Source organism: Oceanicola sp. 22II-s10i (assembly GCF_002210105.1).
In the GTDB taxonomy this organism is placed as follows: domain Bacteria; phylum Pseudomonadota; class Alphaproteobacteria; order Rhodobacterales; family Rhodobacteraceae; genus Pseudooceanicola.
Genome location: NZ_AQQU01000001.1, coordinates 222501 through 274804, shown reverse-complemented (window position 1 = coordinate 274804; position 52304 = coordinate 222501). Strand labels below are relative to the sequence as shown.

The window sequence follows — 52304 nt, the reverse complement described above, 5'->3', positions numbered from 1 at the left end:
AATACGGGCTGATCGGCGAGGGCATCCCGGATCACCCCTACATGAAGACCCGCGTGATCGACCCTGCGCTCGGGCCGGTGTCGACGGCGCTCGGCGTGCTAGGGATGAACGGGCTGACCGCCTATGCGGGGCTGTTCGTCCAGTGCCGCCCGCAGCCGGGCGAAACGGTCGTGGTCTCGGCGGCGACCGGCGGGGTCGGCCAGATCGTCGGCCAGATCGCGCGGGTGCATGGGTGCCGTGCGGTCGGCATCGTATCGACGGAGGAGAAGATGCGCGTCGCCCGCGAGGAGTTCGGCTATGACGCTGTGGTCTCTCATCTCAGCGACACGCTGGATGCGGATCTGGAGGCTGTCTGCCCCGAAGGCGTGGACGTCTATTACGAGAATGTCGGCGGCAAGTCCTTCGACGCCACGGCGCGGTTGTTCAATCAGAAGGCGCGGATGGTGATCTGCGGCCTGATCGGCGAACGCCCCGGCGGGTCCTCGGCCAAGGGCAAGGAGGCGCTGCTGGCGCGGTCGGCGGATCTCAGGGCCGCGCGCGAGGTCGAGGTGGCGGAGCTGTCGGTCGGCAACTTCGTAGACAGCCATTTCGACGAGTTCCTCGAACGGATGTCCGAATGGTATCGCGCGGGCAAGGTCGTCTACCGCGAGGACATCCGCCCCGGCATCGAACGCGCGCCGGAGTATTACGCCGACATGATGGCGGGCGGGAACCTCGGCAAGACGCTGGTGAAGGTCTCGGACGAGTAGGCCTCAGTAGCCACCCGCGCGTTTGCGGCGCAGGTGATCGGCCAGCAGCGCCAGCATCGCGGCGAAGGGCACCAGCGTGATCAGCGCCGAGGCGGGGATCACGTTGTCGGTCCCGAACCGTTCGATCAGCGCGCCGCCCAGCAGGGGCGCGATGGCCGAGGCGGTGAAGGTCGGCAGGGCCAGCATGCCGACCGTGCGCGCGTAGCGCTCGGGCCCGAAGGCGGCCAGCGGGAAGGCCCCGCGCGCGATCGACCACAGCCCGTTGCCCGCGCCGTAGAACAGAAAGGCGATGGTCGCGGGCACGCCGAGGGCCAGCCCCCCGAACCCCAGCACGGCGCAGACCGCGTAGGCGAAGGTCGTCCAGACCGGGTGGTGCTTGCCGCGGCCCAGCATCTCCAGCACCCGCGCGCCGACCTGTGCCGGGCCGATGATCGTGCCGAGGGCGACAGCGGCGGCCAGCGTCATCCCCTGCGAGGTCAGGATGGTGATGAGGTGCGTCGACCAGAACGCCGCCAGCCCTCCGGTGACGGTCATGCAGACCGAGAACAGCCAGAACCGCTTGTCGCGCAGGACCGACCCGGCGGGGGTGGCGTCCTTGTTCTTTGCGGCGACGGGCTGCGGGTTCTTCGCGCGCGGCAGGCCGTAGATGCAGATCGGCGCGGTGATGAAGACGTGGATCGCCGCGTAGCTCAGGCAGGCGCCGCGCCAGCCGATCCATGCGACGAGGAAGGCGGTCAGCGGCCAGCACACGGTCGAGGCGAAGCCGCCCCAGAGCGTCAGCGCCGAGATCGGGCCGCGCGCGTCCTTGCCGTAAATCCGGCCCAGCGTCCCGAACGCGGCGTCGTAGAGGCCCGACGCCATGCCCATCCCCATGATGATCCAGGCCCCGATATAGACGGCGGGGTGGTGACTGGTCGCGATGATCGTCAGGCCGAGCGCCAGCAGGCCCATGCCCCCGGCCATGACCCGGCGCCCGCCGAAGCGTTCGATCAGGCGCCCGACGACCACGGCGGCGACGCCCGACACCAGCAGCCCCAGCGAGATGCCGGCGGTGACGAGGCCGAAGGGCCAGCCGGTTTCCTCGCGCAGCGGCGCGGCGATCACCGCAAGCAGGTAGAAGGACGAGCCCCACGAGAAGATCTGCACGATCCCGAGGGCCGACACAGTGCGCAGACGTTCGCGATCCATCCGTCAGCCCGCGCAGGAGACGCAGCGCATGACGGAGGGGTCGAGGTCCAGCCGCGCGAGCCCGATGAAATCGCCGCAATCCTCGCAATAGCCGAACTCGCCCTCGTCGATCCGGGACAGTGCGGCCGTCAGCGCGCGGCTCCGCGCCGCGCGGCGCGCCTCGGTTCCGGCCGCCATGGCCTGGTTCTGCAGCGCGTCCATACGCGACAGGCGACCGACGCTCTGCTGGTCCAGCTCGACCGGTCTGCGGTCTGCGGCCGTCGCCTCGGAGGCCGCGCGCAGGTCCTCCAGCTCCGCAAGGATCTGCGGGCGGTATCGGGTGGCGAGCGCCTGATCGCTCGGCTCGGTCATCGCGGGTCACTCCGGGCTGCGTTCCGGCACGCTAGGCCCGTGCGGCAGCAATGCCAAGATCCCCCGCAATTTCGCGAGATATGTGAATCTGTGCACATATCAGGTGCCAGATCAGGTATTTGGTGCGGGGCTTCTCCGGTCTATCTTGGGCAAAGGCGGACAGAGGAGAGGCCAGATGCGTAAACTTCAGGTTCAGGGCGTGCACCACATCACGCTGACGGGGGCGGATCGCCAGACATCCATCGACTTCTGGGAAGGTGTGCTGGGGATGCCCTTCGTCTTCGACCAGCCCAACCTCGACAATCCGGACGAGGGTCACCTGTATTTCGATCCGGGCGACGGTCGGCTGATCACGATCTTCACGAACGAGACCCGCAAGCCGGTGCATTCGCGCACGCCGATGGATCCGGGCTGTGTCCACCACCTTGCCTTCAACGTCAGCAAGGCGACGTTCAGCCAGGCGGTCGAGCGTCTGAAGGAGCGCGGGATCGGCAATTCCGGGGTCAAGGACCGGGGCTTCATGGACTCGATCTATTTCAAGGATCCGCTGGGTCTGCTGATCGAACTGGCCTGCTACCGGTTCGAGCCGCCGCGTGGCTCGTCCCATGCCGAGGTGATGATCGAGGCGCATCGTCTGCGGGTCGAGCGGGGCGACTACAACATCGCCGAGGTGCATCTTGCCGACGCGATCGAGATGATCGTCGAGCGCTCGCAGCAGTCGCTTTCGTCCTCGCGCGGACCGGCGGACCCCTACGCCTGAGTGGATCGCGGCCATCGACGTGGCCGCGACACGTAATTCCTTGCGCCATTCCGTTATCCCGCCGAACATCGTGCGGAACGGAGGACGCTTTCATGACGCACAACTTCTCGACCTCGCTGGTCGTTCGCAAGCCTGTCAGGGAAACCGAGGGCGGCGTGGTCGCCACCCAGCACCACAAGGGCGCGCGGGCCGGGGCCGAGGTGCTCAAGGCCGGTGGCAACGCCATCGACGCGGCGGTGGCCACGGCATTCGCCATGGGCGTGGTCGAACCGTGGATGAGCGGACCGGGCGGCGGTGGCGGGATGGTGTTCTGGAACGCCGCCGAGCAGAAGTGCTATGCCCTGAACTTCGGGATGAGGTCGCCTGCGGCGCTCGACCCGTTCGACTATCCGCTGTCGGGGCAGGGGGTCGCGTCCGACCTGTTCCCCTGGCCCTCGGTCGTCGGCGACCGGAACGTGCGGGGCGCGACCGCCGTGGCCGTGCCGGGCATGGTCGCGGGCGCGGCGGCGGCGCATCAGAAGTTCGGCACGATGAAGTGGGCCGACCTGCTGGCCCCGGCCGAGACACTGGCGCGCGAGGGGATGGAGGTCGACTGGTATGCCTCCCTCCTGATCGCGTCCTCGGCCCGCAACATCGGGGGGGACAAGGACCTGGCCCGGATGTTCCTGACCGACGGGGTCTATGCGCCGGTCGCGGGCTGGACCGCCTCGGGCCTGCCGCGCATCGCGATGGACGGCATGGCCGATACGCTGGCCACGCTCGCCAAGGACGGGCGCGACGCCTATTACAAGGGCGACATCGGCGCGGCCATCGCGGATGACGTGCAGGGCAAGGGCGGCAGCCTGTCGCGTGAAGACCTTGCCGAATACGAGGCGCAGTGGGTCACGCCCTACGGCTTCGACCGGGGCGGTGCGAAGTTCCGCCTGCTGCCGGGCCTGACCGCCGGTCCGACCTTCGGCGACATCTTCGACCGCCTGCCCGAACCGGCCGCCAAGGGTACCCCGGACGCCGCCGGATGGGTCGCCATCGCCGAGGCGCTCAAGGGGGCCTACGATCACCGCCTTGCCACCATGGGGCATGACGGCGAGATCCCGACGCGCGAGGCCTGCACCACGCATTTCTCGGTCGTCGACCGGCACGGCAACATCGTGGCATGGACGCAGACGCTGCTGTCGATCTTCGGCGCCTGCACGCTGTCGCAGTCGACGGGCATGATGATGAACAACGGCATCATGTGGTTCGACCCGGAGCAGGGGAAACCGAACTCCATCGCGCCCGGCGTGCCCTGCCTGATGAACATCTGCCCGGCCATCGCGATCACCGAGGATGGTGGGTACGGCTTCGGCGCATCCGGTGGCCGCAAGATCGTCGGCGCGGTATCGCAGCTGGCGCATTTCGTCACCGACCGGGGCATGTCGCTGGAAGAGGCGTTCCACCATCCGCGCATCGACTATGCCACCTCGACCATCGTCGCGGACGAAGCGATCCCGGACGAGGCGCGCGCCGCGCTTCGCGCCGGGCACAGCGTCAACGACCGTCCGCGCAACGTCTATCCGCTGAACTGGGCCTGCACGAGCGGGGTGATGCGGACGGGCGGGATGAACGCCGGCTGCACCGAGGTGACGACGCCCTGGGGCGACGCGGTGAGGGAAGAGGACGTCTGACCCACATACATGGATCCTGAACCTTCCATTTCGCACTCACCCGGTATGATGTTATAACAGGTGAGAGGGCCGCGGCCCGCGAATCTGGGAGGATACGATGAAGATTAAACCGACCGGCCAAGTCATGGGCGCCATCGGCACCGATGTGGATCTGTCCAAACCGCTGAGCGATCAGGACTTCGGTGACCTTGTCGCCGCGCTCGGCAAGCATGGCGTGATCTGCTTTCCCAAGCAGAACCTGACGGCCCCGCAGCTCAAGGCGTTCTCGGAAAAGTTCGGAACGCTGCAGGTCTCGGTCAGCGGTCAGTACACGCACCCGGATCAGCCCGAGGTCATGATCCTGTCCAACATCAAGGAAGACGGGAAACCCATCGGTCTGGCCGACGCCGGGCAGGACTGGCACACCGACATGTCCTACATGGACACAATCGGCTTCGTGAACGTGCTCTTCGCCGAGGCCGTGCCGCATCGTGACGGCAAGCCGCTCGGGGCGACGCTGTTCGCGAACATGCGGCAGGCCTATCTCGACCTGCCCGCCGAGATGCGCGAGCGGCTGAAGGACGCGATCTGCGTGCACGACTTCAACAAGTTCTGGGAGGAGATGCGCCGCCGTCCGGGATCCGAACGCCCGCCGCTGTCACCCGAGGCCCGCGCCAAGCGTCCGCCGGTGCGCCACCCGCTGTTCCTTGTCCACCCGATCACGGGCGAGGAGATCCTCTATGCCAACCCCGGCTATGCCGAATACATCGAAGGCATGGACCGCAAGGAAAGCGACGAGATCCTCGACTTCCTGTTCAAGCATCAGCTGCAGGAGAAGTACCAGTACAAGCACGACTGGACCCTCGGCGACGTGCTGATCTGGGACCACATCGGCACGCTGCACACCGCCATCGCGGACTACAAGCCCGAAGAACATCGCAAGATGATCCGGTGCCAGGTCTACGCCGACCGCATCTTCGAACCGGCCTTCGTCAAGGAGGCGCTGGCGCATTCCTCCGTGGCGGCCTGACCCGTCGCCACATGGAAGAAAGGGCGGGGTGCTGGTCCCCGCCCTTTTGCGTTTCGCGCCCCTCCGTGGTCAGAGAGGGAAGAACACGCTGATCGCCAGAACGGCGGTAAAGCCCACGATCAGGTTCATCGGCACCCCCATTTTCAGAAAGTCCGAGAACCGGTAGTTCCCCGCGCCGTAGACCAGCGTGTTGGTCTGATACCCGATGGGCGTGGCGAAGCTGGCGCTGGCCGAGAACATCACCGCCACGACGAAGGGCCGGGGATCGACGCCGAGCTGTCCGGCCAGCGCGATGGCGATCGGGGTGAAGATCACGGCCACGGCGTTGTTGGTCACCACCTCGGTCAGGATCGAACCGACGAGGTACACCGCCAGCAGCGCGAGCAGCGGCGACAGGCCCTGAAGCCACGGTGTCAGCGCTCCGACCAGCAGCTCGACCGCGCCCGTGTTTTCCAGCCCCGCGCCGATGATCAGCATGGCAAAGATCAGGACGAGGATCGACGCGTCGATGGACTGCCATGCCTCGTCGTTGTCGATGCAGCGCAGGACGAGGATCAGGGCGACACCCAGAAGCGCGAGGATGCCGATCGGCATGACCTCGAAGGCCGCCAGCCCGACGATGCCGACAAGAGTCAGCACGGCAATCGGCGCCTGACGGCGGCGATAGGCCCGCCCGCCCGGTTCCGTGACCGAGACGACGTCGCCCGCGCGGCGGAGTTCCTCGAACCCTTCCGCCGTGCCTTCCAGCAGCAGCTTGTCCGCCGGTCGCAGGCGCGCGCTGGACAGGTCCGGCCCGGCGATGTGCCCCGGACGGAACGCCCCCAGCACCCGCATCCCGGCGCGGCGGCCAAGGGCGAGGTCGGCGATACGGATGCCGGAACTGCGCCGCGACGGCGTCACGATGGCTTCGGCGACGCGGACCTGCGCGCCGGGTTCCAGTTCGACCGAGCGGCGCATCCCGACGCGCAGGCCGCTCTGTTCGGCGAATGTCAGCAGCTCCGACGTCGGGGCGATGACGATCAGCGTGTCGGCCTTCTGCAGCACCAGGTCGTCCAGCCCGCGCCGTTCGATCTGGCTGCCGCGCCGCACGCCGGTGACGCGGACCTCGGTGCGCTGGAAATCCGCGATCTTGCCGAGGGGCTGACCGATCTGGGTATAGCCGGTGAGGATCGTGATTTCCGACAGGAACGGCGTCTCCGTGCTTTCGTCCAGTCCCTCGCCATGGCGGTCCGGCAGCAGGAACCGCCCGAGGACCAGCATGGAGACGCCGCCAACCAGCGCGACCACGATGCCGACCGGCGCGATCTCGAAGATCGTGAAGGCTTCCATCCCGTTTTCCCGCGCCACGCCGTCGACCAGCAGGTTGGTCGATGTGCCGATCAGCGTACAGGTTCCGCCGAGGATCGCGGCATAGCTGAGCGGGATCAGCAGGCGCGTCGGCGCGAGGCCGAGGCTGGTCGCCAGCCGGATCACCACGGGGATCAGCACCAGCACCACCGGGGTGTTGTTCATGAAGGCCGAGACGATCACCGTGACCAGCACGAAGATCCCGACGGCAAGGACCGGTCGTGTCTTGGCCCGTCCGATCACGATATCGGCCAGCGTATCCAGCACCCCGGTGCGCACCAGTGCGCCCGACACGACGAACATCGCGGCGATGGTGATCGGGGCGGAGCTGGAAAAGACCTTCATCACCTGATCGGTCGGGGTCAGCCCCAGCACGATGAACAGGCCGGCCCCCCCGGCGGCGGTGACCTCGGGCGGGTATTTTTCGATGGTGAAGGCGACGAACAGAAGAAACAGCAGAACAAGAGCAACTACAGACGGGTCAACGCCCAGGTGCAGACTCATGATGGCAGGACACTCCAAAGTGGATCCGGCAGGTCAATGCGCCGGACCCTCTTCGGGTTCACGGGAAAAGGAAAGCCCTATCGGTGGCGGGCGGAGTGTCGCGCATCTCCGCGCCCCGTCCGTTTTCAGTCCAGCAGCCATTCGGCGCCGCTTTCCTCGGCGATCTCCTTCAGCTTTGCCTTAAGGCCGGGCGCCACGGGAATGCCGTTCGCGCCCCGTTCGGCCGCATGTTTCCGTTCCGGATCGCCCGCCACCATGACCGGCTGCGCGGAATCGACCGGCGGTGTCGCCCGGAGGGCGTCGCAGAAGGCGGCGACCTCGGCCCGGAAATCCTCGGCGGGGCGGAACATGCCGGGGTCGATGGCGAGGAAGAAGTGACCGATGTCCATGCCCTGCGGTTTTTTCGTGTGCTGCGGGTCGGTCGGGAAGGTCGCGCCGGACAGGCCGGCGGCAAGGATGTTCACCATCGCCGACAGGCCGTAGCCCTTGTAGCTCGACCCTTCGGGTGAGCCGCCGAGCGATGTCAGGTAGCCGCCGTTCTGCGTCTCCAGCGGGTTGACCGATGGCAGGCCGTCCTTGGTCAGGACCCAGCCCGGCGGGCAGTCCAGCCCCTCGTTCGCCTTGTTGCGGATGCGTCCCGCCGCGACGGTCGTGGTCGCCATGTCCAGAAGGAAGGGCCGCCCCGGTTCGCCCGGCGCGGCGAAGGCCAGCGGATCGGTCCCGAACCGCGCCTGCGCGCCGCCAGCAGGGGCGACCTGGATCAGCGAGGCCGAGGTCGTAACCATGCCGATCAGCCCGGCCTCGGCCGCCATGTTGGCGTAGAACCCGCAGGCGCCGAAATGGGCCGAGTTGCGGACCACGGCGATCCCGATGCCGATCGTCCTGGCCTTTTCGATGGCCGTCGACATGGCCAGCCGGGCCGGGGCGTGCCCCAGTCCGCCGTCCCCGTCGACCAGCGCGTTGACCGGCCCCTGCGTGGCGATGGTGGGCACCGCCTCCATCCGAAGCCGCTTGTTCCCGACGTGCCGGTGATAGACCGTCAGCATGGATATGCCGTGGCTGTCGATGCCATGTAGATCGGTCCATGCCATGACCTCGGCTGTCTGCTCGGCGTAGGTCTGCGGCATGCCCCAGGACGCGAGGATCCCGGCGATCTGCCGCTGGTGCGTTTCGTAGTCGGCGGCCATCTACTGCTCCATCACCAGCCGGTTGCGCAGTGTGCCGACGCCCGAGATCTCGATCTCCACCTCGTCCCCCGCCTTGAGGTCGGGCGAGGTGCCGTCGGTGCCCATCCAGATCACGTCGCCGGGGACCAGCGTCATGTACTGGCTCATGACCGAGATGAAGGTCGCCACGCCAAAGATCATCTCGTCGGTCTTGAAGGTGATCGTCTCTTCGCCGTTCACCCGGACGGTGGTCATCATGTCCTCCAGCCGTGCCTCGGTGTCGATCCATGGCCCCATCGGCTTGAAGGTGTCAGTGTTCTTGGCCCGCCACAGGGTGCGGTCGCTCTTTTGCCAGATGCGTTCGGACACGTCGTTCCCGATGGTCCAGCCCAGCACGTAATCCAGCGCCTCGGCCTCGGACACGTGGCGGCAGCGCTTGCCGATCACAGCGACGATCTCGCCCTCGTAGTGGACCTTGGTCGCGTCCTTGGGGATCACGATGTTCTCGCCATGCGCGATAAGTGCGTTGTTCGCGCGGTAGCCGACATCGGGCAGCGTCGGCAGGTTCGGGACCACGCCGTTGCGATCCGCCGCTTCCTTGATGTGCTTGGCGTAGTTCAGACCCACGCAGTAGAAGGTCGGGGGCACGACCGGGACCAGCAGCCGGACGTCATCGAATCCGCGCAGGCGGTTCGTTTCCTCCCACTGGCCAAAGGGCGTCCCGGTGACCTCGCGGATCTCCTCGCCCTCGACCAGCCCGTATTGCGGGCCGTCGCCCGCGTCGTATCTGCACCAGCGCATGGTGTCCTCCTTCAGGCCGCGAAACTGGCGGCGTCGCTTTTCAGCCAGCGGATCTGCCAGCCGTCCGCGCCCCGGCCCGCGCGGGCGCGGACGGTGCGGATATTGGTGAAGCCGGTCAGCGGCGCGGGGCCGTCCAGCGGGGTGCCGGCATCGTGCTGGACGACCAGCATGTAGGCCGTCAGCGTGACGGTGCCATCCGCCTCGACCACGCCCGCGACATTGGTCAGCAGGTGGTGGATGCGCCGGGTGGCCGACCGGCCCGCCATCGCGGCCATGAGCGCGTCGCGGTCGCCGATCACCTTGCCCTGCCGGTGCCATTCGCCGTCCAGCAGGTCGGCCATGCCGTCGTAGTCGCTGTCGTCCAGATGGCGGTAGAAACGGATCATCGCATTCGCCGCGCGGGCGATCGGATCCTCGTGGATCGTGTCGGTCATGGCTCCTCCTCAGGACCGTATCGGGATGGCCCGGCGCGGGGTGGCGCCTCGGGGCCTTTGTCCGTCCGGCCTCCCCGACCGGGCGGGTAACTCAGCCCTCGCCGCGTTCGGCGGGGACAAAGCCGATCCCGGTGCCGCCGTCGCGCAGCACCAGATCGACGTTAAAGCTGTAGCGGGACGGGTGGTAATGGACCTCGAGATAGTAGATCGGCCGGTCCTTCACCGTGAAGTAGATGCGCCGCGCGCGGATGATCGGGGTGCCGTCTGCGACGTCCAGCAACCGCGCGATTTCGCCTGTGGCCGCCATCGGGTCCAGCGTCTGCTCGGCCCGGTGGACCCGGCGCTGCAGGCGGATGCCCATGGCGAAGGCGGAGCTGACGTTGGTGCGGTAGTCGTCTTCGGACAGGCGGCTGTCGGGGGTGTCGGCGGAATAGCCGTCGGCCACGGTCTGCGGCTCGCCGTTCTTGTGAACCGAGGTGCGGATGTGGCGGACGGCGGCGCCGGGGGGCAGTTCCAGCACCTCGGCCAGATCTGCGTCGGCCGCGATCACCTCGTTGAACACCGGCTCGCTGGTGAACAGCCGCGCCTCTTCCAGAAAGCCCACGAGGTTGAATTCGCGCGCCGTGTTCCGCCGCCCGGTGACGAAGGTGCCGACGCCCGGCCGCCGGACGAGGAGACCGCGTTCGACCAGCTGGCCGATGGCGGCGCGGATGGTGATCCGGCTGACGCCATATTCCTCGCAGAGCTCGGCCTCGGAGGGCAGCATGGCGCCCTGTTCCAGCCCTTCGCCCGCGATCCGTTCGATCAGATCGCGCGAGACCTGCTGGTAAAGGGCGTTGGCCATGTGGGGATCCGTCTCATCCTCGGGCCTGAGCGCCCTGAGGTGATGATGTCATGACATTTCCCGCAGGGTCAATGTCGTGGGGGCCGGATCCGCCCCGACCGCCCGCACCTTGCACGAATGCGAAATTCCCGCTCAGACCCGGCGCGCGCGGGCCGCGAAACAACCGGGTTTCGCGTTGTGGATGTCGATGAAGGACACGTCGGTCGCGCCGAACATCGCGTCCAGCCGTGCGGCGACCTCGGCCCCCTCCACCACGTCGGCGGCAATCATCATCCCGCCGGCATCGAACGCGCGCAGAGACAGCAGCCGGTGGTGCAGCACCTCGGGCACCTCGCCCGCAACCGGCGCGGCTTGCGGCGCGTCCTGCCGGACGAACACCGCATGGCGCGCGTCATAAGGCGAGCCGAGGTCGAGATGCGTGTGGTTCACGAGGATCACCGTCTCGCCCACCTCGGCATCCTGCAAACTGACGCGGCAGGGAAAGCCGGGCTTGTGATCCACCGTCATGCGCCGCGCCCCGGCGTCGGCAAGCGCCATGTCGTCCAGCGCGAACAGCGGGGCGAAGGCGTCGTAGGGCAGCGCTTCGATCTGAAAGGTCATTCCGGGCACTCCTGTATGGAACTGCCCGGTCGTAGCCCGCCGCGCCGCCTTTGCGCGACCCGGATGCTGCGCATTGCGCAGCGGGCGCCGATCAGAAGGTAACCTTGACCCCCGGCAGGTTCAGCGCGGCCACCAGATCGCGCATTTCCTGCCGCGCGGCGACGTTCGAGATGTTCATCTGCGTGATGCCGATGTCGGGCAGGTCCAGCAGAGTCAGCCCGCGCGGGAACAGCTCGCGGAAGATCACGCGCTCGCTGAAGCCGGGCACGACGCGGAAGCCGATCCGGCGGGACAGGCGGGTGATGGCCTGTTCCATCTTCATCTTGTTGATCATCGCCTGCGCGCCCAGACGGTTGCGCAGCACGACCCAGTCGATCGGCTTCAGCCCGGCCTGCGCGCGCAGCTGGCGCGCGGACCAGACCATTTCGGCATAGACCGACGGCCCGAGGATGCGTTCGCCGTCATTGTCCACATGGGCCAGCAGGTCGAAATCGACGAAGCTGTCGTTCAGCGGCGAGATCAATGTGTCGGCCAGCGAATGCGCCACCTGGCTCAGCCGCGTGTGCGAGCCGGGGCAGTCGATCAGGATGAATTCGTTGTCCGGCTCCAGAATCGAGATCGCGGTCGAGATCCGCTGGTCGAACGGGTTCTCGCCCGGCCGCAGCCGGTCCTTGTCCACGTCCGGCAGGTCGTGGAAATCGGGCGACTGCAACGTCAGCCCTTCCTTCACGCAAAAGCGTTTCCGGTTGTCCATGAAACGGCCGAGCGTCTTTTGCCGGAGATCGAGATCGAGCATCGCGACACGGTGCCCGATCCGCGACAGTGCGATCCCGACATGGGCCGAAACTGTCGATTTCCCGGCGCCGCCCTTTTCGTTCCCCACAACGATGATATGTGCCATGCCGAACCCTTTGTCCCCTCCTGATGAGGGTCTAATTTGTTCGTCAACTATATGTTGTGTGGTCGGCCAGATAAAGCCGATTTCGGCTCTGAATAAGGGAAATGTGGCGTTCTTGCCCCGGTCAGCCTTCTGCCGGCTCGCCGAAAATGGCGATCATCGCGCCCAATACAGCAAGCCCGGTGAAGAATGCGCCGCGCAGGCTGCGCTGTTCGCGGAAATCGCCAAGCGCGGCGATCAGCGCCTGCAGGCTGTAATAGGCGGCAAAGGCGCGCGAGGCGTAGGAGACGATTTCGAACACGTTCAGCACCCATGTCAGGCCGATGCCGATCGCGGTCAGCAGGGCATAGGCGAGGGCGGGGCGCAGGCGGTGACCGGTCAGTTCGTCGATCAGCCCGCCGGACCCGCTGGTGTCCGCGACGGCGGCGCTGAACTGCGCGGCCAGCGCGGCCACGACCAGCAGGATCGGCAGGATCGGCGCGACGATCGCCATCATGTCGACGATCGCCGTTTCCGAGAATGCCAGCTGATCGCGCCGGAACACGAAGGACATGGCAAGGATGTAGGCCATGTAGATGCCCGCCGAGAGCAACTGCGACCACCGCATCGACCGGATGCGGACCTTCGGGGAATAGGTCGCGCCGAGGTAGCGCGAGGTTTCGAACCCCTGCACCGTCACCAGCAGCCCCATGGCCAGCGTCGCGGCGGCCCAGCCCGACACCTGCGGCGTGTTGACGATCAGCCCGCCGTCCGCCGCCTTGCCGAACGCGAAGGTCGCGAGCCCCGCCAGCAGGGCGGCGATGATGGCCAGCTTGATCGCGACCGAGGCATATTCCATCCGCTCCAGCGCCTCGAACCCCCTGGTCCAGCCGGTGATAAGGATCAGGGCGAAGACAGCCGTCGTCACGCTGTTGGCGATCACGTCCGAGTTCCACGGCGTCAGCCGGACGGCAAAGGACCCCAGCAGGTTCAGGTAATAGGCGACCGAGATCATGTAGGCGAAGGCGAGCACCGCCGAGGCCAGTGTATCCAGCCGCCGTTCGCCGCGCGGGCGCGCGTCGTCGCCCTCGCCCAGCCGGGCGATGTTCACCCGCACCGCCCCGCCGAAGGCCCATGCGGTCAGGCAGAGCCCCGCCATCCCGAGCGGCGCGAGGTAGCCGAACGCGTCCTCGAGGATCGGGCCGACGATCAGGAATCCGCTGCCGATGATCGAGGCCAGCGGCGTCACCATCGCCCGCCATGTCGGCATGGAGCGCAGGCCGGGGTGGAACATCGCCGCCCCGACGGCCAGTCCGATCACGATCAGGATGATGTCAAAGGCCATGACGCCCCGATTGCTGCCGCTGGAAAAGCAAACGCCGCCCCGTGGGGCGGCGTTCCGAACGTCGCGATACGCGGCAGGCTCAGAAGCCCAGGCCGGCGTACTTGTTCTTGAACTTCGACACGCGGCCGCCGGCGTCCATCAGGCGGGTGCTGCCACCGGTCCAGGCGGGGTGCACGGTCGGGTCGACGTCCAGCGACAGGGTGTCGCCTTCCTTGCCCCAGGTCGAACGCATCTGGAAGATGGTGCCGTCGGTCATCTTGACGTCGATGACGTGGTAGTCGGGATGGATGTCCTTTTTCATGACGTCTTTCCTTATGCCTCGGCGCCGGCTTTGGGCTTGTAGTTGGTGACTTCCGCGATACGGGCCGATTTGCCGCGGCGCGAACGGAGGTAGTACAGCTTGGCGCGACGGACGCGGCCACGGCGGACAACCTCGATCTTGTCGATGTTGGTGGAGTAGAGCGGGAACACACGTTCCACGCCTTCACCGAAGGAAATCTTGCGGACGGTGAACGAGCCGGCAATGCCTTCGCCGTGCTTGCGGCTGATGACCACGCCTTCGTAGTTCTGAACGCGGGTGCGGGTGCCTTCGGTCACCTTGTAACCGACGCGAACGGTGTCGCCGGCCTTGAAGTCGGGGATCTCTTTCCCCAGCGAGGCGATCTGTTCCGCCTCGAGCTGTGCGATCAGGTCCATCTGATCATCTCCTATCATGCTCGCGGTTGCTCCGCGAAGGTGGTCGGATCGAGAGAGCTCCTGGTCTTCTGCCGGGTCCGCCTGAGCGCCCGCCGGAGGTCACGCCGTTTTTCCTTGGCTTTGTCCCTCGCCGCCGCCGGTCCGCCGAAGAAAGCGGGATGGGCCACGAAAAACAGCTCCGGCGACTCGCGCGGAGTGCCGGACAGGGGGGCGTATACTGTGGGTCGGGTCTGCAATCAAGGGTGCAATCCCGGAGCCGGGGCTCCGGCACCCATGGGCCACGGCCTCAGCCGGGACAGCCGGCCTGCCTCAGGGCCGGGCGCAGTCCGGTCAGCGGATAAAGTATGTCGTGGGCCGGGTTTTCCAGCGCCGTGACACGCAGCGTTCGGGCGTCGGGAATCGCCGCTGCAAAGGCATCCAGCGCCGGGCTTCCGCTCGGGTTCAGGGCGGCGCGGTAGCTGCCATAGCCGACCTCGATGGCCCCCGCGGCATCGCCGTCCCGCTCCAGCCGCAGTGTCTGGTCGCCGATCAGGCCGAAGGCGCCGCCGTCGAAAGATGGCATGCCCCGGCAGTCCACGACGATCTGCGGCGCGCCCTGCGGCCTGAGGAAGGCGCCACGCTCCGCTCCGCCTGCGCCGGGGCCGTCGAAGCCTTGCCATTCCAGTCCGCTCCGAGTCAGATCGGTGACCGGCGTGTCTCCGCCCGCTGCGGGTTCAGGGCAAACGAGGCCCGTGGCGCCCCCGGCGAACCCTGCGAGGGAATAGCGCATGTCGTAGATCTCGCCCGGTTCGTTGTCCTCAGGGCCATGGATACCGACGATCACGCCGCGGATCATTGCGTCGGAGAGCCCTTCGGGCATCGGCCCGGTCAACTGCCCGGCCTCCGGCGTCAGCCACAGATCGAACGCTCCACCCTCGCCATTGGCGTCCGGGTCGATGGTGGCGGTGTATCGGCCACCCATCCGTTGCGCGGGTAAGCCTTTCAGCACGAAACGGCCGTCACAGGTCACGGCGGGTTCGGCGAACATCATGTTGTCGCTGCCCGCGCGGACCGCGGGGATCGCCACCGGCGCGTCCAGCCTGATTTCGCCCCGGCTCCAGACACTGCTGACAAGGAAGGACCAGGCCGCCGTCGGCTGCCACGCCGGGCTGCCGCCGTTCCGCCATGTCGCGCAGTCCCCGCGACCACGCAGGTCGCGGATCGCGCGGGATGAGCCCGACAGCGCGAACCGCGCCTCGATCCCGGCCTGTCCGGTTGCGCCCGGAATCCGAAGCACCGCCTCGCTGCCCGACTGCAGGCGGTCGATCGCCAGCCCGAAGAGTGGGGCGGCAATGTAGTCGCGTTCTATGACACTGAAGAAATAGTCCTGCGCAAAGCCGCCTCCGCCGGAGATCTCGAGCGATCCGGCGACCCGGCCCTGCGGAAGGTCGAAGGGACCGGCGATCAGCGACATGTCGCGCCCGGCACCGCAGCTGACGAGAAGCCCGGCGCCGGCGTCGTTGACCACACCGGCCTGCATCACGCCGAAGCCTTCGCCGCCAAAGACCAGCCCGCCCCATCGGCCGGGGACCGTGTCCGGCCCCGGCCGGATACCGGCGGCGCGCGGGTGGCTGGCCGTGTGCCGGGCTGATCCGCCATCCGGTTCCGCCGGGTTCGTGCCCATGTCCTGACTGCGCGGCGCCGGGTCCGATCCATGCGGCACGGCGGCGGGCTGAGCCTGGTCTGGCGTCGCCGGGGGAGTCCCCTGTGGGATAGTGCCCGCACGCTGACCGCCCGATGCTGCGCCGCCGCCCGAGGGGACGGTGGCCATCACGGCGGACTGGATGCACTGGACGTAGATCATCCCGTAGGTCTGGAACAGCGCCAGATCGACACCCGTGGTGTCATTGGCCAGCAGCTTGTCCAGCACCGGTCCGGTCAGGCCCGCCTGCTGCGACCGTTCGATGATACAGCCGCAGCTTTGCGGGAAATCACGGTTGCTGGCCTGGCAGATCGCCAGAGGATCGGCAGCGGCGGGTGCTGCCATAAGCAGGAAAGCGAATGCGGGTCTGAAATACATCGGTCCGGGCGGCGCTTGAAACCACTGAATGCTACGGTCTCAGGTGGAGTCCGCAAAGCCCGGTGGCGCCGGAACGGGACGTGAAGGCGGAGATGCGGAAATTTCCGGCCCTTGCGTCCGAATTTGCCCCGACTTCAGTCGTCGCGCTGCTTCGCCTCATGTGCCGCCCAAAGGTCGGGGCGGCGCTGGCGGGTGATCTCTTCGGACTTGGCGCGGCGCCATTTCGCGACCTCGCCGTGGTGGCCGGACATCAGCACATCGGGAATCGTCCGCCCCTGCCATTCGGCGGGGCGGGTGTATTGCGGGTGTTCAAGCAGCCCGTCGGAAAAGCTCTCTTCCTCGGTCGAGGCGGCGTTGCCCAGAACGCCGGGCAGCAGCCGGACGGTGGCGTCGATCATCGCCTGCGCCGCGATCTCGCCGCCGGTCAGGACGAAATCGCCAAGGCTGAGCTCCTGCACGCCGTAGTGATCCAGCACCCGCTGATCGACGCCTTCGAACCGGCCGCAGATCATCGTGATGCCGTCCGCCGCCGCCATCCGCCGCGCCATCGCCTGATCGAACCGCGCGCCGCGTGGTGACAGGTAGACCAGCGGCCAGCGGCCGCGCGCTTCGGCCTGGGCCGCTTCGATCGCTGCACCCAGCACATCGGGGCGCAATACCATGCCCGCGCCGCCGCCCGCCGGGGTGTCGTCCACGTTGCGGTGCTTGCCGATGCCGTGGTCGCGCAGGTTGATCGTCTCCAGCTGCCACAGCCCGTCCTTCAGCGCCTTGCCGGTCAGGCTTTCACCCAGCACGCCGGGGAAGGCCTGCGGGAACAGCGTGATGATCCGCGCCGTCCAGACCCCCGCCAGCCGTGTCGGTTCGGTCATGAGGTCCTGCGGCTTGAGCGACAGGCGGACCGACTTGCGGCCGTGTGATTTCGCGGGGGTATCGGTCATGCGGAGTTCCCGGCCTGACGCAGGCGGGCCTTCTTGGCGTCCCGCCGCGCATCGCGGTCCGGGATCGTGCGGTTGATGTGCAGCAGTTCGGCCAGCAACTCGGGCCGTCCGGCATTGCGGCGCGGGACGGGCGGCAGGGTGGCTATGGTGTCGGCGGGCAGACCGGCGAGGGACAGGATCGCGGCGGCAGGGGCGGGGGTGTCCTCGAGCGGCAGGCAGTGGACGGGGGCCGGCGCGATCCGTGCGGCGACCGCGCGGGCTGCGGCATCGAGATCGGCGGCAGGGCCGATCCGGGCGGCGAAGCTGTCGAAATCCTCGGTCATCGAGGAGCTTTTCACATGCTCCCAATGGGCCGAGCGCAGCCAGCTTTCCGGCGCACGGGTGGAGTAGACGACGTGGACCTCGGCCTTCGGAAATCGGCGCAGGATCGCGGCGGTCAGTTCCGCCATCAGGTCCGGTGCGGCGCCGTAGTCGTCGATGCCGTCACGCCCCGGCATATGGCCCGACAGCTCCTCGGCCGACAGGATCAGCGGCAGCCGGCGCAGGCTCTTGAGCCCGGTGACCAGCGCGTCGGCGCGGGTGGCGAACTTGGCGAGCGTCAGCGGATCGCGCCATGTCGAATACCCGCGCGCGGCGTGCAGCAGGTCCTGCATCTCGGCCTTCATCATGACCTGAACCATGGGGCGCAGCGTGGCCTGAGCCTCTTTCAGGACGGTCTGGACCGAAGTCGTGCCGGTCTTGTGGAACCCGGCATGGATCACCGCGCGGGGTGTCATGCGGCGGCCCGTTTCGCCTTGCGGACGATGCGCTTTTTCTCTTCCTTCACCTCGCTCCACGGGCGGTCCGACCTGTTGAGCTTCAGCAGCCGTCGCAGCACTTCCTCGGGCATCGAGGGATTGGCGCGCGGCTGCGGCTGGACGGCGGCACGCACTTCGGCGGGCAGCCCGACGATGTCGAGCAGAGGGTCCAGCGGGCCGAGCGGCATGTCGCCCACGTCTTCCAGCCGCTTGCGATGGACGGCATGCGACAGCACGGCATCGGCGATCCGGTCGGTCATCCGGTCGAGGTCGGCATGGGGCAGGGCGCGGGCGGTGTAGGTGTCGAGGTCCTCGGTGAACTGCACGGCGCGGACATGCTGCGCCCAGCAACTGCGGACCCAAGGCGTGGCGGCGCGGGTGGTGAAGACGAACTCGATCCGCGCGCCGGGATGCACAGCCTCGGCCACCTCGGCCAGCCCGCGCACCAGGCGCGGGGCGGCGCCGTAGTCCGGCAGGGCGTGGCGGAATGGCATGTGGCCTGACAGGTCCTCGGACGACATCAGCACCGGGCGGGGATCTGTGGGATCAAGGGCCTCGAACACGGCCCGCGTCTCGTAGAGGTAGAGCGCCCATTCCACCTCGTCCTGCGTGCGCGAATAGGCGCGCGCGGCTTCGGTCATGCCTTTCATGTCGTCCTTGAGCATGACCCGCAGGGCGGGGGCCAGAGCGGCACGGTTGGCATCGAGGGTCTGCTGCACGCTGGTGGTGCCGGTCTTGTGGAACCCGGCGTGCACGATCAGACGCATCAGAGCAGGCCCTCGGGCGGGTCGGCGACGATGCGGGCGGCACTCAGGTCCACGGTGGGCACGCAGGCGAGCGTGAAGGGAAGAAGGAAGGTCTTGGACTGCCCCGACGCCTGCACCTCGAGCAGGTCGTCGGCGCCGTGGTTCAGCACCGCCTTGACGCGGCCCAGTTCGGCCCCGCCCGTGTCCACGACGGTCAGGCCGATCAGGTCGGCGTGGTAATATTCGTCGTCCGGCAGCGCGGGCAGACGGTCGCGGGGGGCGAACAGGCGCACACCCTTCAGCGCGTCGGCCTGTTCCTTGGTCGCGATCCCGCCGAGCCGCGCGGCATAGCCGTTCTTGATCGGCCGGGTGATCTCGATGGAAAAGCTGCGGCTGCCGTCCTCCGTCGTGAGGGGGGCGTAATCCGCGATGGCGCCGGGCTCGGCGCAGAAGCTCTTGAGCCGCACCTCGCCGCGGACCCCGAAGGATCCGGCGATGGCGCCGAGGCAGATCATCTCGCTCATTCAGTCCTCTCGCAGAGCAGGTCGCTCAGCACGCCCGCGCGTTCCGCGCAGCGGTCGGCCTCGCGGGTGCGTTCATACACCATGCCCGCGACGAAGGCGATTGCGAGCAGGATGAGGGTGCGGAAAGGGGCAAAGAGCATGGAGGTTCTGCAACGCATGGAAACGGGGGCAGGCAGAGTGCCGCCCCCGTTCCGGTCAGGTCAGGACAATCCCTTCGAACGAAAGGATTATTCCTCGGCCGCTGCGGCTTCTTCCTCGGCCGGAGCGGCGGCCTTGGCGGCCTTGGCTTCGGCGCGTTCCTGGGCGGCTTTGCCCGGAGTGCCCTTCTTGGGGTTCGAGCGCTCTTTCTTCTCGGTCACGCCGGCGGCTTCGAGCATGCGGGCGACACGGTCGGTCGTCTGCGCGCCCTGGCTCAGCCAGTACTGAACGCGCTCAACGTCCATCTTCACGCGGTCTTCGCTGTCTTTCGGCAGCAGCGGGTTGTAGACGCCCAGCTTCTCGATGAAGCGGCCGTCGCGCGGCATGCGCGAGTCGGCGGCGACGATGCGATAGAAGGGGCGCTTCTTGGAGCCGCCGCGGGCGAGACGGATTTTCATTGCCATTGTGTGTTTCTCCTTTGAATGGCGTCAGTTGAGGAGTGGGCGGACGTCGTGCGTCAGCCCCTCCACATCGAGGGAGGCCGGGTCGAACCGACCGGTTGAGACCACGATCGCTCCGACTATCGAGTCGAAGTCGGTCGTCAGGTGCAGGACTTCGCCGTCGGCGAAGACGAGGTTGAGCGCGCAGTCGATCGACAGCGTCTCACCATTTCGGGGGCCGTCCGTCGTATCGCCGGTGGCGAAGGTGACGTGGACGGCTTCGATGTCGTGCAGCGGGGCGTGGGTCGGCGCGCTGGCCGTCACGGTGTCGGCCGCCCGCTGGCTGCCGTCCGATTCCGCGGCGTGGATTTCGTGCCAGTCGATCCCGCCGGTCGTGTGCCAGGTGGTCGACAGGGTGGCCGCCGTGCCGTGGCGCGGCTGGTAGCTGACGAGGTCCAGCGCGGCATAGGCCACGCTGGACGGGGTGCCGAACCGGATGTCTGCCACGGCCCCGCGCTGGCCGAGCGGCGCGCCCACCAGACGGGTGAGCGCGGCCTTGCTGGCCTCGGCAAGGCGCCAGGACAGGATATCCGGTGCGGCGTGGGTCACGACTGGTGTTTCCGGTGGTGGCGGATGACTTCCTGGATGATGAAGTTCAGGAAAGCCTTGGCGAATTCGGGGTCGAGGTCGGCCTCGCGCGACAGGTCCTCGAGCCGGGCGATCTGCGTCGCCTCGCGCGACGGATCGGAGGGCGGAAGGTCGTGTTCGGCCTTGAGCTTGCCGACGGCCTGCGTGTGCTTGAACCGTTCGGCCAGCGTAAAGACGAGGATCGCGTCCAGCCGGTCGATGCTGGCGCGGTGTTCTTTCAGAAGGCTCGCTGCGCGGGCCACGACATCTGTCTCTGTCATCTGTTTCGTCTCTTTCTGAACTTCGGTAGCGGGTCGGTCGTCGTTTCGTCGGTGTCAGTCCAGTGCGTATCCCTCGGGCCGGAACTTCGGATCGGCGTAATGCGCGATCTCCAGCTCGATCCCGTCCGAGATCTGCGTGTTCTTCAGTTGCGCGGGCGACGGGTGGCGGTAGCAGATGTCGTTTCCGTCCACCGTCTGCGCGCCCGTGTCCTTCTTCGCCCCCAGCCGTTCGGCCAGCCGGATGGAATCGAGGTTCTTGGGGTCGAGGTAGCTGACCGCGCCCTCCCACCCGAGCCGCCCGTAGAGATAGCCGCGCGCCGCATGGGTCGCCTCGAGCGCATAGCCGTGACCCGCCGTTTCCGGCCAGATGATCCAGGCGATCTCGGCCTCGGGCCACTGCGCGGGTTTCCAGCCGCCGGCCATGCCGAGCGGCTTGTCGGTGGTCCGGTCGTGGATCATCCACATGCCGTAGCCGCGGATCTGCCAGTGCCCGATTTCGGCGGCGTAGAGCATCCACGTCTCGTAGGGCGTCAGCGGTCCGCCCATGAAGCGCGAGCGGTAGGACGAGAAGGTGGCGCGGAAGTCGGGGTAGTCCCCGGCCTCGGGTCCGCGCAGGACCAGTCGTTTCGTCTCGATCACCGGGATGGAGTTATGCGGCATTGGCATTCTCCCTCGGATCCGGGTGACGGTAGATCAGGCAGGGCTCGCCAAGCAGCTTGTCCTCGGCCTCCAGCACCGCGCCGAGGCGTAGCGCGACCGAGATCGAGCGGCCGTTGTCCGGGTGGATCTGGCTGATGAGCCGGGTGAAGCCCCATTCGGTCGCCGCATGCAGGCGGGCGGCCGATGCGGCCTCGGTTGCGAAGCCCTTGCCTTCCATCCCGTTGAACAGGCCCCAGCCCAGTTCCGGTTCGCGCCAGCCGTCGTGACGGATGATGCCGGTGCGGCCCACGGGTTCGCCGGACTCGCGGTCCTCGATGGTCCAGAAGCCGTAGCCGCGCAGGACCCAGTGGCCCATCTGGGCCAGCAGGTTTTCCCACGCACCGTAACGCGACTTGGGCCCGCCGATGAATTCCAGACGGTCCGAGGCGGAGTATTCCACCAGCGCCTCGAAATCCTCCTCGCGCGGTTCGCGCAGGATCAGGCGTTCAGTCTCGATTACGGGAACGGTCAGGGTCATGCGACCACCTCGCTCACGTCCGGGTGCCGCCAGATGTCGATCGGGGCGTCGTGGAAGTCGATCTGCGTTTCGATCACCGCCTCCAGCCGGGTGGCCAGCGCGGCGGAGCGTTCGTTCTGCGGCCGGATCAGGCTGATCGGCGCCGTCACGCCCAACTTGGTCGCCGCGACGGCGCGGGCCGCATGGGCGGCCTCGTAGGCGATGCCCTGACCCTCGAACCCGTCGAACACGGTCCAGCCCAGTTCCGGTTCCGGCCAGTCGAGGTGATGCAGGATCCCGGCCCAACCGGCCGTCTTGCCGGTGTCGCGGTGTTCGATCACCCAGATGCCGTAGCCCCGGATCTGCCAGTGACCGGCCATGGTCATCAACGTGCGCATCGCCTCGACCTCGTTCCGCTGGCCGCCTGTCCAGTCCGCGCGGGGCGTCTGGAAATAGGCCGAATAGGCGGGCAGGTCCTCGGCGCGCTGGCCGCGCAAGATCAGGCGTTCGGTCTCGATCACGGGGATGGTGACGGTGGTCATGCGTAGGCCTCCATTCCGCCGTCCGACAGGGCGTCGGGTCCGGGGTGGCGCCAGATCTGCATCTCGCCCCAGCGTTCGTGGGTAAAGGTGCTGTCCAGCCACGCGCCCATCCGGCCCGCGACATGGGCCGAGGCGGCGTTCGCCGGTTTCACGAGGCTGATCGCGGTGGTCCAGCCCAGCACGTCGTAGGCATAGGCACGGGCGGCCAGTGCGGCCTCGGTGGCGTAGCCCTTGCCCTCGTGCCCGGCGAAGAGGTCCCAGCCGATTTCCGGCTCGGGCCAGCCCGCGGGGTTCCACAGGCCGACGTTGCCGACGGTTTCGCCGGTCTCGGTCAGGTCGACCATCCAGCGCCCGTAGCCGCAGAGCGTCCAGTGCCCGATCTCGGAGGCGAGCTGCCGCCACGCCAGTTCCGGGGTCATCGGGCCGCCGACGTAGATCGAGCGGTCGGAGCCGTAGAAGTCGCGCATCGCGGGGATGTCACGGGCGTCGGCGCCGCGCAGGGTCAGGCGTTCGGTCGTCAGAACGGGGATCGTGGTCATGCCGCCCCCCGTTGCGCCAGCGCGATGTCGAAGCGGAGCGTGTCGCCTTCGTCATGCGGGACCTGCGTGCCGCCGAGCTGGCGCGCGATGGCGATCGAGCCCGCATTGTCGCGATGGATGCGCGCGCAGACCACGGGCCAGCCGAGGTCCGCGCGGTAGTGGCGCAGCGTCTCGGCGGCGGCTTCGCGGGCGAGGCCTCGGCCTTCGTCATCGGCGGACCAGAGCGACCACGCCATCTCCGGCGGGATCGTGTCGTCATGCTGGAACGCGCCGGCATGGCCCAGCGGACGGCCGGTGGCGCGGTCGGTCACGATGTAGCGCCCGTAGCCGCGCATCACCCAGTGGCCGGCGAAGTTGGCCAGCCGGTCGAAGGCGATGCGCCGCGACTTCGGCCCGCCGAGGAAGCGGGTGCGGTCCGACATCATGAAAGCGCAGAACGGTTCGAAATCTGCGGGCTCGGGGCGGCGGAGGATCAAGCGGTGGGTCGTCAGCGTGTCGGCGGCGTTCATGCGAAGCCCTCCAGCAGCTTGCGGCCCGCCTTGGTCTTGGGCAGGTGGCGGAAGACGCGCATGGGGCCGGTGATCTTGTGCTCGAACAGCCCTTCGGCACGGGCGCCGAGGCGTTCGACCATCGCGACCGAGCGCGCGTTGTCCTCGTCAACGAGGCTGATGCAGGACGCCCAGCCCTTTTCGCGGAACAGCCAGTCGAGCACGCCGCGCGCGGCCTCGGTCGCGTAGCCCTTGCCCTCGGCCCCGTCGAGCAGCTGCCAGGACAGTTCCGGTTCCGGCCAGCCCTTGGGGAACCACGGGCCGACAAGGCCGACGTGGAATCCGGTGATCTTGTCGATCACGGCGAAATGGCCGTAGCCGCGCAGGTGCCAGTGACCGATCACGGTGGCGATGGACCACCAGACGGCCTCCTCGTCGGGATACTGGTCGACGAAGGCGCGGGCGCCGGGCATCAGGTAGGCCGCCGTCGCGTCGAAATCCGGCGCGGCGGGGCAGACGAGGCGCAGCCGCTCGGTCGTGATCTCGGGATAGGCGAGGGGACCGGGGCGCATCATGCCGTGGTCTCGCCCTGTTTCGCGAGGTCGAAGCGGGTCAGGTCGTGCCAGATCACCACGTCGTCCGGGTCGTTGCCCGGCAGGTCCGGGCGCTGCACGCCGCCCAGCCGTTCGCCGAGCGCGACGGAGCGGTGGTTGCCGGGGGTGATGTAGTTGACGATGTGGCTCAGGCCCATCGTCTTCCGGCCCCAGATCAGCAGCGCCTGCGCCGCCTCGGCGGCGATGCCCCGGCCTTCGGCCTCGGGCACGACGAACCAGCCGATTTCCAGCTCGGGGAATTCCTCGGGCCAGTAGAACCCGACCTCGCCCAGGTAGCGGCCGTCCGACAGCGCCTCGACCCCGAAGGGGCCGATACCGCGCAGCGGCCAGAGCGCGACGGTGGAGGACCACGTGGCGTAGGCGTCGACGCGGGACTTGGGCCCGCCTTCCCAGACCGACCGATCAGACGCGAAGAAGGCCGCCCAATGCTCGAAATCCGCCAGCACCGGCATGCGCAGGCGCAGCCGGGCGGTGGTGAGCGTGGGGGCAACCATCAGGTCGCTGATGCGGCCGGAGCGGGTCATTACTTCTTCTTTCCGAACCCGCTCAGGCCGGGGGGCAGGGCAGAACCGCCGCCGAGGCCGGGCAGCCCGCCGGGCATCTTGCCGCCGGGCATCGCCTGACCCATCCGCTTGGCGGCCTGTTCCAGCATCTTGGGGTCCATCGAGGCGGGATCGGGCATCGCGCCGTCCGGCGCGTCCTTGCCCATCATCGCCTTCATGGCCTGTTTCATCATGCCGCCTTTGCCCATCTTGCCCATCTTTTTCATCATGTCCGCCATCTGGCGGTGCATCTTGAGCAGACGGTTCAGTTCGGCCACGTCCATGCCGGACCCGGCGGCGATCCGTTTCTTGCGGCTGGCCTGAAGCAGCGCGGGGTTCGCGCGTTCCTTCTTGGTCATCGACTGGATCATCGCGATCTGGTGGGTGATCGCCTTGTCGTTGAACCCGGCGTCCTGCACCTGCTTGGCCATCTTACCCATGCCGGGCAGCATCCCCATGACGCCTTCCATGCCGCCCATCTTGAGCATCTGCTCAAGCTGCTGGCGCATGTCGTTCATGTTGAACTGACCCTTGGCAAAGCGCTTCATCATGCGCTCGGCCTGTTCGGCCTCGATGGTCTGCTGTGCCTTCTCGACCAGCGCCACGATGTCGCCCATGCCGAGGATCCGGCCCGCGATCCGCTCGGGCTCGAACGTCTCGATGGCGTCCATCTTTTCGCCGAGGCCGACGAAGCGGATCGGCTTCCCGGTCACGGCACGCATCGACAGGGCGGCACCGCCGCGGCCGTCGCCGTCCATCCGGGTCAGGACCACGCCCGAGACGCCGATCTTGTCGTCGAATTCCTCGGCCACCTCGACCGCGACCTGACCGGTCAGGCCGTCGACCACCAGCAGTGTCTCGCGCGGGTTGACTACGTCGCGGACATCGGCGGCTTGCTGGATCAGCTCGGCGTCGATGTGCAGGCGGCCCGCGGTGTCGAGCATGTAGACGTCGTAACCGCCCAGCGAGGCCTGCGTCTTGGCGCGCTTGGCGATCTGGACCGGGGTCTCGCCCTTGACGATGGGCAGGGTGTCCACGCCGATCTGCGCGCCGAGGATCTGCAGCTGTTCCATGGCCGCAGGACGGTTCACGTCGAGCGAGGCCATCAGCACGCGCTTGTTCTCGCGCTCCTTCAGGCGTTTGGCCAGTTTGGCGGTGGTGGTCGTCTTGCCCGAGCCCTGAAGGCCGACCATCAGGATCGGCGCGGGGGCGTTGTCGATCTTGAGCTTGCCGGGATCGCCTTCGCCGGTCAGGACGTGGACCAGTTCGTCATGGACGATCTTGACCACCTGCTGGCCGGGGGTGATCGACTTGGTGATCGCCTGCCCGGTCGCCTTGTCCTGCACCGCCTTGACGAAGTCGCGCGCCACCGGCAGCGAGACGTCGGCCTCGAGCAGGGCGACGCGGACCTCGCGCAGCGCCGTCTTGACGTCGTCGTCCGACAGCGCGCCCTGTTTCGTCAGGCGGTCGAATACGCCGGTGAGGCGTTCGGATAGATTTTCAAACATGCCCCGGCCCTCCTTAGGCCCCTGACTGCAACATGCCCCCGATGTGGGCGGGGGCGGCGACTTTCTCAAGCGAAAGGCATCAGGCCAGTCGCCAAACGACAAATGCACCAGTGGGCGCAACGCGCTGACTGGTGGCGATCCCTGCTCGGACGGCATCGGGACCGGAAGTTCTTAGCCTTCCGGGTGTTGAGGGGGCGTTTAGGCGTGAAGGGGCGCGGAGTCAAGCTGGAGGGGCGGTCCGGCCGTGCCGTGGCGGGCCGCCCCGTGGTGTCCGGGGCTCAAGCGGGGAGGGACTTCGGGTTGACGGTCATGTTGGGCGCGATGGTGCGGGCTTCCGCGATCGCGGCGTCCATGACCGGGGGTGTCGCGGCGATGGCGTCGCGCGACGTGCGCGAGACGGTGGCGATCCAGCTGCTCCAGAACGCGGCGCTGATCTGGAAGGGCAGGGTGGCGAAGGCGAGGGGAACAGTCATCGGGTGCATGGCATGATCCTTGGGGTTGGGGGTGTGACCCTCCAACGTCCTGACGCCTGCGCCGTTCCCCTGCCCGTCGGTCATGGGCGGAGCGGTGCCGGTCGCCCCGCCCCGCCGATGGTATCAGGCGTCTGCGTCCTCGTTCCGCTCGGCGTCGAGCATCACGCGCAGGGGGGCGTTGGCGATCTTGACCGCGTCGTACCATGCGGACGAGGCGAGCCAGACGGGCAGTGTGGCGGCGGCGAGCCATGCTTTCATGTAGTAGGACATCGGGGGTCTCCTGAAAGATGTCCCCTCCCTTATGGCAGAAGTCCGGGCGGTGAAAATAGTTCCCACCCCCTTGCGGATGCGCACGAAAGTGGCATTGAATGCGCCAAAGGTTCGCTCGCGCACAGGTGTGTCATGGACAACTGGGATGAAATCCGCACGGCGTTTCAGGTCGCCCGGCTGGGCACGGTCTCTGGCGCAGCCGATGTGCTGGGGGTGCACCACGCCACGGTGATCCGCCATATCGACGCGCTGGAGGGGCGGCTTGGCGTCAAGCTGTTCCAGCGGCATGCGCGGGGCTACACGCCGACCGAAGCGGGGCAGGACCTGCTGCGGGTGGCACAGGCGACGGACGACCAGTTCAGCCAGCTTGCGGGCCGGATCAAGGGGCGCGGCAATGCCGTGACGGGTGAGCTGGTGGTGACGACGCTGAGCGGGTTCAGCCAGCTGCTGGTGCCCGCGATGGCGGCGTTCCAGCGGGAATATCCCGAGGTGATCCTGCGCTACCTGACCTCGGCCCGGCTGTTCCGGCTGGAATACGGCGAGGCGCATGTGGCGATCCGCGCAGGCAGCCCGCCGCAGCAGCCCGACAACGTGGTCCAGCCGTTCCTGTCGCTGGATACCGGGATCTACGCGGCCAAGTCCTATGTCGAGAAGCACGGCATGCCCGCCTCGCCCGAAGAGGCGATGACGCATCGCTTCGTCGGCTTCGACGATGCGTCGAGCCGCGCGCCCTTTGCGCTGTGGATGCGAGAGAACGTGCCCTCGACCAACATCGTCTTCCGCTCGGGCGACAACCGTGCGGTGCAGCAGGCGGTGCTGTCGGGGATCGGGCTGGGCTTCCTGCGCTGTGACGAGGCGGAGCATCATCCGGACCTCGTGCTGGTGCATCCGCCGGTGCCCGAATGGTGTTCGCGGCTGTGGCTGGTCACGCATATGGACCTGCACCGGACGACCAAGGTTCAGACCTTCCTCAACTTCATCAAGGACTGGTTCAAGGACGGCGCATCGTGACGACCGCCGTTCTGCGGGAACGCCGCCCGATGCGCGGGCATGCGGCGATGCTCACGTTTTCCATGCTGGTGGCGGGGTCGTTCTCGCTCGGGTCGATGGCCGCGCCGCATATCGCGCCCGCCGCGATGAACGCCGCGCGGTTCCTGCTGGCGGCCTGCCTCGTGGGGGCGGCGGCGCTGGCCACGACGGGCATCCCGCGTTCGGCCCTGCAGGCGCCATGGCGGTATCCGCTGCTCGGCGGGATCTTCGCGATCTATTTCGTATTGATGTTCGAGGGTCTGAAGACCGCGCCGGCCGTATCGACGGCTGCCGTCTTTACGCTGACACCACTGATGGCCGCGGTGGCGGGGTGGTTCCTGCTGCGGCAGGTGACGACGCTGCGGATGGCGCTGGCGCTGGCGATCGGGGCTGCGGGGGCACTTTGGGTGATCTTCCGCGCCGACCCGGCGGCGCTGATGCGGTTCGAGGTCGGGCGCGGCGAGACGGTCTATTTCTGGGGCTGCGTCGCCCATGCGATCTATACGCCGCTGGTGGCGAAGCTGAACCGGGGCGAGCCGCCGGTGGTGTTTACCTTCGGCATGCTGGTCGCGGGTTTCGTGGTGCTGACGCTCTACGCCTGGGGCGACATCCTTGCGACGGACTGGGCCGCGCTGCCGCCGATCGTCTGGATCACGCTGGCCTATATCTCGGTCTTTGCCAGTGCGACGACCTTTGTCCTGTTGCAGTTCGCCACTCTGCACCTGCCCTCGGCCAAGGTGATGGCCTACACCTATCTCACCCCGTCATGGGTGATCCTGTGGGAACTGGTGCTGGGGCGCGAGGTGCCGCAGCCGCTGGTGCTGGGTGGTGTCGTGCTTACGGTGATCGCGCTGGTCCTGCTGCTCAGGGATGACTGAGGTCAGCTGTTGGCCGTTTGCTCCATCGCGATCGGGACATGCACGGCGGTGACGGCGGCCGGACGAATGGCCAGCGGGCCGATAAACATGAAGATCGCGAGGCTGACAAGCGCGAGCGGGGCGAGGATCGACAGCCGGAGGCGAATGCCGAGCAGACCGTCGAGCGCGAGGTAGAGCACGCGCAGCGGCAGCAGTGCCATCAGCGCGAAGGGGCTGAGAAACATCAGAATGGCGAAGGGCAGGCCGACAATGGTGCTGGCCGCCGCGTTGGCCAGCGCGAAGCCCGCACTGGTCGGCAGCAGGATCGAACAGATCGCCATGAGGAAAAGCATCCCGTCGAACATCGCCATTCCGCGGGTGTGCTTGATCTGGCCCGCCAGAAACACGATGTGGCGGTACTGCCCGGCCCGGCTCAGAAGACGGGCGCGGAGCGTTCCGACGAGACCGCCGCCATCCGCGGGCCGCGAAAGCGGCTCGGGGCGGACGGAACCGGTGCCGGTCTGTGCCGTCATGCCGAAAGAGGACGAGGTCGGGGCGTTGATGCTCATGCCCCCGAGGTAAGCGCCGAATGAGGCTGCAATCGGGCGCACTGGCGGATTTCCAGGGGCCGGGAGGTGTCAGGCGTCGTCTGACGCTACGTCACCGAGCTCTGCCGCGAGGAAGCGTTCGAAGGCGTCGAGGTTCACCGGCTCGAACTGGCCGAATCCCTGCATCCAGACCGAGGCGGAGTAGAGGCCCTTGGGCTCCAGCTTGCACCATGTGATCCGGCCCCGCCGGTCCTGGCTGATCAGACCGGCGCGGGTCAGGATGGCGAGGTGCTTGGAAATCGCGGCGAGCGAGACCTCGAACGGTTCGGCCACGTCGGTCACGGCCATGTCGTCCTCGAGCAGCATCGACAGGATGCGGCGTCGGGTCGGATCGGCAAGTGCGGCAAAGACCTGGTCGAGATCGGTGGACATGGCCCGGCATACGACAGGCCGTGGCGACGTTCAACTTGGCGGTTGAATATGGCCTGCGGGCGAGTTGCGGCGCTAACATCTGATGCTTTGGTGCGATGTTGAGTGTTTGGCGTTCTGAAGATCTATTAAAATCAGTGAGTTGACGGGAATTAACGTGTTCTTGACTCACGCCGCGCCGCCGCATAGCAACATCGCGGATGTCCGAAGGGGTTTCCGGTGTCAGAGTCCGACCATAAGACGCGCATGGCGCAGCTTGAGGGCAGGCTCGCGGCCGCGCGCAAGGCGCAGGAACCCGGCCCCCGCAAGGACGAGCACTATTCACAGGCCAACATGGCATGGCGGATGGTGACCGAGCTGGTGGCAGGCCTTGGGATCGGGGCGTCGCTGGGCTTCGGGCTGGATACACTGGCGGGAACCGCACCCTTCGGGATTGTCGTGTTCACGCTGTTGGGTTTCGCGGCCGGGGTGAAGGTAATGCTTCGCACCGCCACCGAGATCCAGAGATCACAGGCGGCCGAGGCCGCCGCGAGGGACGAGAAGGGCTGAGGCATGGCGACGGAAGCGGCAACTGGCGAAGCGGCACACGGGGCGGAAGGCGGTCTGCAGTTCCACCCGATGGATCAGTTCCTGGTCAAGCCGCTGTTCGGCGATGGCCCGGTGCACTGGTACACGATCACCAACGTGACCCTGTGGCTGGCGCTGACCGTTGTGGCGATCGCTCTGCTGCTGGTCGTGGGCACCCGCAACCGCGCCACGATCCCCTCGCGCACCCAGTCGGTGGCCGAACTGGCCTATGGCTTCGTCTACAAGATGATCGAGGACGTGACCGGCAAGGACGGGATCAAGTACTTCCCCTATGTGATGACGCTGTTCATGTTCATCGTGTTCGCCAACTTCCTCGGCCTGCTGCCGATGGCGTTCACCACGACCAGCCATATCGCCGTGACCGCCGTGCTGGCCTTTGCCGTGTTCTTCACGGTGACGATCCTCGGCTTCATCAAGAACGGCGCGCATTTCCTCGAACTGTTCTGGGTCAAGTCGGCGCCGCTGGCGCTGCGCCCGATCCTCGCGGTGATCGAGCTGATTTCTTACTTCGTCCGCCCCGTCAGCCACTCTGTCCGTCTCGCGGGCAACATGATGGCCGGCCACGCGGTGATCAAGGTGTTCGCGGGCTTTGCCGCAATCGCCGCGATCGCGCCGCTGTCGGTGGTAGCCGTGGCCGCGATGTACGGTCTGGAAATCCTCGTGGCCTTCATCCAGGCATACGTGTTCACCATCCTGACCTGCGTGTATCTGAAGGACGCACTGCACCCGTCGCATTGACAGCGGTGCGTGCAGAGCACGCACCCTACGCTTAACCCGGGCGTCCGCGTCCATCATCCGAAATCACCAATTCCATCGTAAGGAGACATCATCATGGAAGGCGATCTGGCACACATCGGCGCAGGCCTGGCAGCAATCGGTTCCGGCGCAGCCGCAATCGGTGTGGGTAACGTTGCGGGCAACTTCCTGTCCGGCGCCCTGCGCAACCCGTCGGCAGCCGCGTCGCAGACCGCGACCCTGTTCATCGGCATCGCATTCGCGGAAGCACTGGGGATCTTCGCGTTCCTCGTCTCCCTGCTGCTGATGTTCGCCGTCTGATCCGGACACTCCATCCTTACGTGCGGACGGGTGCCCTCTAGGGCCCCGTCCGTGGTAAACTTGGGTTCCAGGAGGATCGAATGGCTACTGAAACGCATGGGGAAGGGGCCACGGGCCTTGCCGACGCCACCGGCGTCGCGGGTCATGACGCCGCTTCGGGCGCGGGGATGCCGCAGCTCGACTTCTCGCATTTCCCCAACCAGATTTTCTGGCTGATCATCACGCTCGTCGTGATCTACCTGGTGCTCAGCCGGGTGGCGCTGCCGCGCATCGGTGCCGTTCTGGCACAGCGTGCGGGCACGATCACCAACGACATCGCCGCCGCCGAGGATCTGAAGCGCAAGGCTGAAGAAGCCGAAGCCGCCTATGACAAGGCGCTGGCCGACGCACGGGTCGAAGCGGGCCGTATCGCCGCCGAGGCACGGGCCGAGATCCAGGCCGAGCTGGACACCGCCATCGCGAAGGCGGACGAACAGATCGCCGCCAAGAGCGCCGAAAGCGAAAAGGCCATCGCGGAGATCCGCGCCGGCGCCGTGGACAGCGTCAAGGTCGTGGCCAAGGAAACCGCGGCCGAGATCGTCGCTGCGCTTGGCTTCAAGGCCGACCAGGGCGCGATCGACACCGCCGTCGACGGCCGGGTAAAGGGGTAAGGACATGAAGAAACTCTTCGCATCCGCCGCCCTCGCCGCCGCGCTGGCCACCCCGGCCGCCGCCGCGACCGGTCCGTTCTTCTCGCTCCACAACACGAACTTCATCGTGCTGCTGGCGTTCATCCTGTTCATCGCCGTCCTCGTGTACTTCAAGGTGCCGGGGATGCTGATGGGGATGCTCGACAAGCGGGCCGACGGCATCCGCGCCGAGCTGGACGAGGCCCGCGCGCTGCGCGAGGAAGCGCAGGCTCTGCTGGCCTCCTACGAGCGCAAGCAGAAAGAGGTGCAGGCGCAGGCGGACCGCATCGTCGAGACCGCCAAGGGCGAGGCCCAGGCCGCCGCCGAACAGGCGAAGGCCGATCTGGAAGGCTCGATCAAGCGCCGTCTGGCCGCCGCCGAGGACCAGATCGCATCGGCCGAGGCCGCTGCCGTGAAAGAGGTCCGCGACCAGGCGATCATCGTCGCCGTCGCCGTCGCCCGCGAGACGATCGCCAAGGAGATCAGCGCCACCGAGGCGAACAAGCTGATCGACGACTCGATCGCGCAGGTCGAGACCAAGCTGCACTGAACCGGTCCGGTTCAGGGGAATGTGGAAAGGCCCGGTCGGTTGACCGGGCCTTTTCGTTTGTGGTGGCGTTGTCGGGGGGCCGTCTGCCCCCCGCCGCGGGCTGCGCCCGCGACTCCCCCCGAAAGTATTTTCAACCAGAAGAAGCAGGGGGCGGGACGAGCCAGTCGAAGGCCTGTGCCAGGGTCCGGGCCGCGTCGGTTCGGACCGGGGTGCCGTGTGCCATGACGAGGGTCGTGGCAGGCCAGCCGAGGATCGTGACCGCTGCGGCACGGGCCGCGGGGCGGTCGCGGGTGGCGAGGCGGAACTTGCGCGGGACCGAGGGGCGCGGCGCAGTCATCAGGTCGAGCCGCGCGACCAGCCCGCGCCAGCCGGAGTACCAGTCGCGCGGCAGCTGCTGGATCAGGTCGGTGATCAGGACGGTGCCGCTGGCGCGGTGGAAGAAGACCGCCTCATTTGCGATGCGGTTCGGGAAGATGGTCTGGTCGATATGGCCGGCCCATGCCTCGGGCGCGGCGGCGTCGAGAGAGGTGGTGAAACTTATGTCCGGGCGTTTGTCCTTCAGCTCTACCGTGCCGTGGATGCGGGCCGCGGGGTAGGCTTCGGCCCAGTCGGACAGGAAGAGGTGGTGCAGGGCATTCGGCGCCACGATGTCCTGGATGGGCCCGAGGTCGTCGGTGGCGGCGCGCAGCTCCTCCGTCAACGCGGTCGGGGACCAGACGAACAGGCCGCCCTCGGGCAGGCGGATCAGGGCCATGCGGGTCGGGTAGTGGAACCCGGCCATGCCGTCGACCACGGGGCCTTCGGCCAGCCAGATCTCCGGGCCGAACGCGGTGAGGGGGCCGGCGGGGGCGTCGGTGTGGTTGGCGCTGGCGTCGGTCATCGGCGGCTTCCTTCCTTTGCGGGAGGCTCGCGCAGGGGGCGCATGGATGCAAGCGGTGCCTGTCCTGCGCCGGTTAAGGATATGGACAGGTTTCCGGGCGATGCTGGGATCATGCGTGTGATGCTGATCCTTTTGTCCGGGTTTCTGATGGTCCTTCTGATCGGGGGCGACTCGCCCGCCGGGACTGGTGGCAACGGTGCACGGGATTTGACACCTGTAGGCGAGCGGATGCTGTTGTCGCCACCGGAGCGGCGTTCGGCGCGGGGGCCGCCTTTGGTGCGCGCTCAGGGTTGAGACGCGCCGGACGCGTGATGCCGAAATGTCCTGCCCTGCGGCGGTGTTCGGCTGGCCGCTGGCGACATGCGCCGGCGATGCGTATCCTGCCCCGAACAGCGGGCACTCGACCCGCGCCGACAGGACGGAGACAGGATGCAGGTCGAAGCCGTGATCTTCGATATCGGGAACGTGCTGATCGAATGGCAGCCCGAGCGTTTCTACGATGCCGAGTTCGGCCGTGCGCGGCGTGAGGCGCTGTTCGCCGAGGTCGACCTGCACGGGATGAACGACCGTGTCGACCGGGGCGAGGATTTCCGCGACACGATCTATGCCACGGCCGAGGCGAACCCGGCCTATCGTGACGAGATACGGCTGTGGCATGATCGCTGGCTGGAGCTGGCCCGGCCCGAGATCCCACGGTCGGTCCGTCTGCTCAGGGCCCTGCGCGCGAAGGGCGTTCCGGTCTTTGCGCTCACGAATTTCGGTATCGGAAGCTTCGAGCTGGCCCGGACACGCTATGGTTTCCTGGACGAGTTCGACCGGGCCTTCGTGTCGGGGCACATGGGGGTCATCAAGCCAGAGCCACGGATCTACGAGATGGTCGAGGCGGACTGCGGCATCGCCCCCGGCGCGCTGCTGTTCACCGACGACCGTGCGGACAACATCGCGATGGCCGAGTCGCGCGGGTGGCAGACGCACCTGTTCACCGGGCCGGACGGCTGGGCCGCGCGGCTGGTCGGGGCGGGTCTCTTGACCGAGGCAGAGGCGGCATGAACGTTCCAGTCATCGGATTCGCCGAGGGCGAGGCGGCACTGGACTGGATCGGTCTGACCGATGCCCTGGCGGCGGGGCACCAGCTGCCGAAGGCCGAGATCGGCGATACATTCCTCTATCGCGGCGCCGACACTTTGTTGTCGCGGTCGGCCTGGATCGACGGACTGGGGATCGCGGTCAAATCCGCGACGATCTTTCCGGGCAACCGGGATCGCGGGCTGGCGGCAGTGAACGGCGGTGTGTCGCTCTACGCCGACGACACTGGGCTACTGGAGGCGATCGTCGATTTCCACCTCGTGACCAAGTGGAAGACCGCGGGCGACAGCCTGCTGGCTGCGCGGCGGCTGGCGCGGGCGGACAGCCGGGTGATCCTGATCGTCGGGGCAGGCACGGTGGCGGCTTCGCTGCGGGCCGCCTATGGCGCGGCGTTTCCGGGCGCGCGGTTCGAGGTCTGGAACCGCTCACCCGCCGGGGCCGAGGCGCTGGCGGCGGACTGGCCCGAGACGCGGGCGGTCGGCGATCTGGAGGCGGCCGTGGCGGGGGCGGATATCGTGACCTGTGCGACCATGGCGACCGCGCCCGTGGTGAAGGGCGAATGGCTGATGCCCGGCACCCATCTGGACCTGATCGGGGCCTATCGCCCGGACATGCGCGAGGCAGATGATGCGGCATTGCAGCGGGGCCGAATCTTCGTCGACAGCTTTGACACCACGCTGAATCACATCGGTGAGCTCAAGACCCCGCTGACCGAAGGCGCGATCGCGCGGGAGGACATCGTGGCGGATTACTACGATCTGGCCGCCTTCCGCCGCGCGAGCGATGACGAAATTACGATATTCAAGAACGGCGGCGGGGCGCATCTGGACCTGATGACCGGCCGGCACATCCTGGAGGCATGGCGGCGGCGATGAGTTGGGCGGCGATTCTCTTTGGTCTGATCTTCGCCGGGTTCCTGGCACCCTTCATCCGCGAACTGCGCAAGCCCGTGGTCAACGACAAGGTGCGGGCGGAGGTGCCCGGCAAGTCGGTGCGGCTGTCGCAGGGCACGACACATTGCCGGTGGCTGAACGACAAGGTGCGGGGGCCGGTCGCAGTCTGCGTGCACGGGCTGACCACGCCGAGTTTCGTCTGGGACGGCATTGCCGACCGGCTGGATCAGCTGGGCTATCGCGTGCTGGTGTATGATCTTTACGGCCGCGGCCTGTCGGACCGGCCCGCCGCGCCGCAGACGCGGGATTTCTTTGTCCGGCAGCTAAGCGATCTGATCGCGCATGAGAAGATCGAGGGGGACATCACCCTGATCGGCTATTCGATGGGCGGCCAGATCGCGACCTGCTACGCGGCCGAGCATCCGGACATGCTGCGGCGGCTGGTGCTGATCGCGCCCGCCGGGGTCGCGCGGCTTGGCGGCACCGTGAACCGGGTCGCCGCGGGCCTGCCGGTTCTTGGCGACTGGCTGTTCCGGGTTGTCTTTCCGATTCGTCACCGCAAGGCGGCGACGCGTCTGCGGGACGATCAGGGCGCCCCGGCCGATGTCGCCGCAGCGCAGGCGGCACAGCTGGACTGGCGCGGGTTCGTGCCGTCCGTCCTGTCGTCGCTGCGCCGGATGATTCCCGAGGTGCTGGAGGACGAGCACCGCCGTATCGGCGCGGCGGGCGTGCCGGTTCTGGCGATCTGGGCCGAGCGTGACGAGTCGATTCCGCTGTCGGGCATGGGGCTGCTGGCCAACTGGAACCGCGAGGCCGAGCAGGCGCAGATCCCCGGCGCGTCCCATTGGGTGACGATCACACATCCGCAGGAGGTGGTGACCGCCTTTCGCAAGGCGGTTCACGGTTAGGCGGGCAGGGGCGTCCGGTTCTCGCGCACCGGCAGGTGAACGATGGCCGAGAAGGCCCCGACGCCGACGCCGATCCACCAGACCAGCGTGTAGTCGCCGTAGATGTCGTACATGCGGCCGCCCAGCCAGACGCCGAGGAAGCCGCCGATCTGGTGGCTGAGGAAAACGATTCCGTAGAGGGTCCCCATGTAGCGCAGGCCCCAGATGTGGGCGACGAGGCCCGAGGTCAGCGGCACCGTCGCCAACCACAGCGCGCCCATGAGGACCGAGAACAGCAGCACGGTCGCGGGCGTGATCGGCGTCAGGATGAAGACGGCGGCGACGATGGTCCGCAGGGTGTAGATGCCCGCCAAGAGGTACTTCTTGGTGTAGCGGTTGCCGAGCCACCCGGCAAAGAGCGTGCCCACGATATTCGCCAGCCCGATCACCGAGATCGCGATGGCGCCGAGCGCCGAAGTGGTGGTGATGCCGATGTTGTGCAGCACCCCGCCGGCAAGGATCGGGCCGCACATCTCGGTCACGAAGGCCGGGAAGTGGGCGGTGATGAAGGCCAGCTGGTACCCGCAGGAAAAGAAGCCGAGGAAGATCAGCGAGAAGGAGGGGTCGCGGGCCGCCTTTCTGAGGATGCCACCAAGGGTTTCCTCGAGCTCGGCTTTCGTGGCGGGCGGCGTGGGGCTGCGCATGAACGGCAGGAAGATCAGCACGCCGATGATCGCGGCGGCATAGACGAGGAACACGTCCTGCCAGGGCATCGCGGTCAGCAGCCATTCGGCGACCGGCGCGCCAAAGACCTGCCCGGCGGACCCGGCGGCGGTGGCGATGGCCAGCGACATGGAGCGGTGTTCGGCCGAGGCGGCGCGGCCCACGACGGCGAGGATCACCCCGAAGCCGGTGCCCGCGACGCCGAAGCCGACGAGAACCTCCAGCATCTGGTGCGCCTCGGGCGTCACCGCGACCGAGCTGAGCACGAGGCCCGCCGCGTAGAAGATCGCGCCGAGGATGATGGCGATGCGGTCGCCCATCTTTTCCGCGAAGGCTGCGAAGATCGGCTGGCCGATGCCCCAAGCGAGGTTCTGCAGCGCGATGGCCAACGAGAACTCGGCGCGGGGCCAGTTGAATTCCTCGGCGATCGGGATCTGGAACACGCCGAAGGAGGCGCGGATCGAGAAGTTCACGAGGATGATGAGACAGCCGACGATCAGGACGGGTGTGAAGAGGGAGGCGCGGGTCATGGCTGTTCCGATAGGACAGATATGTTGACTTATGCGCGCAGCTTACCCCTCGGTCAGTCGGCGTCAATCGCACATCGGTGATGTCCGGCATCACCGGCGCTGCTGCTTCCCAATTCCGGCGCGCCGCGCTATGGCGGCATCATGTCGAACGTCACCGAGATTTACCGCAAACGCCTGTCCGAAGGCGCCCTGCATCCCGATCCCGCGCAGGAAGAGGTCCTGCCGGAATTCGACCGCATCGCCGACGGGCTGAACGCGCCGCCCAAGCGGAGCTTCTTTTCCCGCAAGGCGCCCGAGTCGCCCAAGGGGCTTTATCTGTGGGGCGGTGTCGGGCGCGGCAAGTCGATGCTGATGGACCTGTTCGTCGAAAGCCTCGACGTGCCGGTCCGGCGGGTGCACTTCCATGCCTTCATGCAGGAGGTCCACGACGGGATGCACAAGGCGCGTCAGGCCAAGGTGGAGGACGCGCTGAGCCCGGTGATCGCGGATGTGGCCGAAAGCGTCCGGGTGCTGGCCTTTGACGAGATGCAGATCACCGACATCGCCGACGCGATGATCGTGGGGCGGCTGTTCGAGGGGCTGATGGCCAGGGGCGTGGTGATCGTGACCACGTCGAACCGGCATCCCGACGATCTCTACAAGCACGGGCTGCAGCGGGAACGCTTTCTGCCGTTCATCGCGCTGATCAAGGACCGGCTGGTCGTTCACGAACTGGCGTCGAAAAAGGATTACCGGCAGGACCGGCTGTCCGGCGGCGAGGTCTACTTCACCCCGGTCAACGCCGAGGCGCGGGCCGAGATCGAGGCGATCTGGCAGGATCTGACGGGTGGCGCGGCCGAGCCGATGGTGCTCAAGGTCAAGGGGCGCGAGGTCGAGATCCCCGCGTTCCGCAACGGCGTCGCGCGGGCGCGGTTTCATGACCTTTGCGGCCGGATGCTGGGGGCGGCGGACTACCTTGCGCTGGCCGATGCCGCGCGGGTGCTGGTGCTTGAGGACATTCCCTGCCTCGGGCGATCGAATTTCAACGAGGCGAAACGCTTCGTCACGCTGATCGACGCGCTTTACGAGGCCAAGGTGCGGCTGATCTGCTCCGCCGCAGACTGGCCCGAATCGCTCTACGTCGAGGGTGAGGGCGTATTCGAATTTGAACGCACGGCCAGCCGTCTGCGGGAAATGATGTCGGACGACTGGGCCGGGGCGGAGTAACGGCGCCTGCAGACGTAAAAAGGGGGGCCGTCTGAACGACCCCCCAATATAGTGTGCCCGCAAGTTTTTTGCCTGCCACCTGTAGGTAGTCTTGACTCCGGAGAGGTGCCTTGTGTGACTGAGATAAGCTTGTCCGGAAGGTGACTGGATTGCCTGTGCTGCAAGGGCAACATAGGCGAATCGGTGCGAATCAGTCAATAGAAAGTGATTCGCTGTGGCGCGATTTCTTCATTTTCCGCTCTAGCGAAAGGGGTTTTGCGAAATTACCCGTTTTCGCGCAGGATTCTGCCGGCCAGATAGAGCGATCCGCAGATCAGAACCCGCGCGCCCGGTTCCTGCGCGATGATCGCCTGCAATGCGTCGGCCACGCTTTCGGCCGTATGCGCATCGTGCCCGGCCTCTGCCGCGGCCTCGGCCGTTTCGATCGCGGTAAGTGTAGCGGTCTCTCCGGGGATCTCCACGGCGGTCAGGCTGGCGGCGTGGCGCGCCAGTGGCCGCATGAAGCCCCGCACGTCCTTGGTCCGCAGCATGCCGCAGATCAGGTGGGTCGGACGCTTCGGCATGTCGTCCAGAACCCGCGCCAGCGCCTCGCCCGCGGCGGGGTTGTGGCCGCCGTCCAGCCACAGCTCGGCCCGCGGCGCCATCTCGGCCAGCGGACCGCGTGTCATGCGCTGCATCCGCGCGGGCCATTCGGCGCGTGTGACCGCAGCTTCCAGCGCGGCATCATTCATGCCGAGCCGCCGCAGCACCATCAGCGCCGCGCCCGCGTTGTCGAACTGGTGCGCGCCCGGCAGGACCGGGCGGGGCAGGTCGAACAGGCCGTATTCGTCCTGAAAGATCAGCCGCCCGCGTTCTTCCCAGACATGCCAGTGCTGCCCCTGCGCCAGCAGCGGGGCCGACAGGCGGCTGGCCCGCCCCTCGATCGCCTCCAGCGCGGCATCCGGCTGGGGGCCGACGACGCAGGGCACGCCGGGTTTCAGGATGCCGGCCTTCTCGAAGGCGATCTGGCCCAGCGTCTCGCCCAGATACTGCTGGTGGTCGATGGAAACCGGCGTGATCACCGTCATCTCGGGCTTGTTCACCACGTTGGTCGCATCCAGCCGCCCGCCCAGCCCGACCTCGAGCAGGCAGTAATCGGCAGGGACGCGGGAAAAGGCCAGCAGCGCGGCGGCGGTGGTGATTTCGAAATAGGTGATCGGATCGCGCCCGTTCAGGGCATAGCATTCGTCCAGCACATGGGTCAGCGCGGGTTCCGAGATCAGCTTGCCCGACAGGCGGATGCGTTCGTGAAAGCGCGCGAGGTGCGGCGAGGTATAGACGTGGACGCGATAGCCCGCGGCCTCGAGCCCCGCGCGGATCATCGCGACGGTCGAGCCCTTGCCGTTGGTGCCGGCGACATGGATGACGGGGGGCAGCTTTTCCTCGGGGTTGCCGAGAATGTCCAGCAGCCGCCACATCCGGTCGAGCGTCAGGTCGATGATCTTGGGGTGCAGCGCCATCATCCGGTCAAGGATGGCGTCGGACGAGGGCGACATGCTCACCTCTTGCCCTGCTCCTTGGACGGGGCCTCGTCCGTCTTCGCATCCTCGACGGGCGCGGTTTCCTCGGCTTCGGGTGCGACCTTGGGGGCCGGAATCTCGGGCGCGGAGGGCGGCGCGGGCAGGTCGCCCTTGATCTCGGGCGGCAGGCCCAGAAGCATCCGGGTGATGCGGATCAGTTCGTCGCGCATCTCGGTCCGGGGCGTCACCCGGTCCAGCATGCCGTGATCCAGCAGGTATTCGGCCCGCTGGAAGCCCTCGGGCAGCTTTTCCCGGATCGTCTGTTCGATGACGCGCGGCCCGGCAAAACAGATCAGCGCGTTCGGCTCGGCGATATGGACGTCCCCCAGCATCGCGTAGGAGGCCGTCACGCCGCCGGTGGTCGGGTGGGTCAGCACGACGATATAGGGCAGGCCCGCCTCTTTCAGCATCTGCAGCGCCACGGTTGACCGGGGCATCTGCATCAGCGACAGGATGCCTTCCTGCATCCGCGCGCCGCCGGCGGCCGAGAACAGGATCAGCGGGCGCTTGCGTTTGACCGCCGTTTCGGCGGCCGCGACGATGGCGTTGCCGACATACATGCCCATCGACCCGCCCATGAAGGAAAAGTCCTGCGCGGCGGCGACGATCGGGGTGCGCCCGATCTCGCCCTCGGCGACCAGCATCGCCTCTTTCTCGCCCGTCTCCTTCTGCGCGGCGCGCATCCGGTCGGGATAACGTTTCTGGTCGCGGAACTGGAGCGGGTCGGCCAGCGGTTCGGGAATGTCGATTTCACCGAACACGCCGCCGTCGAACAGCGCCGCGAAGCGGGCGCGGGGCGTGATGGCCATGTGGTGGCCGCAATGGGTGCAGACGTTCAGGTTGTCCGTCAGTTCGCGGTGGAACAGCATCGTCCCGCAGTCGTCGCATTTCGACCAGAGGTTCTCGGGCACCTCGCGGCGCGAGAAGATCGAGTTGATGCGGGGGCGGACGTAGTTCGTGATCCAGTTCATGCGGACTTCCCTGGCGCTGGCCTGCTGCCGTTGCGACACGAAATAGTCGGCGGCGGGGCGGATTGCAATCTCATGCCCGCCCGTGCGGCTCGTCACCGTCGCAGCGCCACCCGTGCTGCCAGCCATGACAGCGCAACGACTGAAAGATCGACAAACAGGTCGAAGGAAAAGACGTACCCCCCCGCCACACCGTCCGCCGTGGCGGGCATCGCGCCGCCGGGGGGCAGCAGGAACAGCGACAGTCCGCTGTCGGGTGCGTCCGTCTCGCCGAACAGCAGGAAGGCATAGGCGTTGTTGGCCAGATGCAGGCCGACCGCCGCCCCCAGCGTGCCGGTCCGCGCCGTCAGGTCCGAGGCGGCAAGGCCGAAGAAGAAGGCCCAGATCATGTACTGCCAGCTTTCCGTCTGCGTCGTGCCGTTGTCCCAGTGGGCCATCGCGAACAGCAGGTTCGGCACGATCAGCCAGACGCGCGGGCTGTCGAACCGGGCGGCGAGCTGTTGCTGGATGTAGCCGCGATAGAAGATCTCCTCGGCCCCGGTCTGGATCAGCAGACCGATCAGGCCGAGCGGCACCATCAGCAGCCACAGAAACGGCGCACGGTGGCCGGCCAGTTCCTCGGTGCTCCACCACGGGGGCAGGATTTCGACGAGGAAATAGATCGCCAGCACGGCGAGGAAGGCGCGGGTCAGATCCCTTGCGGCGACATCGGGGGCGCCGATGGCGGTCATGAAGGACCGGTCGTGCAGACGGTTCAGCACGATTCCCACGCTGGCGGCCAGCAGGGCGAACGACGTCAGTTGGAGCAGCAGGCCGGCGGCCGTGTCACCGTCGAAGACGCTGAGCGCGAGGTCGGGCGAGACGGCGTTCAGCACCATGCCGAACAGCGTCAGGCCGATGGCGAACAGGAATTCGACGCAGAAGATCCCGGCGATCAGGCGCCCGGTGCGGGCGCTCGGCACGGCGGGAGCGGCAAAGATGCGGTGCGGCTGATAGGCGTCCGGCGTCATCGGCGCAGCGCGACCCGTGCCGCCAGCCACAGGACGACCACCAGCCCCAGCTCGATCGGCAGCTGTGCGCGGATCGCAGGGTCCGACATCTGGATCGGCAGGCGGTAGAGTGCGAGGCCTGACAGCACCTCACCCGGTGCGACCAGCAGGATCGCGGCCGCATTGTTCATGAAGTGAAGTGTCAGCGCCGGTCCGAGGTTGCCGCAGCGTGCGGTCAGGTCTGCGGCGACCAGCCCGAATGCGACGGGTGGCAGCAGCAGGATCAGCGCGTTCTCGCCCGCCGTCGAAGGGCTGTAGTGCAGGACACCGAAGACCAGCGACGGGACGATCAGCCAGATCAGCGGGGACCGGAACCGTGCGGCCAGCTGGCTTTGCATGTAGCCGCGGAACAGGACCTCTTCGGCGGTGATCTGGATCGCGACGCCGATCAGGCCGGGCGCAAGCCACAGGAGCCAGAGATCGGGCGTCAGGTTGACCACCGGTTCGGGCACGTCGCCTGCCGGGATCATCAGCCCGATGGCATAGAGAGCGACGGCGGCCAGCGCCACGCGCCCCGCGTCGCGCCGCATCGCGGCCCCATTGCCGAACAGCGATCCGAAGCTGCGGCGGTGCAGCCAGCGCAGAGCGAGGATCAGGCCGGGATAGAGGCACAGGAAGCTCGCCAGCAGGGTGAAGGCGGCATAGGGCGTGCGCCCGATCAGCAGGTCGGTGCCGGAGCTGCCGTTAAGAACGGACTCCAGCGCGAACCATCCGAGGATGAGAAGTATATAGAGAGCGCCCGTCAGGCAGAGCCCCGCCACGAGCCGCCACAACTGAGGCGCGCGCCGCGCCGGCCCGGTCAGTGCCTGATATGCGTCATATCCCATGGCGCGGACCCTAGCCGCCGCCCCAGTGGGCCGCAATCGGACTTGTGCCGCCGGGGCGGGGTGACCTATCCAGAAACCGCAGGGATGGTTGCCGCGATGGCGCAGGCGGAGGGGACGGATGCGGAATTGGCTGAAAGCGACGGCCCGGACACTGGCCGGGGCAGCAATGGTCTCATCGCTCGGCGGCTGTCTGCAGACCGGGACGGGTGCGCAAAAGACACCCGACTCTGACGGTGGCCTTTTCGCCGTCCTGTCCACCGTGTCGCGTCCCGTGGGCGAGCCTCTGCCTCAGGCGCCGATCGCAGGGGGCGAGATCCTCGTTAAGGGGCCGACGGGGTTCTGTGTCGACGGTCGGTCCCTGCGCAATCAGGCGTCGGGCGGATTTGCCCTGCTGGCCTCTTGCTACGTGATGACCGGCGGGCGCGAGGGGCCCAATGTGCCGCCCGCGGTCCTGACCGTGGCCGCTGCGCCGGCCGCTGCGTCGGGCGCCGTGCCGGGGCCCGGCGAACTGGCCGCGGCCCTTGGCGGCGCCAAGGTGCTGAACAGTGCGCAGCGTCGGGGTGTGACCCTGCTGCAGTTGGCCGATGGCGGCGGCAAGGCTGTGCCGGATGCGGATCCGCGGCACTGGCGCGGGGCGATGACCCTGAACGGCTTCCTGCTCGTTCTCGGCGTCTACGGTCCCGAGGGCGGCGCGATGGCCGGTCAGGGCGGATCGGCCCTGATGATGGAGCTGGCGGGGGCATTGCGCGCGGCGGCGCCGCGTCACGTCGCGGGCGGCGCCGGGCCTGCGGCGGAACCGGGCAAGGAAACGGGCAACAGCGACACCTCAAATGCAGCACCCTCGGGCGGTGCGCGTTCCATCCTGGGGTTTTTGCGGTAACCTGTGCCGCGATAAGACAGGACCGGGCGAACGGTCCGGGCAGGACACGAACGGGCAGGCAGATGGCGAAACAGGGCGGATCGCTTTTCCAGAAACTGGCTTTCCGGCGCGAACTTGGGCGCTGGACCCGCGCCGCGCGTGACGCGGCGACCAGCGACCTGTCCGCGCTTCGGCAGCACCGGGTGATGGCCCGCCAGTTGAAGAGCCAGATCGACTCGCTCATCTTCACCGCCGAAAGCCGCCTGGCGCTGCCGCGCATCGGGTCCCAGGTCTTCAACGTGCCGCAGGGGGCGGACTGGTCCTGGCGTCCCGAGATGTGGCGCGGGCCGCTGCCGGTTCAGGGCATCGCCTCGGCGCAGACCAAGTCGATGCTGGGAACCGAGGCGACGCTGTTCCACGACTGCGACCGGAGCGAGCTGACCCTGCGCCAGATCCGCAACCTGCGCGAAGAGGACCTCGCGCCGTTCGGGTTCCGCATGGATGTCTTCGCGTTCACCGGATCCTTCCTGTCGCTGGTGCTGGATTTCCCGCCCGAGGCCGTGGCCGGTCTGAAACGGCGGCACCTGGTGCGCATGGACACCATCGTCGAGATGGAAAAGCCGCTGGAGATCTTTGCCCGCCTGAACATCAAGCACGGGCCGAACACCGAACAGATCGTGCGCGAACTGCCGCTGCACGAAGAAGACATGATGGTCGAGTTCGATCTGGCTTATTCGAACCTGAACGAAAAACGGGTCGAACGGATCTGGCTGGACCTGATCTTCGAAGGGCCGCAGATGAACCAGATCGTGATCCGCGACCTGACCTTCAGCCGCCGCCCGCGTGCGGAACTCTGACCGGGAGCTTTGAATGAGCGATCTGACAGTGACCAAGCTGACCTTCCGCGCCGGTGTGTGGGAAGGTCTGGTGCAGGGCGGGGCCGGCCGTCCGGCCGTCGAGGCGATGCTGGGCGATACGCCGGTCGCCGGTGTGACGCTGACCGAAGGACCCACGGGCGGCCATCTGCTGCGTGTGCAGGTGCCGTCGGAAGCGATCGGCGACGGCATCCAGACCGTCGTGATCCGTGATGCGGCGGACGGCACGACGCTGGCGCAATTCGCCGTTCTGGCGGGCGAGGCGCTCGAGGATACGATGCGGGCCGAGATCGACCTGCTGCGCGCGGAACTGGACCTGCTGAAGCGCGCATTCCGGCGTCATTGCGTGGAAACGCTCTGACGGCGGGGGCGAACCAGACGTTTCCCTGCCTTCACCAATCCCGGATATTACCCCGATATTGTCGGTCATGCGCCCCCTTCCTGCCTGATTTGACCCCGATAACCATGTCCAACGAGCAGTTGAACAGGTGGCAGGACAATGGACCGGTTGACCGAAATGGAAGCCTTCGCGACCGTTGTGGACCAAGGTGGTTTCACGGACGCGGCAAAGAAGATGGGGATCTCCAAATCCGCCGTCTCGAAACATGTCTCTTCTCTGGAGGCGCGCCTTGGGGCCCGTCTGCTGAACCGGACGACCCGCCGGGTCTCTCCGACCGAGATCGGACTGGCCTATTACGACCGGGCCCGCCGGGTGCTGAACGATGCAGGCGAGGCCGACGCGCTCGTCACGTCGATGCAGAGCGCGCCCTCGGGTCTCCTGCGGATCAGCGTGGCGACGGATTTCGGTGTGAATCACCTCAGCCCCGTGCTGGGCGAGTTCCTGGCCGAGTTCCCGGACATCACGGTGAACATGGTGCTGAACAACCGCTACGTCGAACTGATCTCTGAAGGCTTCGACATGGCCATCCGGATCGGCGAGCTGGAAGATTCGACCCTCCGGGCCCGCAAGCTGACCGACACCGCCAAGCGCATGATCGCCAGCCCGGCCTATTTCGAGAAATACGGCCGCCCCGGCAAGATCGACGACCTGAACGAACACAAGCTTCTGCACTACTCCAGCCAGGCCTCGGGCAACGTCTGGAAGATCACCGCACCCTCGGGCGAAAAGCGGCAGGTCCGCACCGCCGGCTGGCTGTCGGTGAACGACGGGCAGAGCCTGCTGAACGCCGCGATCGCCGGTCTTGGCATCGCCTACCTGCCGAGCTTCCTCTACGCCGACGCGATGGAGAAGGGACTGGTGCAGGATGCGATCCCCGATCTGCCGATGGAGCTGCAGGGCATCTACGCCGTCTACCCGCCGGGCCGGTTCACCCAGCCCAAGGTCCGCGCGTTCATCGACTTCCTCGTGAAGGCCTTCTCCGACAAGGGCCCGAACGACTGGTGAGCCCCGGCCCACACGACATTCCGAACTTCCCCGTGCCTGCCAAGGCAACCTGCCCCCGGTATCGAAAGATATCGGGGCTTTTTTTACGGCCGCGTGTTGAAAGACCTCTGCGCCTCGTAGGCCCGACGATACGCCGGACGCGCCTCGGCCCTTGCGAGATAGGCGGCGAGGGTGGGGTGGACGTCGAGCAGGTCCGAGGATTTCACCCGCAGCAGGACCGAGGCCATCATCAGATCGCCTGCGCTGAACGCGCCGTCGAGCCAGTCCGAGTCACCCAGATGCGCGGCAAGCTGTGCCAGCCGCCGGTGCAGCCGGTCCCGCATCAGCGGAACCCTTTCGGCGTGCCAGGGGCGATCGCGTTCCGAATGTCCGGTGCCCTCGAGCTCCAGAATGGGCGGCTCGATCGTGCTGAGCGCTGCAAATACCCACGACACTGCGCGGGCTCGCGCGGCCGGGGCCTCGGGCAGCAGGCCGGGGTAGGTCTGCGCCACGTGCAGGACGATGGCCCCGGATTCGAACAGCGCGACGGCGCCGTCTTCGTAGGTCGGGATCTGGCCGAACGGGTTGAGGGCCAGGTGGCCGGGGCGTTTCAGGTCGTCGAAGGTGACGGGTCGAACGGAATAGGGCTGGCCCACTTCCTCCAGCGCCCATCGGATTCGCGTGTCGCGGGCGAGGCCACGGCCCCCGTCCGGGGAGCGGTCGAAGGCCGTTATCGTGATGCTCATGTCATGCTCATGTGCAGTCCGGCGCGCAGGGCCAGCTCGGGCGAAGCCAGGACGGGGCAGGGCAGATCGGTCAGCAAAGCTTTCGCCCCCGCCATGCTGGCCTGGGCCAGGACCACGCATCCTGCCCCGGTCGCCGCGACTTCCGCGCGAATGCCCCCGGCGATGGCGTCCAGGAACTGGTCCCGTGCGTCCGACTCGAAGAGGGGCCAGTGCGCGGTGAGGTCGAGCGGCGCGATCCGGTCGTGTGCAGCATATTCCGCCAGCAGGTCGCGCGAGGGCGCGAGCGTGCTGGACAGGGCGTAGGCCATGACGATCCGGCCGTCGTGCAAGGCCGCCGCCTGCATCATCGGCCGGTCGATCCGGATCGCACCCGCCGCTTCAGCGGCGGGACCGAGCGTGGTGCAGGTGCATATGACAGGGCCGGGCGCGGCGCGGATGAACCTGTCGAGGCGGGCCGCGAGGTCCGATGAGACGCCCCGGTCCCGCGCCTCGGCCAGCCAGTCCGCGCGGACGTGCTGGTTCAGCGCCGCGCCGGGCGCGATCCGGTCGCGGAGCGCGGAGAACGTGGCGACATGCGCCTCGGCGGTGTGCAGCAGGGTGAGCGTCATACCTTCAAGGGTAGAGCACCGGATAGAGCGAGGCCACGAGCAGAATCGCCATGGTCCAGTTGAACGCTCTGAGTCGCGCCGGGTTCGTCAGCAGGCGACGGAGCTGCTGGCCAAGAACGGTCCAGGTGCTGACGGACGGCAGGTTCACGATGCCGAAGACCAGACCAACCATCAGGATCGCGGTCAGCGACCGGTCCGGCGCATAGACCGCGATGGCGGTCAGGGCCATGGTCCACGCCTTGGGGTTCACCCACTGGAAAGCTGCCGCCTGCAGGAAGGTCATCGGGCGGCCCGCGTCCTCGGGCCGGTCGGCGGGCGGGGCGGCGTTGGCGATCTTCCACGCCAGCCAGAGAAGGTAGAGCACCGACCCCCATTTCAGGATGGTGTAACTGACCGGCCAGACGTCGAAGATCTGGATCAGCCCCGCGCCCACCAGAATCGTCATCAGCGTGAAGCCGATCCCGATCCCCAGCATATGGGGAATGGTGCGGCGGAACCCGAAATTCGCGCCGGAGGCCATCAGCATCAGGTTGTTCGGCCCCGGCGTGATCGACGAGACGAAAGCGAAGGCGACGAGCGCGAGGAGAATCTCATGGGTCATGGTAGCGCAACGCTATGCCGTGGCGCGTGGCATTTTGTTGCCATCTGATGCGCCCTGACGCATCCTGCGCAACAAATGACGAAGATGGATCGCACGAACGAGCGGATATTGCAGGTTCTGTCCGCGAATGGCCGGATCAGCAACATCGAGCTGGCCGAGAAGGTGGGGCTGTCGCCCTCCGCCTGCCTGCGCCGGGTCACGGCGCTGGAACGCGAGGGCGTGATCGCCGGCTATCGCGCTGTGCTGAACCCCGCCGCGCGGGGCGTGGGCTTTACGGCTTATGTCAGCGTGGGGCTGAGCGAGCACACCAAGGCCGCGCAGGAAGCGTTCGAGCGCGCCATCGCCCGGTCGCCCGAGGTCCGGGAATGCCACAACATCACCGGCGACCGGGAATACCTGCTGCGGGTCGAGGCGGCCGACCTGGCCGCCTACAAGCGCTTTCATACGGATGTTCTGGGCACGCTGCCGCAGGTCAGCGCGATCACCAGTTATGTCGTGATGGGATCGCCCAAGGACGAACGGGCCTGAGCCCTAGTCGCAATAGGCGGTCTGTCCCTGAAAGGCGGCGGTGAAACCTCGCAGGTCCACGGGCAGGGTCTGGCCCGGCACCTTCAGGGTATTGCCACGCTGCATCGCGCGGAACACGGCCTGTTCGTCGGCGGCGCTCGGGAACTTCAGCGCATAGGTGTGGATGTCGGCCTTGGTATAGGCGTCGTCGCGGGCCTTGCCGGTGAAGCTGGCCGTGGCCTGCGTGACCTGGCCGTCCACGTTCAGGGTGATCGGAACGTTGTCGCCCTGGATCGGCTTGGGGTAGCCCAGCTTGATCGTGCGGACCAGCCCGCCCCCCGCGCGCTCGCACGAGATGGAGAAGTATTCGCCCTTCTGCCCGCGCGGTACGGTCAGGAACATCAATGCGCCCTTCTGGCCGGCGACCTTGGTCTGCACCCATTGGCCTTCGTAGACGACCATCTGGGGCGTCTCGATCTTGGGCTGCGCCGCGGCGGGCAGGCCGGCGGCGATGGCGAGGGTGGCGGCAAGGGCTGTCAGGCGCATGTCACGTCCTTTGATTATGTCGTCGTCTGGCGGCACGGTCTCAGACCGGCAATTCCTTGGCAAGGATAGTGTCCTGTGCCGCACAGACCAGCCACAAGCGTGGACCCTGACGTCAAAGTGACGGGGAACGCAGGCGGGACTTGCCCGGCCCCGCGTGCTGACGCAGGGTGAGGGAAACACGAACGTGGCCGAAGAGCCGGGAGGACGGGCAGTATGAACTTCGCGACGAATGCGCTTGAGGTGCTGGCACTGGGATTCGTGCTGGTGATCGGCATGGTCTCGGCCGCGGTTCTGGTCTTCTTCTTTATAGACCGGGCGCAGACCGAGGATGCGATCCGCCGGAACTACCCGGTGATCGGACGCTTCCGCGGGATGTTCACCAAGCTGGGCGAGTTCTTCCGCCAGTACTTCTTTGCGATGGACCGCGAGGAGATGCCGTTCAACCGTGCGCAACGGGACTGGGTGTATCACTCGACCCATGGCAAGGATAACACCATCGCCTTCGGCTCCACCCGGAACCTGTCGGTGCCGGGGACCGCGATCTTCGTCAACGCGACCTTCCCGCCGATCGACGACCAGTTCGCGCTGACTCAGCCGCTGCGGATCGGGCCGCATTGCCGGACACCTTATGATGCGCCGTCCTTCTTCAATATCTCGGGCATGTCCTACGGCGCGATTTCCCGCCCCGCGGTGCTGGCGCTGTCGAAGGGCGCCAAGAAGGCGGGGATCTGGCTGAACACCGGGGAAGGGGGGCTGAGCCCCTATCATTTGGAAGGTGGCTGCGATGTCGTGTTCCAGATCGGCACCGCCAAGTATGGTGTCCGCAACCTCGAGGGCGGGATCGACGACGAAAAGCTGCGCGCGGTGGCCGCTCATGAAACGGTGCGGATGTTCGAGCTGAAGCTGGCGCAGGGCGCCAAGCCCGGCAAGGGCGGCATCCTCCCCGGCGCCAAGGTGAATGCCGAGATCGCCGCGATCCGGCATATCCCCGAGGGGCGCGACAGCATCTCGCCGAACCGGCACGTCGAGATCCCGGACTTTGCCGCGCTGCTGGACGTGATCGGACATATCCGCGAGGTGACGGGCAAGCCGACCGGCTTCAAGACGGTGATCGGGTCCTCGGACGACTACGAGGCGCTGTTCCAGCTGATCAAGGAACGTGGTCCCGAGAGCGCGCCGGACTTCATTACCATAGACGGCGGCGAAGGCGGCACCGGTGCCGCGCCGATGCCGCTGATGGATCTGGTGGGCATGCCGATCCGCGAGGCGCTGCTGCGGATCGTGGATATGCGCGACCGGTACGGGCTGAAGGAGCGGATCCGCATTATCGCCTCCGGCAAGCTGGTGAACCCATCCGATGTCGCCTGGGCGATCTGCGCGGGGGCCGATTTCGTGACCTCGGCGCGCGGCTTCATGTTCTCGCTCGGCTGTATCCAGGCGCTCAAGTGCAACAAGAACACCTGTCCGACCGGCGTGACGACCCATGACCCGCACCTGCAGCGCGGTCTGGTGGTGGAACAGAAGTATGTCAGCGTCGCGAACTACGCCAAGGCGATCGTGAAAGAGGTCGAGACCATCGCCCATTCCGTCGGCGTGGCCGAACCGCGCCTGATGCGGCGGCGGCACGTGCGGGTGGTGCAGGCGAACGGCGAATCCGTGGTGCTGCGCAAGATCCGCCCGTCGTGGGATCCGACGATGGGGGAAGAGAACCGGCCTGCGGAATAGACCGCGCACGATCACACAAGCCCGTGAGAATTGCGACGGGATGAAACGTTCGGGCCGTCCCTTCCGTAGTGTGAAGTGAGACACCAATGACAGGGACCGAGCCATGATCCGCATCACCACGCCGAAATTCCGCGACCGGGACGTCACCGACGAAGCCGTCTATCTGAACCGACGGCAGCTCATGGGGGGTGCGATGGCCGGTCTGGGGCTGGGTCTGGCCGGCCCCGCGATGGCCGCGCCGTCGGGGCTGAAGCCGAACAGCTTCGAAGAGGTCACCAACTACAACAACTATTATGAGTTCGGGACGTCCAAGACCGATCCCGCCAAATACGCGCATACCCTGACGACCAGCCCCTGGACGGTGAAGATCGACGGGATGGTGAACAAACCGGGTGACTATGCGCTGGACGACATCCTGTCCAAGGTCAGCGTCGAGGAGCGTATCTATCGCCTGCGCTGCGTCGAGGCATGGTCGATGGTCATCCCGTGGAACGGCTTCACCCTGTCCAGCCTGCTGAACCGGGCCGGGGTGCAGTCGGGCGCCAAGTATGTCGCCTTCGAAACCGTGGCCCGCCGGGAAGAGATGCCCGGCCTGCGCTACCCGGTTCTGGACTGGCCCTATGTCGAGGGGCTGCGGCTGGACGAGGCGATGCACCCGCTGACGATTCTGGCGACGGGCGTTTACGGCAAGTCGATGCCGGAACAGAACGGCGCGCCGCTGCGGCTGGTGGTGCCGTGGAAGTATGGCTTCAAGGGTATCAAGAGCATCGTGCGGATCAGCCTGACCGACCGCCAGCCGCCGACGGCATGGAACAAGGCGAACGCGCGCGAGTACGGCTTCTATTCCAACGTGAACCCGCAGGTGGATCACCCGCGCTGGTCGCAGGCCACGGAACGGGTCATCGGCGCCGGTCTGTTCGGATCGCGCCGCGAGACCGATATGTTCAACGGATACGGTGACGAGGTGGCCAGCCTCTATGCCGGCATGGACCTCAAGAAGAACTACTGAGTCATGATCGCGGACCGCATCAACGCCGCCACACGCAATGTGCCGGCATGGCCCCTCTATATTATAGGGGCGCTGCCCCCGGCATGGCTGATCT

Annotated in this window: 66 protein-coding genes (2 of these 66 cut by a window edge); 23 read left to right on the top strand and 43 right to left on the bottom strand. The window is 67.2% G+C overall.

Annotated elements, in window-relative coordinates; genetic code table 11:
* Positions 1-749 carry the 3' portion of an NADP-dependent oxidoreductase gene (locus tag ATO6_RS01495; RefSeq protein WP_217898955.1) on the top strand. The gene continues 286 nt to the left of window position 1, outside the view, so 749 of the gene's 1035 nt are visible here — the last part of the coding sequence; its start codon lies off the left edge, out of view; the stop codon is at positions 747-749.
* Positions 750-752: 3 nt separating this feature from the next.
* Here the strand turns inward: ATO6_RS01495 and ATO6_RS01490 are convergent, their stop codons facing one another.
* Both ATO6_RS01490 and ATO6_RS01485 read right to left on the bottom strand, forming a co-directional pair.
* Positions 753-1937 carry an MFS transporter gene (locus ATO6_RS01490; RefSeq protein WP_088622176.1) on the bottom strand — a complete coding sequence of 395 codons (1185 nt, stop codon included), beginning with the start codon at positions 1935-1937 and terminating at the stop codon, positions 753-755.
* Between the two features lie 3 nt (positions 1938-1940).
* Positions 1941-2288 (bottom strand): TraR/DksA C4-type zinc finger protein, encoded by a 348-nt coding sequence (locus tag ATO6_RS01485; RefSeq protein ID WP_088622175.1) that lies wholly within the window; start codon positions 2286-2288, stop codon positions 1941-1943.
* Positions 2289-2463: 175 nt separating this feature from the next.
* Between ATO6_RS01485 and ATO6_RS01480 the strand changes: the two genes are divergently transcribed.
* The 3 genes from ATO6_RS01480 to ATO6_RS01470 all read left to right on the top strand — a co-directional run bounded on the left by ATO6_RS01480 (position 2464) and on the right by ATO6_RS01470 (position 5721).
* Entirely contained in the window at positions 2464-3048 is a 585-nt protein-coding gene (locus tag ATO6_RS01480) for a VOC family protein (RefSeq protein ID WP_088622174.1), read from the top strand.
* Positions 3049-3140: 92 nt separating this feature from the next.
* A complete protein-coding gene (locus tag ATO6_RS01475) occupies positions 3141-4712 on the top strand; it encodes a gamma-glutamyltransferase (RefSeq protein ID WP_088622173.1) in 1572 nt (523 codons plus the stop codon).
* A 97-nt stretch (positions 4713-4809) separates the two neighbouring features.
* Positions 4810-5721, top strand: a complete 912-nt coding sequence (locus tag ATO6_RS01470; protein ID WP_088622172.1) for a TauD/TfdA family dioxygenase — start codon at positions 4810-4812, stop codon at positions 5719-5721.
* A gap of 69 nt (positions 5722-5790) precedes the next feature.
* On the opposite strand, the gene ATO6_RS01465 is transcribed toward ATO6_RS01470, so the two are convergent.
* From ATO6_RS01465 to ATO6_RS24940, 29 genes are all read right to left on the bottom strand, one after another.
* Positions 5791-7572, bottom strand: coding sequence for an SLC13 family permease (locus tag ATO6_RS01465; protein ID WP_088622171.1), 1782 nt, complete (start codon positions 7570-7572; stop codon positions 5791-5793).
* Positions 7573-7697: 125 nt separating this feature from the next.
* Positions 7698-8759, bottom strand: coding sequence for an Ldh family oxidoreductase (locus ATO6_RS01460; protein WP_088622170.1), 1062 nt, complete (start codon positions 8757-8759; stop codon positions 7698-7700).
* Entirely contained in the window at positions 8760-9539 is a 780-nt protein-coding gene (locus tag ATO6_RS01455; RefSeq protein WP_088622169.1) for a fumarylacetoacetate hydrolase family protein, read from the bottom strand. It lies immediately after the preceding gene.
* An 11-nt stretch (positions 9540-9550) separates the two neighbouring features.
* A complete protein-coding gene (locus ATO6_RS01450; RefSeq protein ID WP_088622168.1) occupies positions 9551-9973 on the bottom strand; it encodes a nuclear transport factor 2 family protein in 423 nt (140 codons plus the stop codon).
* A 91-nt stretch (positions 9974-10064) separates the two neighbouring features.
* Entirely contained in the window at positions 10065-10817 is a 753-nt protein-coding gene (locus ATO6_RS01445; RefSeq protein ID WP_088622167.1) for a GntR family transcriptional regulator, read from the bottom strand.
* A gap of 132 nt (positions 10818-10949) precedes the next feature.
* Positions 10950-11417, bottom strand: a complete 468-nt coding sequence (locus ATO6_RS01440) for a DUF1203 domain-containing protein (RefSeq protein WP_088622166.1) — start codon at positions 11415-11417, stop codon at positions 10950-10952.
* Positions 11418-11508: 91 nt separating this feature from the next.
* The gene (locus ATO6_RS01435; RefSeq protein WP_088622165.1) at positions 11509-12318 is read right to left on the bottom strand and encodes a division plane positioning ATPase MipZ; all 810 of its coding nucleotides are present in this window, start codon (positions 12316-12318) and stop codon (positions 11509-11511) included.
* A 121-nt stretch (positions 12319-12439) separates the two neighbouring features.
* A complete protein-coding gene (locus ATO6_RS01430; protein WP_088622164.1) occupies positions 12440-13639 on the bottom strand; it encodes a hypothetical protein in 1200 nt (399 codons plus the stop codon).
* Positions 13640-13718: 79 nt separating this feature from the next.
* The gene (rpmE, locus tag ATO6_RS01425) at positions 13719-13940 is read right to left on the bottom strand and encodes a 50S ribosomal protein L31 (RefSeq protein WP_088622163.1); all 222 of its coding nucleotides are present in this window, start codon (positions 13938-13940) and stop codon (positions 13719-13721) included.
* Positions 13941-13951: 11 nt separating this feature from the next.
* On the bottom strand, positions 13952-14335 hold the full coding sequence (rplS, locus tag ATO6_RS01420; protein WP_088622162.1) for a 50S ribosomal protein L19: 384 nt from the start codon (positions 14333-14335) through the stop codon (positions 13952-13954).
* A gap of 286 nt (positions 14336-14621) precedes the next feature.
* A complete protein-coding gene (locus ATO6_RS01415) occupies positions 14622-16394 on the bottom strand; it encodes a hypothetical protein (protein WP_088622161.1) in 1773 nt (590 codons plus the stop codon).
* 134 nt (positions 16395-16528) lie between these two features.
* Positions 16529-17332 carry a tRNA (guanosine(37)-N1)-methyltransferase TrmD gene (gene trmD, locus ATO6_RS01410; RefSeq protein ID WP_088622160.1) on the bottom strand — a complete coding sequence of 268 codons (804 nt, stop codon included), beginning with the start codon at positions 17330-17332 and terminating at the stop codon, positions 16529-16531.
* Positions 17329-18108, bottom strand: coding sequence for a sulfotransferase (locus ATO6_RS01405; protein WP_088622159.1), 780 nt, complete (start codon positions 18106-18108; stop codon positions 17329-17331). Before ATO6_RS01405 ends, trmD begins: the two co-directional genes overlap by 4 nt.
* Positions 18105-18896 carry a hypothetical protein gene (locus tag ATO6_RS01400; protein WP_088622158.1) on the bottom strand — a complete coding sequence of 264 codons (792 nt, stop codon included), beginning with the start codon at positions 18894-18896 and terminating at the stop codon, positions 18105-18107. The genes ATO6_RS01405 and ATO6_RS01400 overlap by 4 nt, the downstream gene beginning before the upstream one ends.
* Entirely contained in the window at positions 18896-19399 is a 504-nt protein-coding gene (rimM, locus tag ATO6_RS01395) for a ribosome maturation factor RimM (protein ID WP_088622157.1), read from the bottom strand. The genes ATO6_RS01400 and rimM overlap by 1 nt, the downstream gene beginning before the upstream one ends.
* Positions 19396-19539, bottom strand: a complete 144-nt coding sequence (locus tag ATO6_RS24945; protein ID WP_217898954.1) for a hypothetical protein — start codon at positions 19537-19539, stop codon at positions 19396-19398. Before ATO6_RS24945 ends, rimM begins: the two co-directional genes overlap by 4 nt.
* Before the next feature lie 87 nt (positions 19540-19626).
* Positions 19627-20001: a 30S ribosomal protein S16 gene (gene rpsP, locus ATO6_RS01390; protein WP_088622156.1), complete on the bottom strand. Its 375-nt coding sequence runs from the start codon at positions 19999-20001 to the stop codon at positions 19627-19629.
* Positions 20002-20025: 24 nt separating this feature from the next.
* Positions 20026-20586, bottom strand: a complete 561-nt coding sequence (locus ATO6_RS01385; RefSeq protein ID WP_088622155.1) for a hypothetical protein — start codon at positions 20584-20586, stop codon at positions 20026-20028.
* The gene (locus ATO6_RS01380; RefSeq protein WP_088622154.1) at positions 20583-20885 is read right to left on the bottom strand and encodes a chorismate mutase; all 303 of its coding nucleotides are present in this window, start codon (positions 20883-20885) and stop codon (positions 20583-20585) included. Before ATO6_RS01380 ends, ATO6_RS01385 begins: the two co-directional genes overlap by 4 nt.
* Positions 20886-20939: 54 nt before the next feature.
* Positions 20940-21545: a GNAT family N-acetyltransferase gene (locus ATO6_RS01375; protein ID WP_088622153.1), complete on the bottom strand. Its 606-nt coding sequence runs from the start codon at positions 21543-21545 to the stop codon at positions 20940-20942.
* Positions 21535-22062 (bottom strand): GNAT family N-acetyltransferase, encoded by a 528-nt coding sequence (locus tag ATO6_RS01370; RefSeq protein ID WP_088622152.1) that lies wholly within the window; start codon positions 22060-22062, stop codon positions 21535-21537. Before ATO6_RS01370 ends, ATO6_RS01375 begins: the two co-directional genes overlap by 11 nt.
* Positions 22059-22583 (bottom strand): GNAT family N-acetyltransferase, encoded by a 525-nt coding sequence (locus ATO6_RS01365; protein WP_088622151.1) that lies wholly within the window; start codon positions 22581-22583, stop codon positions 22059-22061. The genes ATO6_RS01370 and ATO6_RS01365 overlap by 4 nt, the downstream gene beginning before the upstream one ends.
* Positions 22580-23122, bottom strand: coding sequence for a GNAT family N-acetyltransferase (locus ATO6_RS01360; protein ID WP_088622150.1), 543 nt, complete (start codon positions 23120-23122; stop codon positions 22580-22582). Before ATO6_RS01360 ends, ATO6_RS01365 begins: the two co-directional genes overlap by 4 nt.
* A complete protein-coding gene (locus tag ATO6_RS01355) occupies positions 23119-23631 on the bottom strand; it encodes a GNAT family N-acetyltransferase (protein WP_088622149.1) in 513 nt (170 codons plus the stop codon). The genes ATO6_RS01360 and ATO6_RS01355 overlap by 4 nt, the downstream gene beginning before the upstream one ends.
* Positions 23628-24185, bottom strand: coding sequence for a GNAT family N-acetyltransferase (locus tag ATO6_RS01350; RefSeq protein WP_088622148.1), 558 nt, complete (start codon positions 24183-24185; stop codon positions 23628-23630). The genes ATO6_RS01355 and ATO6_RS01350 overlap by 4 nt, the downstream gene beginning before the upstream one ends.
* The gene (locus ATO6_RS01345) at positions 24182-24748 is read right to left on the bottom strand and encodes a GNAT family N-acetyltransferase (RefSeq protein ID WP_254919041.1); all 567 of its coding nucleotides are present in this window, start codon (positions 24746-24748) and stop codon (positions 24182-24184) included. The genes ATO6_RS01350 and ATO6_RS01345 overlap by 4 nt, the downstream gene beginning before the upstream one ends.
* Positions 24748-26274: a signal recognition particle protein gene (gene ffh, locus ATO6_RS01340; protein WP_088622147.1), complete on the bottom strand. Its 1527-nt coding sequence runs from the start codon at positions 26272-26274 to the stop codon at positions 24748-24750. Before ffh ends, ATO6_RS01345 begins: the two co-directional genes overlap by 1 nt.
* A 278-nt stretch (positions 26275-26552) precedes the next feature.
* Entirely contained in the window at positions 26553-26756 is a 204-nt protein-coding gene (locus ATO6_RS24735) for a hypothetical protein (protein ID WP_141101909.1), read from the bottom strand.
* Positions 26757-26870: 114 nt separating this feature from the next.
* On the bottom strand, positions 26871-27017 hold the full coding sequence (locus ATO6_RS24940; protein WP_176440787.1) for a hypothetical protein: 147 nt from the start codon (positions 27015-27017) through the stop codon (positions 26871-26873).
* A 132-nt stretch (positions 27018-27149) separates the two neighbouring features.
* Between ATO6_RS24940 and ATO6_RS01330 the strand changes: the two genes are divergently transcribed.
* Together ATO6_RS01330 and ATO6_RS01325 are read left to right on the top strand one after the other, a co-directional pair.
* Positions 27150-28028 carry a LysR family transcriptional regulator gene (locus ATO6_RS01330; RefSeq protein WP_088622145.1) on the top strand — a complete coding sequence of 293 codons (879 nt, stop codon included), beginning with the start codon at positions 27150-27152 and terminating at the stop codon, positions 28026-28028.
* 29 nt (positions 28029-28057) lie between these two features.
* Positions 28058-28924 carry a DMT family transporter gene (locus ATO6_RS01325; RefSeq protein WP_088623356.1) on the top strand — a complete coding sequence of 289 codons (867 nt, stop codon included), beginning with the start codon at positions 28058-28060 and terminating at the stop codon, positions 28922-28924.
* 2 nt (positions 28925-28926) lie between these two features.
* On the opposite strand, the gene ATO6_RS01320 is transcribed toward ATO6_RS01325, so the two are convergent.
* A complete protein-coding gene (locus ATO6_RS01320) occupies positions 28927-29472 on the bottom strand; it encodes a hypothetical protein (protein ID WP_141101908.1) in 546 nt (181 codons plus the stop codon).
* A gap of 69 nt (positions 29473-29541) precedes the next feature.
* Entirely contained in the window at positions 29542-29883 is a 342-nt protein-coding gene (locus ATO6_RS01315; RefSeq protein WP_088622143.1) for a metalloregulator ArsR/SmtB family transcription factor, read from the bottom strand.
* 216 nt (positions 29884-30099) lie between these two features.
* Here ATO6_RS01315 and ATO6_RS01310 point away from each other — a divergent pair, with 216 nt between their 5' ends.
* The 5 genes from ATO6_RS01310 (at position 30100) to ATO6_RS01290 (ending at position 32742) form a co-directional block, all read left to right on the top strand.
* Positions 30100-30429, top strand: a complete 330-nt coding sequence (locus ATO6_RS01310; RefSeq protein WP_088622142.1) for an AtpZ/AtpI family protein — start codon at positions 30100-30102, stop codon at positions 30427-30429.
* A gap of 3 nt (positions 30430-30432) precedes the next feature.
* On the top strand, positions 30433-31206 hold the full coding sequence (locus tag ATO6_RS01305) for a F0F1 ATP synthase subunit A (RefSeq protein ID WP_088622141.1): 774 nt from the start codon (positions 30433-30435) through the stop codon (positions 31204-31206).
* Between the two features lie 93 nt (positions 31207-31299).
* On the top strand, positions 31300-31524 hold the full coding sequence (locus ATO6_RS01300; RefSeq protein ID WP_008755373.1) for a F0F1 ATP synthase subunit C: 225 nt from the start codon (positions 31300-31302) through the stop codon (positions 31522-31524).
* An 80-nt stretch (positions 31525-31604) separates the two neighbouring features.
* Positions 31605-32174: a F0F1 ATP synthase subunit B' gene (locus ATO6_RS01295; RefSeq protein WP_088622140.1), complete on the top strand. Its 570-nt coding sequence runs from the start codon at positions 31605-31607 to the stop codon at positions 32172-32174.
* 4 nt (positions 32175-32178) lie between these two features.
* The gene (locus ATO6_RS01290; protein ID WP_088622139.1) at positions 32179-32742 is read left to right on the top strand and encodes a F0F1 ATP synthase subunit B; all 564 of its coding nucleotides are present in this window, start codon (positions 32179-32181) and stop codon (positions 32740-32742) included.
* 130 nt (positions 32743-32872) lie between these two features.
* On the opposite strand, the gene ATO6_RS01285 is transcribed toward ATO6_RS01290, so the two are convergent.
* Positions 32873-33622 carry a DUF4336 domain-containing protein gene (locus tag ATO6_RS01285; RefSeq protein ID WP_088622138.1) on the bottom strand — a complete coding sequence of 250 codons (750 nt, stop codon included), beginning with the start codon at positions 33620-33622 and terminating at the stop codon, positions 32873-32875.
* 429 nt (positions 33623-34051) lie between these two features.
* On the opposite strand from ATO6_RS01285, the gene ATO6_RS01275 reads away from it, so the two are divergent.
* The 3 genes from ATO6_RS01275 to ATO6_RS01265 are packed head-to-tail and all read left to right on the top strand — an operon-like array spanning position 34052 to position 36509.
* Positions 34052-34672, top strand: a complete 621-nt coding sequence (locus ATO6_RS01275; RefSeq protein WP_088622136.1) for an HAD family phosphatase — start codon at positions 34052-34054, stop codon at positions 34670-34672.
* The gene (locus tag ATO6_RS01270) at positions 34669-35583 is read left to right on the top strand and encodes an ornithine cyclodeaminase family protein (protein ID WP_088622135.1); all 915 of its coding nucleotides are present in this window, start codon (positions 34669-34671) and stop codon (positions 35581-35583) included. The genes ATO6_RS01275 and ATO6_RS01270 overlap by 4 nt, the downstream gene beginning before the upstream one ends.
* Positions 35580-36509, top strand: coding sequence for an alpha/beta fold hydrolase (locus ATO6_RS01265; protein ID WP_088623355.1), 930 nt, complete (start codon positions 35580-35582; stop codon positions 36507-36509). The genes ATO6_RS01270 and ATO6_RS01265 overlap by 4 nt, the downstream gene beginning before the upstream one ends.
* Here the strand turns inward: ATO6_RS01265 and ATO6_RS01260 are convergent.
* A complete protein-coding gene (locus ATO6_RS01260) occupies positions 36506-37741 on the bottom strand; it encodes an MFS transporter (protein ID WP_088622134.1) in 1236 nt (411 codons plus the stop codon). The genes ATO6_RS01265 and ATO6_RS01260 overlap by 4 nt on opposite strands.
* A gap of 141 nt (positions 37742-37882) precedes the next feature.
* Between ATO6_RS01260 and zapE the strand changes: the two genes are divergently transcribed.
* The gene (gene zapE / locus ATO6_RS01255) at positions 37883-38947 is read left to right on the top strand and encodes a cell division protein ZapE (RefSeq protein ID WP_088622133.1); all 1065 of its coding nucleotides are present in this window, start codon (positions 37883-37885) and stop codon (positions 38945-38947) included.
* 263 nt (positions 38948-39210) lie between these two features.
* Here zapE and ATO6_RS01250 read toward each other — a convergent pair whose 3' ends face one another.
* From ATO6_RS01250 to ATO6_RS01235, 4 genes are all read right to left on the bottom strand, one after another.
* Positions 39211-40482, bottom strand: a complete 1272-nt coding sequence (locus ATO6_RS01250; protein ID WP_088622132.1) for a folylpolyglutamate synthase/dihydrofolate synthase family protein — start codon at positions 40480-40482, stop codon at positions 39211-39213.
* Positions 40483-40484: 2 nt separating this feature from the next.
* On the bottom strand, positions 40485-41477 hold the full coding sequence (accD, locus tag ATO6_RS01245) for an acetyl-CoA carboxylase, carboxyltransferase subunit beta (protein ID WP_088622131.1): 993 nt from the start codon (positions 41475-41477) through the stop codon (positions 40485-40487).
* Between the two features lie 92 nt (positions 41478-41569).
* On the bottom strand, positions 41570-42514 hold the full coding sequence (locus ATO6_RS01240; RefSeq protein ID WP_141101907.1) for a CPBP family intramembrane glutamic endopeptidase: 945 nt from the start codon (positions 42512-42514) through the stop codon (positions 41570-41572).
* Positions 42481-43350 carry a CPBP family intramembrane glutamic endopeptidase gene (locus ATO6_RS01235; RefSeq protein ID WP_088622129.1) on the bottom strand — a complete coding sequence of 290 codons (870 nt, stop codon included), beginning with the start codon at positions 43348-43350 and terminating at the stop codon, positions 42481-42483. Before ATO6_RS01235 ends, ATO6_RS01240 begins: the two co-directional genes overlap by 34 nt.
* A gap of 118 nt (positions 43351-43468) precedes the next feature.
* Between ATO6_RS01235 and ATO6_RS01230 the strand changes: the two genes are divergently transcribed.
* The 4 genes from ATO6_RS01230 (at position 43469) to ATO6_RS01215 (ending at position 46489) form a co-directional block, all read left to right on the top strand.
* A complete protein-coding gene (locus tag ATO6_RS01230) occupies positions 43469-44230 on the top strand; it encodes a hypothetical protein (RefSeq protein WP_088622128.1) in 762 nt (253 codons plus the stop codon).
* A 62-nt stretch (positions 44231-44292) separates the two neighbouring features.
* Positions 44293-45066 (top strand): DUF6478 family protein, encoded by a 774-nt coding sequence (locus ATO6_RS01225; protein ID WP_088622127.1) that lies wholly within the window; start codon positions 44293-44295, stop codon positions 45064-45066.
* A gap of 13 nt (positions 45067-45079) precedes the next feature.
* Positions 45080-45445, top strand: coding sequence for a hypothetical protein (locus ATO6_RS01220; RefSeq protein WP_088622126.1), 366 nt, complete (start codon positions 45080-45082; stop codon positions 45443-45445).
* 138 nt (positions 45446-45583) lie between these two features.
* Positions 45584-46489 (top strand): LysR family transcriptional regulator, encoded by a 906-nt coding sequence (locus ATO6_RS01215; protein WP_088622125.1) that lies wholly within the window; start codon positions 45584-45586, stop codon positions 46487-46489.
* An 83-nt stretch (positions 46490-46572) separates the two neighbouring features.
* Here the strand turns inward: ATO6_RS01215 and ATO6_RS01210 are convergent, their stop codons facing one another.
* The 3 genes from ATO6_RS01210 to ATO6_RS01200 are packed head-to-tail and all read right to left on the bottom strand — an operon-like array spanning position 46573 to position 48423.
* Positions 46573-47214: a glutathione S-transferase family protein gene (locus ATO6_RS01210; RefSeq protein ID WP_088622124.1), complete on the bottom strand. Its 642-nt coding sequence runs from the start codon at positions 47212-47214 to the stop codon at positions 46573-46575.
* Positions 47211-47822: a hypothetical protein gene (locus ATO6_RS01205; RefSeq protein ID WP_088622123.1), complete on the bottom strand. Its 612-nt coding sequence runs from the start codon at positions 47820-47822 to the stop codon at positions 47211-47213. The genes ATO6_RS01210 and ATO6_RS01205 overlap by 4 nt, the downstream gene beginning before the upstream one ends.
* A 4-nt stretch (positions 47823-47826) precedes the next feature.
* A complete protein-coding gene (locus ATO6_RS01200) occupies positions 47827-48423 on the bottom strand; it encodes a LysE family translocator (RefSeq protein WP_088622122.1) in 597 nt (198 codons plus the stop codon).
* Between the two features lie 75 nt (positions 48424-48498).
* Between ATO6_RS01200 and ATO6_RS01195 the strand changes: the two genes are divergently transcribed.
* Positions 48499-48951: an Lrp/AsnC family transcriptional regulator gene (locus ATO6_RS01195; RefSeq protein ID WP_088622121.1), complete on the top strand. Its 453-nt coding sequence runs from the start codon at positions 48499-48501 to the stop codon at positions 48949-48951.
* Positions 48952-48954: 3 nt separating this feature from the next.
* On the opposite strand, the gene ATO6_RS01190 is transcribed toward ATO6_RS01195, so the two are convergent.
* The gene (locus ATO6_RS01190) at positions 48955-49476 is read right to left on the bottom strand and encodes a hypothetical protein (protein WP_088622120.1); all 522 of its coding nucleotides are present in this window, start codon (positions 49474-49476) and stop codon (positions 48955-48957) included.
* A gap of 213 nt (positions 49477-49689) precedes the next feature.
* Between ATO6_RS01190 and ATO6_RS01185 the strand changes: the two genes are divergently transcribed.
* The 3 genes from ATO6_RS01185 to msrQ form a co-directional block, all read left to right on the top strand.
* Positions 49690-51201: an FMN-binding glutamate synthase family protein gene (locus tag ATO6_RS01185; protein ID WP_088622119.1), complete on the top strand. Its 1512-nt coding sequence runs from the start codon at positions 49690-49692 to the stop codon at positions 51199-51201.
* Between the two features lie 103 nt (positions 51202-51304).
* Positions 51305-52210 carry a protein-methionine-sulfoxide reductase catalytic subunit MsrP gene (gene msrP, locus ATO6_RS01180; RefSeq protein WP_088622118.1) on the top strand — a complete coding sequence of 302 codons (906 nt, stop codon included), beginning with the start codon at positions 51305-51307 and terminating at the stop codon, positions 52208-52210.
* A 3-nt stretch (positions 52211-52213) separates the two neighbouring features.
* Positions 52214-52304: the start of a protein-methionine-sulfoxide reductase heme-binding subunit MsrQ gene (gene msrQ, locus ATO6_RS01175; protein WP_088622117.1), read on the top strand. The gene runs 512 nt beyond the window's last position; only the first 91 of its 603 coding nucleotides appear in the window; it begins with the start codon at positions 52214-52216; the stop codon falls past the right edge of the window.

What these genes read in the sequence shown, in the direction of transcription:
- ATO6_RS01235 (WP_088622129.1), bottom strand. Translation starts at nt 43,350, where the DNA reads ATGGGATATGACGCATATCAGGCACTGACCGGGCCGGCGCGGCGCGCG.
- ATO6_RS01305 (WP_088622141.1), top strand. Translation starts at nt 30,433, where the DNA reads ATGGCGACGGAAGCGGCAACTGGCGAAGCGGCACACGGGGCGGAAGGC.
- ATO6_RS01475 (WP_088622173.1), top strand. Translation starts at nt 3,141, where the DNA reads ATGACGCACAACTTCTCGACCTCGCTGGTCGTTCGCAAGCCTGTCAGG.
- ATO6_RS01350 (WP_088622148.1), bottom strand. Translation starts at nt 24,185, where the DNA reads ATGATGCGCCCCGGTCCCCTCGCCTATCCCGAGATCACGACCGAGCGG.
- ATO6_RS01270 (WP_088622135.1), top strand. Translation starts at nt 34,669, where the DNA reads ATGAACGTTCCAGTCATCGGATTCGCCGAGGGCGAGGCGGCACTGGAC.
- ATO6_RS01485 (WP_088622175.1), bottom strand. Translation starts at nt 2,288, where the DNA reads ATGACCGAGCCGAGCGATCAGGCGCTCGCCACCCGATACCGCCCGCAG.
- ATO6_RS01290 (WP_088622139.1), top strand. Translation starts at nt 32,179, where the DNA reads ATGAAGAAACTCTTCGCATCCGCCGCCCTCGCCGCCGCGCTGGCCACC.
- ATO6_RS01405 (WP_088622159.1), bottom strand. Translation starts at nt 18,108, where the DNA reads ATGACACCCCGCGCGGTGATCCATGCCGGGTTCCACAAGACCGGCACG.
- ATO6_RS01365 (WP_088622151.1), bottom strand. Translation starts at nt 22,583, where the DNA reads ATGACCACCGTCACCATCCCCGTGATCGAGACCGAACGCCTGATCTTG.
- ATO6_RS01295 (WP_088622140.1), top strand. Translation starts at nt 31,605, where the DNA reads ATGGCTACTGAAACGCATGGGGAAGGGGCCACGGGCCTTGCCGACGCC.
- ATO6_RS01480 (WP_088622174.1), top strand. Translation starts at nt 2,464, where the DNA reads ATGCGTAAACTTCAGGTTCAGGGCGTGCACCACATCACGCTGACGGGG.
- zapE (WP_088622133.1), top strand. Translation starts at nt 37,883, where the DNA reads ATGTCGAACGTCACCGAGATTTACCGCAAACGCCTGTCCGAAGGCGCC.
- ATO6_RS01285 (WP_088622138.1), bottom strand. Translation starts at nt 33,622, where the DNA reads ATGACCGACGCCAGCGCCAACCACACCGACGCCCCCGCCGGCCCCCTC.
- ATO6_RS01315 (WP_088622143.1), bottom strand. Translation starts at nt 29,883, where the DNA reads ATGTCCACCGATCTCGACCAGGTCTTTGCCGCACTTGCCGATCCGACC.
- ATO6_RS01465 (WP_088622171.1), bottom strand. Translation starts at nt 7,572, where the DNA reads ATGAGTCTGCACCTGGGCGTTGACCCGTCTGTAGTTGCTCTTGTTCTG.
- ATO6_RS01490 (WP_088622176.1), bottom strand. Translation starts at nt 1,937, where the DNA reads ATGGATCGCGAACGTCTGCGCACTGTGTCGGCCCTCGGGATCGTGCAG.
- ATO6_RS01200 (WP_088622122.1), bottom strand. Translation starts at nt 48,423, where the DNA reads ATGACCCATGAGATTCTCCTCGCGCTCGTCGCCTTCGCTTTCGTCTCG.
- ATO6_RS01440 (WP_088622166.1), bottom strand. Translation starts at nt 11,417, where the DNA reads ATGACCTTTCAGATCGAAGCGCTGCCCTACGACGCCTTCGCCCCGCTG.
- ATO6_RS01325 (WP_088623356.1), top strand. Translation starts at nt 28,058, where the DNA reads ATGCGCGGGCATGCGGCGATGCTCACGTTTTCCATGCTGGTGGCGGGG.
- ATO6_RS01415 (WP_088622161.1), bottom strand. Translation starts at nt 16,394, where the DNA reads ATGTATTTCAGACCCGCATTCGCTTTCCTGCTTATGGCAGCACCCGCC.
- ATO6_RS01260 (WP_088622134.1), bottom strand. Translation starts at nt 37,741, where the DNA reads ATGACCCGCGCCTCCCTCTTCACACCCGTCCTGATCGTCGGCTGTCTC.
- rplS (WP_088622162.1), bottom strand. Translation starts at nt 14,335, where the DNA reads ATGGACCTGATCGCACAGCTCGAGGCGGAACAGATCGCCTCGCTGGGG.
- ATO6_RS01195 (WP_088622121.1), top strand. Translation starts at nt 48,499, where the DNA reads ATGACGAAGATGGATCGCACGAACGAGCGGATATTGCAGGTTCTGTCC.
- ATO6_RS01435 (WP_088622165.1), bottom strand. Translation starts at nt 12,318, where the DNA reads ATGGCACATATCATCGTTGTGGGGAACGAAAAGGGCGGCGCCGGGAAA.
- ATO6_RS01430 (WP_088622164.1), bottom strand. Translation starts at nt 13,639, where the DNA reads ATGGCCTTTGACATCATCCTGATCGTGATCGGACTGGCCGTCGGGGCG.
- ATO6_RS01185 (WP_088622119.1), top strand. Translation starts at nt 49,690, where the DNA reads ATGAACTTCGCGACGAATGCGCTTGAGGTGCTGGCACTGGGATTCGTG.
- ATO6_RS01215 (WP_088622125.1), top strand. Translation starts at nt 45,584, where the DNA reads ATGGACCGGTTGACCGAAATGGAAGCCTTCGCGACCGTTGTGGACCAA.
- ATO6_RS01300 (WP_008755373.1), top strand. Translation starts at nt 31,300, where the DNA reads ATGGAAGGCGATCTGGCACACATCGGCGCAGGCCTGGCAGCAATCGGT.
- ATO6_RS24940 (WP_176440787.1), bottom strand. Translation starts at nt 27,017, where the DNA reads ATGTCCTACTACATGAAAGCATGGCTCGCCGCCGCCACACTGCCCGTC.
- ATO6_RS01265 (WP_088623355.1), top strand. Translation starts at nt 35,580, where the DNA reads ATGAGTTGGGCGGCGATTCTCTTTGGTCTGATCTTCGCCGGGTTCCTG.
- ATO6_RS01470 (WP_088622172.1), top strand. Translation starts at nt 4,810, where the DNA reads ATGAAGATTAAACCGACCGGCCAAGTCATGGGCGCCATCGGCACCGAT.
- ATO6_RS01370 (WP_088622152.1), bottom strand. Translation starts at nt 22,062, where the DNA reads ATGACCCTGACCGTTCCCGTAATCGAGACTGAACGCCTGATCCTGCGC.
- ATO6_RS01210 (WP_088622124.1), bottom strand. Translation starts at nt 47,214, where the DNA reads ATGAGCATCACGATAACGGCCTTCGACCGCTCCCCGGACGGGGGCCGT.
- ATO6_RS01250 (WP_088622132.1), bottom strand. Translation starts at nt 40,482, where the DNA reads ATGTCGCCCTCGTCCGACGCCATCCTTGACCGGATGATGGCGCTGCAC.
- ATO6_RS01375 (WP_088622153.1), bottom strand. Translation starts at nt 21,545, where the DNA reads ATGCCGCATAACTCCATCCCGGTGATCGAGACGAAACGACTGGTCCTG.
- accD (WP_088622131.1), bottom strand. Translation starts at nt 41,477, where the DNA reads ATGAACTGGATCACGAACTACGTCCGCCCCCGCATCAACTCGATCTTC.
- ATO6_RS24735 (WP_141101909.1), bottom strand. Translation starts at nt 26,756, where the DNA reads ATGCACCCGATGACTGTTCCCCTCGCCTTCGCCACCCTGCCCTTCCAG.
- ATO6_RS01220 (WP_088622126.1), top strand. Translation starts at nt 45,080, where the DNA reads ATGAGCGATCTGACAGTGACCAAGCTGACCTTCCGCGCCGGTGTGTGG.
- ATO6_RS01225 (WP_088622127.1), top strand. Translation starts at nt 44,293, where the DNA reads ATGGCGAAACAGGGCGGATCGCTTTTCCAGAAACTGGCTTTCCGGCGC.
- ATO6_RS01380 (WP_088622154.1), bottom strand. Translation starts at nt 20,885, where the DNA reads ATGACAGAGACAGATGTCGTGGCCCGCGCAGCGAGCCTTCTGAAAGAA.
- trmD (WP_088622160.1), bottom strand. Translation starts at nt 17,332, where the DNA reads ATGACCGATACCCCCGCGAAATCACACGGCCGCAAGTCGGTCCGCCTG.
- msrP (WP_088622118.1), top strand. Translation starts at nt 51,305, where the DNA reads ATGATCCGCATCACCACGCCGAAATTCCGCGACCGGGACGTCACCGAC.
- ATO6_RS01275 (WP_088622136.1), top strand. Translation starts at nt 34,052, where the DNA reads ATGCAGGTCGAAGCCGTGATCTTCGATATCGGGAACGTGCTGATCGAA.
- ATO6_RS01190 (WP_088622120.1), bottom strand. Translation starts at nt 49,476, where the DNA reads ATGCGCCTGACAGCCCTTGCCGCCACCCTCGCCATCGCCGCCGGCCTG.
- ATO6_RS01460 (WP_088622170.1), bottom strand. Translation starts at nt 8,759, where the DNA reads ATGGCCGCCGACTACGAAACGCACCAGCGGCAGATCGCCGGGATCCTC.
- ATO6_RS01400 (WP_088622158.1), bottom strand. Translation starts at nt 18,896, where the DNA reads ATGCGTCTGATCGTGCACGCCGGGTTCCACAAGACCGGCACCACCAGC.
- ATO6_RS01360 (WP_088622150.1), bottom strand. Translation starts at nt 23,122, where the DNA reads ATGACCACGATCCCCGTTCTGACGACCGAACGCCTGACCCTGCGCGGC.
- rimM (WP_088622157.1), bottom strand. Translation starts at nt 19,399, where the DNA reads ATGAGCGAGATGATCTGCCTCGGCGCCATCGCCGGATCCTTCGGGGTC.
- ATO6_RS01330 (WP_088622145.1), top strand. Translation starts at nt 27,150, where the DNA reads ATGGACAACTGGGATGAAATCCGCACGGCGTTTCAGGTCGCCCGGCTG.
- ATO6_RS01345 (WP_254919041.1), bottom strand. Translation starts at nt 24,748, where the DNA reads ATGACCCGCTCCGGCCGCATCAGCGACCTGATGGTTGCCCCCACGCTC.
- ffh (WP_088622147.1), bottom strand. Translation starts at nt 26,274, where the DNA reads ATGTTTGAAAATCTATCCGAACGCCTCACCGGCGTATTCGACCGCCTG.
- ATO6_RS01230 (WP_088622128.1), top strand. Translation starts at nt 43,469, where the DNA reads ATGCGGAATTGGCTGAAAGCGACGGCCCGGACACTGGCCGGGGCAGCA.
- ATO6_RS01355 (WP_088622149.1), bottom strand. Translation starts at nt 23,631, where the DNA reads ATGAACGCCGCCGACACGCTGACGACCCACCGCTTGATCCTCCGCCGC.
- ATO6_RS01205 (WP_088622123.1), bottom strand. Translation starts at nt 47,822, where the DNA reads ATGACGCTCACCCTGCTGCACACCGCCGAGGCGCATGTCGCCACGTTC.
- ATO6_RS01320 (WP_141101908.1), bottom strand. Translation starts at nt 29,472, where the DNA reads ATGAGCATCAACGCCCCGACCTCGTCCTCTTTCGGCATGACGGCACAG.
- ATO6_RS01455 (WP_088622169.1), bottom strand. Translation starts at nt 9,539, where the DNA reads ATGCGCTGGTGCAGATACGACGCGGGCGACGGCCCGCAATACGGGCTG.
- rpmE (WP_088622163.1), bottom strand. Translation starts at nt 13,940, where the DNA reads ATGAAAAAGGACATCCATCCCGACTACCACGTCATCGACGTCAAGATG.
- ATO6_RS24945 (WP_217898954.1), bottom strand. Translation starts at nt 19,539, where the DNA reads ATGCTCTTTGCCCCTTTCCGCACCCTCATCCTGCTCGCAATCGCCTTC.
- rpsP (WP_088622156.1), bottom strand. Translation starts at nt 20,001, where the DNA reads ATGGCAATGAAAATCCGTCTCGCCCGCGGCGGCTCCAAGAAGCGCCCC.
- ATO6_RS01445 (WP_088622167.1), bottom strand. Translation starts at nt 10,817, where the DNA reads ATGGCCAACGCCCTTTACCAGCAGGTCTCGCGCGATCTGATCGAACGG.
- ATO6_RS01450 (WP_088622168.1), bottom strand. Translation starts at nt 9,973, where the DNA reads ATGACCGACACGATCCACGAGGATCCGATCGCCCGCGCGGCGAATGCG.